Raw genomic sequence first — 57,195 nt, forward strand, 5'->3', positions numbered from 1 at the left:
ACTAGGTATAAAATCTGGCACTTGGAGTTGCTGATGTCGGAACACGCAAGCGTTGACTTGCTGGATGTCATTTCCTTCATCCGGGTGGCAGATACAGGAAGTATTGGAAAGGCCGCCGCACGGCTTGGTATCGCCAAGTCCATCGTGAGTCGCCGCGTCAGTCGCCTGGAGGCCGTCCTCGGCGCTCAATTGCTGACCCGCACGCCAAGAGGTACGACGCTAACCGATATCGGCCGCGCATACCATGCACGCGCTGGCGCCGGCCTGACGGAGCTGGAGTCGGCGCAGGAAGTTGTCAACAAGCTAACGAGTGAGGTCTCCGGCCTGCTCCGCATTCAGGTCCAGACTGCGTTCGGCGAGTTTGTACTTGCGCCACTGCTCGCCGAGTTTGCGCGGCTCCATCCGCGCATCCAGTTCGATATTCGCTTCGATGATCGTTTGGCAGACATGACCGCCGAAGCCTATGACCTCTCGATTTGGGTGGGCGCCGTCTCGGACCAGACACTCATCACGCGCAAACTAGCAAGGGTACAATGGATCGTCGTCGCCAGTCCGGACTATCTAGATGCACGAGGACGACCAAACAACCCCTCTGAAATGAACTCGCACGATGCTCTGCTCCATGCTGTGGATTCCGGTCATTGGCGCTTCCGAGTTGCGGGGCGCTGGGAGCATGTGCGCATGAACTCCGGCTTTCGTACCAGTAACGGGCAAATGCTCCTGGCCGCCGCACGTGCGGATCTAGGCATGGCCGTCGTTCCGAAGTTCATGGTTGAGGATTTGCTGGCGCGCGGTGAGCTCGAAGCGGTGCTGCCTGGCTTTCCACACGAAGGCGCCGATCTGCGAATATACATGCCGCCTGCACGATCCAGTACCGCAAGGGTGCGAGCACTTGTGAACTTCCTTTACGACAGGCTTGCCCCGGGGGTCTGAGCAAATCAACTGTGCTTCAAACCGGCAGCTTCCAGGCCGCCATAATCAGTGCAAAACCAAGCAATGCAAGGGCAGCAAATGCAGTCGTCAAAGCGGTACCAGGCCAAGGCGGTCGCCACTGGCTGTCAAGCTCCTGGGCAGTGGGCGTGCCTGCCGCCCCCGGTTGAGAAGTCAAAGCCGCGTCGCGGTGGGCCCGCAGTTCTGCAAGCTTGCGCCGTATCCTTAGGGTGAGCAGTATCGCAAGATAGATCGTCGTGAATCCGGCGATCACAGCCACTAGGCGCAACGTATCCAAACTGGCGCCTAGCGGCGTCCCACCGGTTGCCCGGCTCCAGTCATTGTGGCTTCCTAGCAGCGCTGGACCAGCCAGCGCCCCAAGCGCGTTGACGATCCCGAATAGAACGATGAAGCTGATCAGCTCCCTGCTGCCGTGTTGAAGTGCGCTAGTGATTCCCAGCAGTAATGCGGGCCCCAGAAAGAACGTTCCTGCAAATGCGATGGCGGCCTGAGTCAGGTAGAAGCGTTGCAGATGATGCGAACCATCCGACATGCTGTCGACTAGGGCGGCACAGCCGATAACTCCGACAGCGAGCATCATTGGCCTGGCAAGCTTCTCGGCATTCACTGTGAGGGCACTAGTCAGAACGCCACCGACCGCTCCGCCGAACATGGCCATCGAGAGCGCGGCCAGTTGCTGCGCCGTGCCGCCCAGCTCGCTCACCACACCGGTCGCAATTGCCTGTTCTGCCAATACAATCCGCGCCATGAATATCGCTACGGCGAAGCGCGCGACCTCTCCGCGCCCGAGCCAGCGAAGGTTTAACAATGGCGTCTGGCGGGACGTCTCAATTGCACCTGCTGCCACCAACATCGGTATGGCGATGAAAAGTGACGCGACTATCCATTGAGCCTGAAACCATCCCTCCCATCGGCCCAGGCCCAGCACAGCAGCGATCAGAGCCAGGCCGCTACCCATGAGAACGAAGGTCAACAAGTCAAGCGGCTCGAAGACGCGGACTCGCTCTGCCGGTGGCAGACGCAACATCCCAACTGCTGCCAGTGAAAGTAGACCGAGTCCCGCCTCGAGAAAAAACAACGAGCGCCATCCTTGGCTGGCAAGTAACGACGGCGCAAGGACGTGCGCCAAGGGCACGGCGCACTGCGTCACTCCGATGCCAAGTACCAGACCTCGCAAACGCCATCTCGCAGGAAAAGCCTGCATCATGTTGAAGAAACAAAGTGGTATCAGTGCTACTGCTACGAACCCGCTGATCGCGCGCACCAACAACGCCGTCTCAAGGCCCGGTACGAACACCAGTATCAGCGCCAGGGCGGCATGAAGGCCCAGGAATGCCAGGGCGAAGCGACGCAGGCCGTATTGCTGTCGAACCTTGATCAACAGCAAGTTGGCTGAAACGGCGGTCATCACATAACAGGTCGATAGCCAAGCCACTTGGTGGACACTCAGGTTCAGTATTTGCTGCAAATGGAGTGTGGTGGCACTCACCAGTGCGCTGCTCAGACCCGCAGTTGTCCCAACCAGCACCGCGACAAGTACGTAGGCCAGTCGAGTAGCCGGCCCATGGGTCGGTGTTGCAGGCGATCCGGGGACGGGAGAGCGCTCATGCGCGGGGAATTGCACAACCTCCTCAACAAGGAGGTCACGAACCGTGGTCATTGAGCGGTGCTCATGCTGGCTATCGGGGTAAATTGGCATTGGCAAAGTATATAAGGCCACCTGCTTATCTTTGGATTGCGCATTGAGCAACGCTGGGTTCTCAAATGCGCATCTGGATCCAGGTCAAGTAGGTCCAGTATGATGGACAGGAATGCCGCGGCGGTGTCAATTCATGACGAGCCGCCCTGAACCGACGAGAAGGACTTGAACAATGCTTGAGAGATCGATTAATCGTGTTACCAGAATACCCGCATTAGGCCCGGGCTTCGATGGCGAGAGGCATCAGGCCGCTTTGGTGATCGCACCGGGCGATCTGCCCGCGACCGATCCTTTCTTCCTCATGGCCGATGACAACATCACGCGCGAAGGAAGGTTTGGAGAGTCGCACCCCCATGCCGGGCTCGAGACCGTGACCTTTATGCTCAACGGCACGATGGAGGATACCGGAGGACGGCTGGAGCAAGGTGATGTCGAATGGATGACGGCTGGCAGTGGCATCGTCCATTCCGAGAATGCGATGGTCTCCACCGGAATGCGCTTATTCCAGCTTTGGCTGATCTTGCCCGAGGCGCACCGCAACATGCCACCACGGGTGCAGATCTTACGCCGCGCCCAGATGCCGGTGCACGCCGAGCCTGGTGTCCTGGCGACGGTCTACAGCGGTCAGTCAGGGGACGCGGCGGCCCCTACAATGAACGCCGTCCCGGTTACGTTGATCGACATTCAGTTGGAGCCAGGGGCTACCTTCGCATCGCATTTACCCGCCTCCTATAACGGATTTTTGGTAGTGCTTGATGGAGAGGTAAAGGCCGGCGCCACAACCGATAGACTCGCTAAAGGTATGGTGGGCTGGACAGAACCCATGGGCGATGGGGACAGTTTCCTTACCTTGCGGGCGGGTGATAGTGGCGCTCGTCTGCTGCTATACGCCGGCCAGCCACAGAACATTTCGGTGGTTGCCAAGGGGCCGTTCATCGCTGGATCCCACGAGGAAATGGCCGGCTACTATTCCGCTTATCGTCATGGAAAGTTCCCCCATGCTGGAACGATGCGACCTGTAGCCCACTTCAGTGAAAATAATGTAGACACTTGAGTCATGGCCAGTGCGTAGATTCCTCCTGGCCGCTCTTTGATCCTAGACCCTTGTCCTTTGGCGTTTTGGTTACTCGGGATTGCGGTATCAAGGTTATCGATGAAGCTTATATTGATAAAACTTATGACTTGTAGCGCGCACAAAATTGTGCAACCTAAGTAGTGGGGCGGGCGGCCGAGAATTCAAAACTCAATGACAAACAGTACGGAAAATTCAAAACTGAATGACAGATGTGTTCAAAACTGAATGACGAGTTTTTTGTAAATCGTTGATTCTAATATATTGGGAATTCACAACTGAATGACAATCGACATGGGGGTCGACAATCGAACCATCCATAATCCGCTGAATGGCCTGATCAATGTTGTGCAAAGGGACAAAAACCACTCTTTTGGCCTAACTGGGTGCTCAAACCGGTCCTCGATGGTCAGATCGAGCTGCGCCCTCCGGCAGGCGCGTATGTCGTGCGCCCGCTTAGCCCACACCCGTTACGGACGATACGTGTCCTCACTGAATTCTTGATTGAGTACTTTAAACAGTCCCTTACTTTGGGAAACCTGCTCTTGGCTGAAACGTTCATCGCCCATGATGACTTGAAGGAGGTTTAGCGCCCCAGCAGTAAAAGCCGAACCGCCGAACGCAAACATCCACATCGAATACCTCGGAGGGTGCGGCCGGCAGCATTTTTAAAAATATCCCAGCATACCCACCGGCCGAGCTCGTTACTCTTTGCCCACCTTAAAGGGGCCCGCGTCTTCAGATGTCTTCACCGTCCATGAGCCGGACTGCCGGAACGAGCTGGCAGACGCATAGGTATCTTCCATGAACTGGAAATAGATCATCTTTCCGTCACGGACCTTGGCGTGGACGGAGAACGGTGAGGTGAACACGCGGTCTACTGCAATGGACCGATAAGTGAACTTACCGAAAATCGCGACGTCCTCGCCAGAAGCGAGTTTATCAGTGACGGTGAAGTCTTCGGTTTTCCAGTAATCCGCAAGCTGCAAGAATAGGTTACTGAAGGCTTCCGGACCTTTGTTTGTGCCGGTCCACGGTAGGATTTTCTGCAGTTCCGGATTGTTGAAGTTGAGAGAAATATAGGTCGCGTCTGGAGCCGCCAGCCTCTGTGCCGCAGCTTCAACCTTATCGGGCGCCGTGTTGGAAAGAAATTCCATAACAACCGAGAGTGAAGCCGCAGACTGCGCTTCGCTAGCCGACTGTGCTGCAGCGAGCGACTTAATTTGAGGAATGGTGTTCATGAGTTTTCTCCGTTTATTTCGTTAATTACCGCTAGCGGTTCGTGGCATTTCACGTTTGCGAGCCAGGGTGATAGGGTGAGCCATGTGCGAAAATACTGGAATCTAATCTGGTGAATGGCTGGATGGCGCTTGATCATCGGCTACTTGTCCTTGTCCGATTCTGCGAACATCCATGGGCGCAGGGTTCGATGAACGCGAGGAAGGATCACCCATGTCAGAGTGACCGTGAGTACGATCGAGCTTGCTGTCAGTAGCACGAGCCAGTTCACTGAGTCTGCAAGGGGGCGGACCAGGACCACATTGACAACAAGCAAAGTCGGGTAGACACCCAGCCATGTCGCAGCCGCCTGCTTCCATTTGGGCATGCTGGCTGATCCCGGAATGCTGACGATGCTGGTATGACCGGCTTGCGGCTGGATGGTCCGCAATGAGTAATTTAAGCCCTCCGCGCGCAACAGCAGGAATGCGTCCGATACCAGCCAACTGTCCAGTTGTTCCTGGGAGTCGAACTGCACCACCGTATGGGATATCGCCGGCCCTTGATCAAGCCGAATAATGGAGCGAAAGCCGGACGCTGCGCGAACGCTCTCTCCCATTTTTTTCGCCCATTCAACGAATGCCTGTTCGTGCGCAGGGCGAATAATGTGACTGACGACAACACCAGCAATTTCAGTCATGCTCGTTATTCCTTTTATCTGCGTGGTTGCTTATGCATTTGCCCCGCCGTCCACAGTCAGGGCGATGCCAGTCACCATTTTTGCGGCAGGGCTTGCAAGGAACACGACCGCGTCAGCGATCTCTCTTGGCTCGGCGTAACGCCCGATTGAGGACAGAGCTCGCTGGAAATCTGCACTTTCTCCATCGGCCGGGTTAGCCTCAGTATTGGTCGATCCGGGTTGGACTAGATTGACCGTAATGCCCTGCGGGCCGAGTTCGCGCGACAGCCCACGAGTGAACGAGAGCAGTGCCGACTTCGACATGGCATAAGCCGTGATACCCGGAAACGGGACGCGCTCTGCTAAAGCCGATCCGATCGAGATGATGCGACCGCCCTCGCGCAGGTGCGGTATTGCGGCTTGTGCCGCAACAAAGGGACCGCGGACGTTGACGTCCATCATCGCCTGGAATTTGGCCAGATCGACCTGCGCGACAGGGCCGTTGAGCCCGAGGGCGGCATTGTTGACGAGAATATCGAGACTGCCAAGCGTTTCGACGGTCTCGCTGACGGCCCGCTTTATGGCATCCGGATTGGCACTGTCGGCTTCAATAGCCAGGCCACGGCGACCCAGTTTCTCGATCGAAGCCACGATGCTTTGCGCATTCTTGGCCGACTTTTGGTAGGTGATGGCCACGTCCGCGCCGTTAGCGGCCAGGGCCTGTGCGATTGCGGCGCCAATGCCGCGGGAACCGCCAGTGACCAGCGCGCGTTTGCCTGTAAGACTCATAATATTTTTTCCTTTTATGACATGAATGACCAAAAAATGTCCCAGCAACGTCGACTCAGGTGACGCTTAGGCTTGCATCAGTCCAGGATTGAACGTAATTGTTCTGATCTCGGTGAAGTCGTCGATCGCCGTGACGCCATTCAGGCGTCCGAGGCCCGAGTGTTTGGAACCGCCTTCTTCGGCGTCTTCGCTGACCGCGCCCCATTCATTGATCCAGACCAGGCCCGCTTCGATCCTGGGAGCAATACGCAGGGCCTTCGATAGGTCGCGCGTCCAGATGCTGGCCCCCAAGCCATAGATACTGTCGTTAGCCAGGGCGACGGCCTCCTGCGCCGTGGCAAAGCGCTGCATGGTGACCACGGGGCCGAAGGTCTCCTGCTGAACGACTTGCATCTTTGGATCAGTAACCTCCAGGAAAGTGGGGCGAAAAAATGCACCTTTCGACAGCGGACCATCGGTTAGCGGACCTCCTCGCACGACGACCTCAGCGCCTTCGGCAATGGCAAGCTCAACAACTTTATTGACCCGTTCGACGTTCTCGCGGTCGATCATCGGGCCCATATCGCTCGACAGGTCCGCCGCAGGTCCGACCTTCACTGCGCGCAGGCGCTCGGCGAACCGTTTCTTGAACTCCTCGGCAATCTCTTCATGCACGATAACGCGCTGGCCTGTCACGCAGAACTGACCCGCGAACTTCGTCAGCGAGGTCACGAGCATCGGCAGCGCCAGATCAAGATCGGCATCGTCAAATACGATTGCCGGGGTCTTGCCACCCAATTCCAGCCCGATGCGCTTGAAATGCGGTGCTGCGCTAAGCGCGATCGCCTTGCCTGTTCCGGTGCTGCCAGTAAAGCTGATGACCGGAACATCCGGAGAGGCAACGATATGTTTGGCACCGTCGCCAGCCTCGTCAGTGAACACGTTGATCACCCCGCGTGGCAGTTCCGGTACCTCGGCAAAGATCTTCGAGATCGTTGCGGTGATCTGGGCACTCTTGCCCGGCATCTTGACGATCACAGCACAACCGGCCGCCAGGGCAGGCGCCAACGATCGCACCATTAAAATAACAGGGGAGTTCCAGGGTGCTATGACGCACGCCACGCCCATCGGCTGGCGCCTCATCATCGCGATTCTTCCCGGCCCGGAGTCCACAATCCGTCCGGCTTCCGTGCGCGCGATGCCAGCAAAGTACCGCAGCGACGGAATGCAAAGATCGACTTCGAAGGTGGCATCGCCCTGGATCTTGCCGTTTTCGGTGTAAAGGATCTTGATAAGTTCATCCCGATTACGCTCGAACGCGTCCGCGAGCTTGTCGAGCACACGCGCCCGCAGCTTGCGGTCATGTACCCACTCTGACTCGCTCATTGCGCGTTTCGCCGCGACGATGGCCGCCTGGGCGGTTTCGACACCACCTTCGGCGTAAGTGCCGATGACCTCGTAGGTGGCGGGGTTTATGGACTCACGGACCGTATCCGAGCCCAGCCACTCGCCGCCGACCCAGTTCAACGCGGGATTGGACTGGTGGGAGGTATTCATATTCATGGGAGACTCCTGTGTTTCGTTTGGTGAATTGTCGGCGAGGCATTACCCAGCCGGGCTGCAATCCGTTCAGCGACCATGACGGTTGTCACGTTGGTTGGCACTGACGGAACATTAGGGAAGATCGATGCATCGACAACGTGCAGGCCGCTGATGCCATGCACCGCGCCCCAGGCATTGACGACGGCCGTCGGATCATTGTCGGCATCCATCGGAACAGTGGAGGTCGGATGGGCATAGGTAGAGACGTTCGCAATGACGTATTCTCGCAACCGTGCATCGTCTGTCGGCAGGGGCGGAGTGATTTCACTATCGACAATGCCGGCGAACGGCTCGGTCGCGGCGATCGTGCTCGTCAGCCGCGCGACCTCCATCAGGCGTTCGAGATCGCTCGGATCGTCAAGGAAGTTATATTGGATGCGAGGGTTCACCCGTGGATCGCGTGACATGATCTGGAACGAGCCGATGGAGCCTGGCAACACCAGCGCCGACGCCAATACAATCGCGCCGCCAGTGGGACTGTGCATTGGATCGAAGAAGTGCGTCGCTGAAATCTGAAGATCAAGGTCGCCAGAACTTGCGCCCTTAGAACCTGTCCACGCCAACGCTCCGGCGGCAGGCAACATCACCTTATGCTCCGCCTTCAGCGCATAGACACCGTAAATGAGGGGGTGGTCCTGAAGTCTCGCGCCCACCGGCAGGTCCGCCACCACCGGAATATCGAGGCTGCGAAGGTGCGCCGAAGGACCAATCCCGGATCGCATCAGGATCGCCGGGCTTCCAAACGCACCCGCGCAGAGGACCACCTCACCGCCCGACACGACCTCGCCGGTGACCAGACGCACGCCGTCGGCGCGTTTGCCTTCGAGCACCAGCCGATCGACCTCGGCATCGCCTCGGATAGTCAGGTTGGGACGCGCGCGTACGGCATCGGAGAGATAGGTCATACCGGTGTTCATCCGCACGCCGTCCACAACATTGAGCGGATATGGCCCTACGCCATCGGCAGTGGCACCATTGAAGTCGCTGACTGCTGCCAGGCCATTGGCGCGCGATGCATCCACGAAGGCACGCGATGACGTCGACAGCTCCGCCATAGTGCGCTGTCGGATGGGAAGTGGTCCGTCACGGCCATGCCAGTCACTTTCACCGCTCGGGGTATTCTCCAATGTCTTGAAAGTCGGTAACACGTCCTCCCACGACCACCCCTCGATCCCGAGTGCAGACCAGCGGGAGAAATCAGACGGCCGGGCGCGTATCGCCACGGTGCCGTTTAGCGCAGAACTACCGCCGATCACCTTGCCACGTGGGGCTGGGATATCGTGACCCAGCTTTGCCTTGTCGTCGCTCACGTACTGCCAGTTGAAATCCGGCGCCGCGACTATCCCGGCATCAGTCAGGCAGGAAGGATAAGCCTTTGGCGCAAAGTCCGGACCCGCGTCGAGAAGCAGCACCTGCCTGGAAGGGTCTTCGCTGAGTCGGGCAGCGAGCACAGCTCCGGCGGAGCCGCCACCGATGATGATCACTGCGGGCTTTCGGACAAAGGCGCTAGCGCCCTTGCCGATATGTGCCGCAGTCTTTTTCCCTGAAGCCATTAGACCCCCCTTGTTAAGTTCCTGATGTAGCGGTTCTGCTCGAAAACGAGCGCAATACCTGCTTATCAAGTACCTATGTTAGGGAGAGGCGAAGCAAATAGCGGCGCAAAAATTGCTGTTATGGTGCCGATCTTGCGCATCAATCAGGCGTGCGTACCCGTGGCTTGGCAAAGCGGCAGAGGCAAGCTTCTTCGTGAACGCGACAGCGTTGGCTTTCTGCTATGTGGTAAAGCACACCGGAGCACGGACTGCCCGACGATACTCGGAGGGGCTCATATGCTGATGTTTGGTGAATACTCGAGCGAGTACCTGGTTGGATGAGTATCCAACTTCTAGGGCGATCTCGGTAATCGGAAGATCCGTCTGTTCGAGAAGTTCGCAGGCCTTTTCCATCCTCAGTTGCGTCAGGTACACTCGTGGTGGCACACCAACGCTTTGCTTGAACATGCGGGCGAAATGAAAAGGTGAAAGTTGCGCCTCGGCGGCCAGTTCGTCCAGGGTGATGTCTTCCGACAGCCGAGCGCGCATCAACTCCTGACTACGCCGTTCAGCCCACGGGGCAAGGCCACCCTTTGCCGAGGTGAACGATGCCCCGCTCAACCGGCATAGCTCGGCCAGGATCTCGCAGCCTGCCGCTCGCGCCAGCAGACGTGACGGCACCCCTTCCTCGTTGCCCAAAGCCCACAAGTTCCGCAGCGATGACTGGATGGTCGGCGAGTGAAACGACCCTTTGTATAGTTGCAGGCGTTCTGCGGTGAAACTACCGTTGGAGGCTTCATCAAGCACTGTCTGCCACTGCGCCAGGGGAAAGGACAAGGCGCGAAGCTGGTGACTGTTGTCGACCGAGATTGTATGAGCGAAGTCCGGCGCAGCGAGATAGAACGAGCCTTTTGCGCTCCTCACATTGAATTGTCCTCCCCCCGCGTTGCCCCGAACACGGCTGCCCCCGAGCATATCTTGATGCAAAACGAGATCCGGCAGGGCTGGGTGATCCATATCTCCGGCAGGTCTATTCACCTCAAGCAGGTCGAGGACTCCACCCGAGGATTTTTTCGTGCGCACATAGGAAGCATCTCGGCCCTCGGTGTACCATTGGGAGAAACATGAATAGACAACTACGGTCATTGCTCTTCTTCCTTATGGATTGGCTGATGCCTCAATCGGACAGCTGCACCAACCACGCGCCAGCTAAGAACTGCCTGATCCATTTCCGGCAGGAAGTGCTCACGCTTGGACTGTTTACGTTTGCCGGCGGATTTGGCATCAGCAAAGCTAATTTGTATCATGCGGTGAGGCATTTTACCTTTTTAGGGGGTATTTTCAGAACTTCCCTAGCGAACACGGGATTCTTTATCACATCTGCAATCATCCCATGTTTTTGAACTGCGCAATAACTATTAGATTTGTAGCGAGATAAAACGCTGTTGTGTAACCTAAGTAGTACGGCGGACATTTAAGAGTTCAAATCTCAATGACAAACAGTACGAAAAATTCAAAAATGAATGACGGATGTGTTCAAATCTGAATGACGAGTTTTTTTGTATGCCATTGATTTTAATATGCTGTGAGTTCAGAACTCAATGACAATCGACATATCGTTCGGTTTTGCATTTTTGTCACTACGTTCTGAACTGTCCCCGTTTTCATAGAATCAGAATTCGGCTGCTTCAAAGCGAGATTCATTATTATTCGATGGATTGCGTTTTTATTTAAATTAATGGCTTGAGTGAAAACAGAATAATATTGAGATTATTAAACGTCTAAAAAAATGGCTATTCCTAATAATAGTTATCGAAAACAATATTCGTGGCAAGGAAACGATGTCGCTGAATGCCTCTAAAGCAATTTTGTATATTAATTTTTTTCGGCGAAATTGGATTGGTGTACTTCCAGTTTCACGCCTGAAAAACTTAATAAAATAGACAGAATCATTGAAACCCGAATGGTCAACGATTTTGAAGACTGGTCGTTGATTTCGAACGAAGCGCGCATAAGACCTTTTTCCGAACATAGGAGTGCTTCGGCTTATACAGTGGGGCGATACAATGAGACTGCATTATCCCACAGCACTTTTCTGGATAGTTGCGGTCCTAGAACCTCTCGGATTGTCTGAATATCCTGGGCTTGAAAAGGGCGTTTTGCCCGAGTTGATGGAAGGTCTGTGCCAAAAATGAGTGCGTCAGGGTTTCTTTGTGCAATACGTTCTAATACCTTTGGGACATTCATTTTGACTCGACCAAACCCAGTGGCTTTGATACGTGCGCCTGCATCTACCAAATCAAGTAACACAGGCAAGCCTTCCTCGGTCATGCCCAAGTGATCAATTACTATTTGCGGCAGCTTTGACAGTTTTTCTACGTGTTGCTTTAAACTGGCAGCATCCGCATAGATCTCTGCATGCCATTTGCCTACGGTATGAACACGAGTCGCCATTTGTACCAAATCATCTATGTTTGTTGTGCGGCCTCTATACATGTTGAAACGTAGAGCGCGAACCCCAACAGCAGCCAGATCAGAGATCTCGCTGTCCGGCATATTCGCTGGAGCCTGAGTTACCCCGACCCACCTAGGGCCGAGCTTGCTCAAAACTGCTTTCAAATATGTTTGGTCAAATCCCTGGAACGAGCCAGATACGACAGCTCCAGAAGTAATCCGCAACGGTTTAACGTCGGACAAATATTGTTGTAGCGGATACGGCGGTGGCAAATATCCCTGATTTGGTATTAAAGGATAATTAGGGTCAATTATATGACAATGAGAATCGAATAGTTCTTCTGAATCCGAGCTTTCTGCAGCGTATCCGATCATGCTGCTTCCTGCGCCGAGTGTGGTAAGTGCGGCTAAACCTTGTATAAATTTGCGACGTGAATACATTGTGCTCCTCCTGGGTTTTATTTATTCGGCTCTTATAAGTGAATGAATTATGTTGGCTATTTCTTTGGGTGCCTCAATCGGGGTGTAGTGCCTTAGTTTGGGTAAAACGACGAGTTTTGCATCTTTGATGCAGTCTTTGATTTTCCGCGCCATTTTCACCGGCGTTGCGTAGTCTTCTTCTCCTACTACGATTGTCGTTGGCCCTCTGTAATGGCTTAGATTTGTTCGCTCGTCCGCGTTGCCAAGCATCCGACAACTTTCCAGATAAGCTACGGGGTTATTTTTGAGAAACACTTCTATTGCTTGTGGAATTTGATCTGGGTATTTGGTAATGTAATCATCAGAGAACCAGCGGTGAAGTTGAAATCCGATCAGGTCCGATAATCCGTTGTTCATAGCACGCTGCCCGCGTTCCTCCCAGGCAGATATCGCGCTGGGTCCATAATAGGCAGTCGTGTCTATTACACATAAGCTTGCTAATCGGTCTGGATACCAGCCTGCGAAGGCAAGTGCTACAGTGCCACCCATTGAGCACCCCACCAAGTGCACGGACGGAATTTCCAAATGATCGAGAACATCGACAACATCATCAGCAAATTGTTTTGTGGAATATGGACCATTAGGGCGATCAGAATCTCCGTGTCCACGGCAGTCGAGCGCGTAAACAGTGGCATTCACATGAAGTTCCCGGGCTACGTCCGTCCACATTTTTCCATCCATCGCAAGAGCATGGATAAATAGGACTGGCGTCTCTGCAGCTTGTCCGTTGCGCAAAATTCGCAAATTTAATGCGCAGTTATCTCTGGTTAAAATAATCAAACTAGATTCATCGGCCCCTTGACTACTTCGGTCGGTTTCTCTCATTTTGCGTTCGCCCCGGATTTCTCAACTAATTCCTTCCAGAACTCGAGATCCTTGGCCATTTTGGCGTCCAATTCATTTGGGGTGCTGGTTTTGACTTCAAAGCCACTATCTGAGAGTTCTTTTCTCAGCTTTGAATCTGATAACACTTTAGCAATGTCGCTGGCTATTTTTTCTCGTATCTCAATTGGGGTGTCTTTGGGGGCCATGAAGCCAAACCAGGTATCAACCTCATAACCCTTCAATGTTTCACCGACTGTTGGTACCTCAGGAAAAGTGGCAAGCCTTTCTTTAGAGGTAATAGCGATTGCATGAATGCGGCCACTTCGAACCAGGCTAATAGTCGCAGGCAGTCCTGTAGAGACCAGTTGAATTTGCCCTCCCATCAGATCGGCCAGTGCAGGTCCGCCTCCTCGATAGGGGATATGGGTAAGCTGTTTAGCTCCCTGTCGCTTCATGAGTTCTGCTGCCAGATGCCCGGGTGAGCCGCTACCCGCAGTGCCGTAATTTAAGGGTTGCTCAGATTTAAGTACATCGGTCATGGTTTTGATAGATGAATTTTCACCACTGACCAATACTTGAGGCGCTGTTGCAACTAGAGCAACACCAGATAAATCTTCGATCGCATTGAACGGAGGTTTGGGAAATAACAAAGGATTTGCCAGCACGCCATCTCCCCAGAACAACAATGTATATCCATCGCCTGGTCTATTTATGACGTTTTGTGCCCCTATATTTCCGCCAGCTCCCGCACGGTTTTCAATTACTATGGGCTGCCCCCACAATTTTCCTAGACCGTTACTAATGTGTCGTGCTATTACGTCAAAACTGCCTCCTGGGCTGAAAGGCACGACCACTTTAACTGGTTTTTCGGGAAAAGTGCTTTGAGCAATGCTAGCGGTTCCCGCGATAGACAGTGCGCCAGCCATCATTGCTTGCATGAATATTCTTTTGCTATTACCCATCAATGTTTAAACTCCTTCTATACTGATAGACAGCTAGTTATATATCAGACTTATAAATAGCTTTAAAAAATACGAAAATATTAACTCCAACTCCTATATAGGAGTATAGGTGTTATATAATCTTTTGACATTACGGGTTTTCCCGTAGCAATGGCATGTAGGAGTGAGATTTGGCTTTAAAAACAGACACGCGCTTACCATTACATATTCAAGTGCGAGACGAGTTATTGCGTCGTATTTCAGATCGTATTTGGACTGCAGGAGAAGCGTTACCTGGGGAAGAGCGGCTAGCAGCTGAGTTTTCTATCTCTGTTGGAACAATGCGTAAGGTAATCCAAGCCCTGGTGCAAGAGGGGGTGCTTGAACGCGTCCATGGCAAAGGAACGTTTGTTACCAGTACATTCGAGCGGACCTCAATGCTTCGGTTTGTACGTTTTCGTGGGCCAGGTAAAAACACGTTGCCCCAAGCCAATGTTTTGAAACTATCCATAGAAAAGGCACCCGCTGAGATCGCAGCAAAATTGCAACTTACTCCTGGAGCAAAAACAATCTATATGCACAGATCGCGTTCCTATGATGACGAAATTGTTTTGGTAGAGCATATCTGGTTGTCTCATAAACGCTTTTCTAAACTCATTCCACATTTAGAGACTGAATCGCCTCCTTTGCTTTACCCAATCTACGACTCCGTATGTGGCGTTTTGGTTTCCCGGGCTATAGATGAGTTGGAAATGGACGTGATTTCCCAGGAAGATGCCCAAGTGTTCAAGGTCCCTGCGGAAACGCCGTGTATGAGAATAGAACGTACGATGCATGATCATCTTGGCGACGTCGTAGAGTGGAGAGCATCTTACGTTCCGGCCAATCGATTTCACTACACAGTGGAAATTCGCTAAGGTTCGTATGACTGTCCTTAAAACTTGGACCAGGATAATCAACGGCTGGAATGGCATAAGCATCGAATTTTGAAAACGAGGTAATATTTTGCACAATAGTTTTTTAACGCATGACATTAAGAACTCCTTTGCTCATACTGGAAGATTACGTGCTTCTATAAACGTAGGGAACCCGATATTGGCTAAACGGGGCGGCGATAATGTTGGCGGCGTCTCAGTGGATTTGGCACAAGCATTTGGTGATGCATTGGGCGTAGAAGTGGAGTTCAAGGTGTTTGAGTCAGCCAGGGAGTCGGTCCAAGCAGTCTCGAATAACAACGCGGACATCGGTTTTTTTGCGATAGATCCGCTGCGAGCCAACGAGATAGCCTTTACGCCACCCTATGTGCTAATTGAAGGCTCCTATTTGGTCGCAGAAAATTCTGCGCTTACCAGTAATCATGAAGTGGACGCTCCAGGGATGCGATTAGTAGTAGGGGCAGGCAGCGCATATGACTTGTTTCTCTCGCGCGAAATAAAGCATGCCGAAATCATCAGATCGGCAACTTCGCCCACGGTCGTTGATACCTATGTAGACATTTCTGCAGATGTTGCGGCGGGCGTGAAACAACAATTGGAGGCCGACTCCCAGAGGTTGGGAGGATTAAGATTGCTGCCAGGAAATTTTATGGTGATACGTCAAGCGATGGGATGTTCCAAATCGCTCCCTGAAGCCGCACTTCGCTTTCTACGAGACTTTATTGAAGCAAAGAAGAGAAGTGGTTACGTTGGCGAGTCCTTAATTACAAATAGAATCGATGGGGCGACGGTGGCTCCACCAGATGGACAGTAGGTTTCGTCATGAATAGTGGTTTAACTGTTAGCATTAGCAGGAACATTACCAACTAGCAGAGACAAAGGCCAGGAAACTCGCCTTCTTTGCTCCTGGCTTTCCCATCTTTCGCGCAACTCTCTTTCAAAAGCGGTTACTGGATTTGAGGTCAAGCTCTTTTGTGCGAGTTTCACTGCGGACCAAGTTGACACATAACCAATTAGATCGTCAACGGTCCAGTACACAGTAATGGCCAGTTCTGGCAGCATTCTTTTAGGGAAAGGGAAGGGAAGATTGCGATATCCTTCCTCTACATGTCTTCTTTCAGCAGGCCAATATGGGCCGATAACTTCATAATAGAAATTTTGAACAATCTCGTCGACGTCGCCGTCAACATGTAGCACACCATAAGAAATAAGAGCAATGCCGGCATCTGGTACGGCAATACGCTGGACTTCTTGGTAGAACTTGTCTAAGTCAAGCCAATGAGCAGCCTGCGCAACGGTAATGAGATCAACCGAGCTATCGGGTAAACCGCTTTCTTCTGCAGGCGCAGCACGGTAAGTAACCCCTTTCTTAGCCTGCGCTTTTTGGATTTGTGCAGTGCTAGCATCAGTAGCAATAACCTGCGTAAATTTTTCAGCCAGTAGTACAGAGAGTTGTCCTGTTCCACATCCACAATCGAGTGCAAGCCGTGTTCCTGGGCATATTTTTGCTAGTTCACTGACCAGCTCAGGTGGGTAGGTCGGTCTGTGTGCAGCGTAATTGTCAGAACCGGTAGAGAAATGATCTTTGAACGGGGTTTTGGTCATAGTAAAAGTTGAGTTGAGAACATCTATTGGACAAATACATTAGCGCTAATGTACAATATTTTTTATGAATTTAAAAGTAAAACCTGGCTTGGGAGAGCTGCTCCGATACCTTGTGGAGCTCGTCGATGAGGGAGCGGAAGATCATTACCGCGCAATGAATGTAGCCTATCGAGCTAGATATACTCCGGTAATGAGAGCCTTAAGCGTAGGGGCTGAGACTATCTCCGACATCACCGCTAGCACTTATTTAACGCAAGGGGCTATTAGTCAATCAGTTGGATTGATGGAGAAGGACGGTCTAATAACGAGACATGCATTGGAGGATGGGCGTAAGAGCGCTGTGGATTTGACGCCAAAAGGTAGGGCATTACTAAAGAAGTTGGAACAGCACTGGAAAGTGACTTTCAATACTATTGAGAATTTGGAACAGGAAATCGAGTATCCGCTTTTGTCCGTTTTGGAAAGCGCCGCTCGGGCGCTTGAGAATAACGGCTTTTCAGCCAGACTGAGCGAGGAAAAGAAAAAGCGATAAAGTTAGTATGCTAGTAGCGTGGTGGCTCGAGTACGTGGGATAGGCCCTTGGCGGATGGCACTTTGTCCAATCTCGATTGATGAGGACCAAAATTTGTAAGCTGTCATTTATGGAAAAATAGAATATCAATATAAGAAATCTATTGTCTTATAACCAATTTATTTTTAATAAAATTTAATACTTATTTTCTGAAACTTCGACAGCGCGCTCCGAAAAATCTCACGCTATTAGAATCATGCCCAGGGCAAGGCGGTGGTCTGTTTCTATCCTGCTCAAAGCGGGTGACTGAATATCAGCGACATACTTGCGCTTGATATCCCTAATACTTTTAAGTCTCTTTCAACGACAACCTGGAAGGGCTCGATTTTCCCTGGATCTAGGGTGCTGTTTTGATTCCTACATACATTTGAGTTATAACCAAAGATTTGACAAAATAGATTATGGGTATCATCATAAATCACCTTGGTATTCTCCTGATGCCTAGACGTTGAGCACCACCCATCGGCTGGCACGACGGTACACACCGCAACGAGATTGAATACCTGGCAGACAACATTACCAAGGCCTCCAGACATTTAAGAAATCCATCAACCCAATTGGAAAATCGAAAACATGACTCAGAAATCGTTGTTCGAGCCCTATGCGCTGGGCTCGCTGACACTCTCAAACCGCATCGTGCTGGCACCGCTGACACGTAACCGCGCGCGGGCGGGATTCGTGCCCAGCGAACTGGCCCCCACCTATTATAGCCAGCGTGCTTCGGCCGGCTTGCTGATCGCCGAAGCCACCCAAATCTCGCAGCAGGGCCAGGGATATCAGGACACCCCTGGTATTTACACACAGGCGCAGATTGACGGCTGGCGGCAGGTCACTGATGCGGTTCATGCCAAGGGCGGGCGCATCTTCCTGCAGCTGTGGCACGTTGGACGGATATCGCACGTGGCACTTCAGGAGAGCGGCGCTGCGCCGGTCGCGCCTTCTGCCATTCGCGCAGAGACAAAGACCTTCGTGAACAACGAATTCTTGCCTGTCTCTGAACCGCGTGCGCTGAGTCTGGACGAACTGCCGGGTATTGTTGAGGACTTCCGCAAGGCTGCGGGCAACGCGATTGCCGCCGGCTTTGACGGCGTAGAGATTCATGCCGCCAATGGCTATCTGCTGGATCAGTTCCTCAAGGACGGTTCCAATGTGCGTGACGACGCCTACGGCGGCGCCGTCGACAATCGCGCGCGTTTGGCCCTGGAGGTTGCGGCGGCCGTGGTCAAGGAAGTCGGCGCCGAGCGCACCGGCATTCGCATCTCCCCGATCTCGCCAGCCAATGGCATTTCCAGCAGCGATCCGCAGGCGCAGTTCGACTACCTCGTGGCACAGCTCGACGCGCTGGGATTGGTGTATTTGCACGTCGTCGAAGGGGCGACGGGAGGCGCGCGCGACGTGGCGCCGTTCGACTTCGACGCTTTGCGCCGACAGTTCAGGCACACCTACATCGCTAACAACGGCTACGATCTGGAACTGGCGAACGCCCGGCTCGAAGAGGGCAAAGCCGATCTGTTTGCCTTCGGCCGTCCATTCATCGCCAACCCTGATCTGGTCGAACGCCTGAAAACGGGCGCTCCACTGGCGGACCTGAATCAGGCCACGCTATATGGTGGCGGTGCCAAGGGTTACATCGACTATCCTGCGCTCGCCACGGCTGACGCGTAACTTCCCCCTGTTGCCTGCTCACCGCAGCCGGCTTAAGCGATTGCTTGAGCCGGCGTTTTCGCATTGTCCCTTGGGTATCAGAGCGCCCCTTGTGAATGTATCGTTCGCGACGAAGCAGCGATCGAAGCAGCCTTCGCTACTCTGGAAGAGCCTGCGGAGATCGCGGACGTTCCACGTTGCGCCGCCGTCACACCGGTGCGCGTGCGCGCCGTTGAGCTTTGAAGCCGGGGGCGAGAATGACCTGGCCAACGCCGGGCAAGGCTGGCTTCCAATTGACTGGCAGCACACTTGACATGAAACCAACCAACTAGTAGAATGGCTTTAACGTCATCGCTGAGAAACGATTTTAGTGTCTTGCAGTCAGTATATGTCTGGACGCCAACTTAATAGAATTCATTATGAGTGTAGAACTTTCCCCCAGGGCAACTGAAATTGCCGAGCACACGAAGCAGTTGATCGCCGCAGGCGGCTACAACGGGTTTAGCTATGCCGATATCTCCGAGCGGGTGCATATCGGTAAAGCCAGCATCCATCATCATTTCCCGAGCAAGGCAGATCTGGTGCATGCCGTTGTCGTGCGGCACCGCGAACAGTCGCGGGAAGGGCTGGCTGCACTTGATCAGCACATCAGTGATGCGCCGGGGCGCCTGAAGGCCTACACAGATTACTGGGCCGGTTGTATTCGTGACGGTCAATTGCCTATTTGCATCTGCGCCATGCTGGGCGCAGAATTGCCCATGCTCCCACAAGAGGTTGCCAGCGAGGTTCAGCGGTATTTTGAAGACCTGACCGCCTGGCTGCAAGCCGTGCTGGAGACAGGCGTGGCACAGGGAAAGTTTCATTTGCGTGATAGCGCTTTTGTTGAGGCGCAAACCTTTATGTCTGTCGTACACGGCGCGATGTTAACGGCACGGGCCTTGAATAGTCCCGAGGCATTCGAGGCAATTTCACGAACGGCGATCAGGCAGCTGACCGCATCGAACTGATCTGTCTGTATTGTGAAGAGATGAGTGCATAATTTTTTATCTATGTAACCTATCAACTAGTTGGTTGTTATTTATCAATTGTTTATTAGTCAATTGTTATTAGTTGATTGATCCAAAAGTAAATCGGCGCGCAGCCTGACAGGCTCATCTGTTTATTTATCGGGCTGGCATCGTTGGTATTAAGCCGACCAGGCCCAAGCAATATTTTCAAGGAGTGTTCATTTCATGCCTCATCCTATTTCCGCCTTAGGCGCAGGCCATACAATTATCAGCCTCATTCCGCTCATAGCCGGCGTCTACAGCTTTGCCCGCTACCGCAAAATTGACAACACAGTGCCTGCTGGCAAGATTTATCTCATCGGCCTGGTGCTGGCAGTGTTGACGTCGTTTGGGCTATCGAGCACCGGTGGCTTTAACGTCGGTCATGCGCTGGGCATCCTGGCGCTTTTGGCCACAGGCGGCGCGCTATACGTGCCGCGGGTGTCTTTTCTGGGACGCTTGCGGCCCTATCTATCCCAGTTTGGTCTCACATTCAGTTTCTTTCTGCTGATGGTGCCAGGAATCAATGAAACCCTGACACGTCTGCCTGTCGCGCATCCCCTGGCAGCGGGACCTGATTCCCCGGCGGTGCGCGGCACATTGGCTGCCTGGACCATGCTCTTTGTCGTGGGATTCGCGTTGCAGAGCTGGTGGACGCGCACGCAGCACAGGGGCACCGGTCCCGCTTAGTCAGACACCGTTTTCGCTATTTATTATTGAGAGCTTTTAAGGCGCAGCTTTCGGTACTTTTCTTAGCTCATGCGCCCTTTATTTACAGTGCGATATTTCTATCGCCAAGGAGATTTACCATGTCTGTTTTACGACTTCGCCATTTTTTCGCAACCGGCCTGACAACGGCAGTACTTGCGACCGGCGGTTTGACCGCCGCCTCTGCCGCCAGTGCGGCTGAACAGGGGGTTCGCGTGCGAGGCACCGTCGTCGCGCTGGCGGGTGATCAGTTGCAAGTGAAATCGCGTGATGGCCAGGCTATCGATGTCAAGCTCAAGGACGGCTGGATGGCCTCCGCAGTAAAAAAAGCCAGTTTCAGCGATATCAAGTCCGGTGATTTTGTCGGGATCGCATCGCTTCCCAAGTCTGCAGGCGGTGATGGCGCCCTGGAAGTCTTGATTTTCCCGCCTGCGCTCAAAGGTAGGGGAGAGGGCAGTTACAGTTGGGACTTGAAACCTAACAGCACGATGACCAACGCCACGGTAGGCGATTCGGTCAAATCAGTGGATGGTAGTGTTGTCACGCTTAACTATCATGGCAAAGAAAAGAAAATTTCTGTTCCTGATGGTACCCCGGTTGTTACGCTTGCGCCAGCAACGCACGATGATGTCAAACCCGGCACCGTCGTTTTCATCCCTGCCCAGAAGGGTGCAGACGGTACCCTGTCAACCGGCCAACTGATCGTGGGTAAAGATGGCGTCGTCCCTCCTATGTAATGGGGGACGAGTGTTCATATGGATAAGCCTAAATTGAAATGCCTGCCAGCATCACATGCACCAGCAGGTTCCCGCCAGTCTGTGCGGCGGCATTCGGGGGTCGTCCGTATGACCCATTGGGTAAATGTGCTGTGCTTTTCTGTCCTGCTAATGAGCGGGCTACAAATTTTCAATGCACACCCCAGGCTGTATTGGGGGGAATATGGTGCTGATTCGGACCAGGCATTTATTGCCATTGGATCCGAACAGCATGGCGACAGGCTGAAAGGATTTTTTCAGATTGGCCCGCTGAGCATCGAGACGACCGGTATTCTTGGCGTCTCCCGTGAAGGCGATGCGGTCACAGAAAAAGCATTTCCTTCTTGGCTCACGATTCCCTCCTACCACGACCTGGGGGCGGGCAGAAATTGGCACTTCCTCTTCGCGTGGTTGCTGCTCATCAATGGCTTTGTGTACCTGGCACACGGATTATGGCGAGGACATATTCGCCGGGATCTGTTGCCGAACCGGGACCAACTGGGATGGCGGCACGTATGGCGAGAAGTGGTAGACCATGCTCGCCTTCGTTTCGCCAAAGGCGAGCACGCGCGGCGCTACAACAGTCTGCAGAAGATGACCTATCTGCTGGTGGCATTGGTATTGCTGCCGCTGATGGTTCTGACAGGACTGACGATGTCGCCCGGTTTAAACGCGGTTTTTCCATTCCTGCCTGATCTGTTTGGCGGGCGCCCCTCTGCGCGCACACTGCATTTTCTGACTGCGTCCTCGCTTGTCCTGTTTGTCGTGGTTCACGTACTGATGGTTGTTCTATCGGGTTTCTGGAATAACCTTCGCTCGATGATGAGCGGGCGTTATGTTATTGATCATTCAGGAGATACAAAATGACGCAGAGGTTCTCTCGCCGCCGGATTCTGACCGGTCTATTGTCCGGCGTTGGCGTCTCCATGATGGCAGGATGTGATCGCCTGACGCAAAGCGCCGGTTTTGGACACGTGTTACGCCAGACCGAGCAACTGACCATGGGCAGCCAGCGACTGTTGCTGGACCGAAAGACACTGGCGCAAGAATATAGTGCGTCCGATCTTTCGCCGGTGTTTCGCGCCAATGGCACACAATTGCCCGATTCGGAGGAGTACGCGCGTCTGCTTGAAGAGGGCTTTGTCGATTGGCGCCTGCAGGTAGACGGCCTGGTAAACCGGCCGCTTAGCCTGTCGCTTGAACAATTGAAGCGCCTGCCGGCGCGCACGCAAATCACCCGACACGATTGTGTCGAGGGATGGAGTGCGATCGGACAATGGCAGGGCGTTCCCCTTGGGCGGGTCCTTGATCTGGCGCAGCTGAAGCCGGGTGCGCGCTATGTGGTATTCCATTGCGCAGACGAGCTGGAAGTCACGTTCGACGGCAGCGGGCGCTACTACGAGAGCATCGATCTTATGGATGCGTATCACCCTCAGACCATTCTTGCCTATGGCATGAATGGCAAGCCTCTGCCGGTAGCGCACGGCGCCCCTTTGCGACTTCGGGTCGAACGGCAACTTGGTTATAAGCATGCTAAATACTTGATGCGCATTGAGGTGGTCTCCGCGTTCGACACACTGTGGGGAGGGCGGGGCGGCTACTGGGAGGACCGCGGTTACGAATGGTATGCGGGCATCTGAATTCATATAGTGATGCTCAATTTTGATTGTTGGCAATAGCGTAATACTGAATGTGCTTTATCAGTTTACTTAGCGTTGCTTAGCCGTATTTTGTGCCGAAGACAAGCGCTGAGAAATAACCATGGAGTCAAGCTTTATGACGTTGCGCTAGTTGTCGATTTCAATAACTTGTATCTGCGCTTCATCCATGGTGTTCTACATCGGGCGTACCTCGTGCCGCCTGCTCAATTCAGCCAATGTCGTCTCGCGGTGGATGGCTAGCCAGCAAGGTATCACAACGTTCCCTCAGGAAACGATGTAATTCGTTGATCGCGGGCGTCAGCCGCGAGCGGTGGGCACAGATCAGGTTCAACGGCGCAGGCTCGCAATGCGCTGGTGCAAACAACTCCACCAGCCGCCCGGCCTTTAGATCGTCGATGAGATCCAGTCTCGATTTGTAGACCAGGCCTTCACCAGCAATGGCCCAGCGGCGCACGGCATCGGCATCGTCGCTCATCCGGTTGCCCGTAATCGCTACGGTACGCTCACCGCCGGGCAGGGTAAAGCGCCAGCGTTCATGCACTTGTTCGCTCCATACGTACCGAAGGCAGTTGTGCTGCTGCAGGTCGTCGGGCTTGGTTGGCGCGCCGTGCCGTTCGATGTACGCTGGTGCGGCGCACAACGCACGCCGGTTGTTACCGGCCAGAACCAGGGCCAGAAGCGATGAATCGGGCAGCGTGCCATAGCGTACGACGGCATCTAGCGGCTGGCGGATGAGGTCGGCGGCGCGGTCGCTTATCTTCAGGTGCAGCGACAGGCCTGGATGCTGGTGCTGGAAGTCGTCCAGCCACGGCAACAGGAGGTTGCGTCCGAAGTCGGAGGGGACCGATAGCCGCAGCGGGCCGGTCAGTGCCGATCGACCGTCAGCCAAGGCCAGGTCGCCTTGCTCCCGCGCGTCCACCATCAGCCGCGCATGCGGCAAATAGCGCTCTCCAGCCTCCGATAGTTGCATGCTGCGCGTGGAGCGCGAGAGCAAGCGGGTATCCAGGGCCTTCTCGAGCCTTTGCACACAAGCGCTCGCTTGCCCGGGCGCGATGTTCAGCTGGCGTGCCGCTTCCGAGAAACTGCCGGCGTCTGCTGTGCGCACAAAGATCTGAACGTCATCAAGTCGAATGATTTTCATTGAATCACAGAAAGTGTTTTGGTTTTCAGCGGGTTTATCTGCAAATTGAAGAAGAATAACATGAAGCTCTTCCATCCCCGAAAGCTAATGGCCTTACGGGGTCTCGTTCTCTTCCGATTATCAAAGGAGTTTTCTCATGAAGGCAATAGGCTTTTCTCAAAATCATCCAATCAGCAACCCGCAGGCCCTGCAAGACATTGAGGTGCCCACCCCCGAACTACGTGACTATGACCTGCTGGTCGAAGTCAAAGCGGTATCGGTCAACCCGGTTGATACCAAGGTCCGGCTCGGGGGCGATATTCCTGCGAGTGGATCTCGTATCCTTGGCTGGGACGCCGCAGGCATCGTCCGTGCCACAGGACCGCTGGCGACCCGCTTCAAGCAAGGTGACCGCGTGTGGTATGCCGGCGACATTACGCGACCGGGCAGCAATAGCGAACTGCAGGCTGTGGACGAGCGCATCGTCGGGCCGATGCCAATCTCACTGGATTTCGCCGAAGCCGCATCGCTGCCGCTGACGGCCATCACGGCCTGGGAATTGTTGTTTGACCGTCTGCGTGTTCAGGCGGCCGATCCGACCGACAACAACATCCTGCTGATCATCGGCGCGGCAGGCGGCGTAGGCTCCATCCTGACCCAATTGGCACGCACCTTAACGGGCATGACCGTTATCGGCACAGCGTCGCGGGCAGAGACCCGTCAGTGGGTTCTAGAACATGGCGCGCATCACGTGATTGATCACCGCCAGCCGTGGGCGCCGCAATTGGCCGAGCTCGGCATCCAGCAGGTCACTCATGTCGTTGGGCTCAATCAAAGCGCCGTCTATGTTCCGCAGATCGCCGCCGTGTTGCGTCCCGAGGGCCAGTTCGCGCTCATCGACGACCCGGTGGATCTGGATATCGGACCATTCAAAGGCAAGTCCATTTCAATCCACTGGGAGCTGATGTTCACCCGAGCCATGTTCACCACCGGCACCATCAGTCGCCAACATGCCTTGCTGCGCCGAGTGGCCGAACTGGTTGATCGGGGAGACATCAAGCACACCCTGACCCAGCGTATCGACGGCATCAGTGCGGCGAGCCTGAGACACGCACATGCTCTGGTCGAGGCCGGAAACATGATCGGCAAAGTTGTGATTGCCAACGCCTGAACCTGATTGGAAAAGAAGCACGCATATGACACAGAAAGTTATCGACACGGCAACGATCAGCCTGGAAGCTGCACAGGCATTGCTGGCCGAAGCGCGCCGCGCCTGTGCAGCGCGGGGATTCGCTGCGACCATCGCCATCACCGATGCAGGAGGTCACCTGCGTGCTTTTGAGCGCGCAGATACGGCTCCTTTTCTCACCGTCGGTGTTGCCACTGACAAGGCCTGGACGGCAGCCTCGTTTGGCATGACCACGCATCAATGGAACCAGTACATGGCAGACCCCACCGTGGCTGGGCTGGCCCATCATCCGCGCATGACACCTGTGGGTGGTGGCGTGCCCATCATTGATGATGAGCGCCTTGTGGGCGGTATCGGTATCTCCGGCGGCACCTCTGTCCACGACCACGAGGCTGCCGAGGAGGCGCTGCGTAACGCCGGTTTTCTATAACGAGGCGAATTTTACAAAAAATGCAGGCTATTTATAGATAAATAGTCTGCATCCATCTGCATGGATAAACACATGAAAAAAACGCGCTTATGTGCACTGTCGCTCGTCGTCGCTGCGCCCATGGTCCTGCCGTCCACCGCTGGCGCCCAGTCTCCGGACAATGTCTCGACCGCTCTTGATGCAGCCAGCTACGGCTTGCTCGTGAAGCTTCCTGTTCGGCCGCAAAGCCGCGCTGACTTCTTGCGGATCATTAAGGATCGTGTCGCGGCAAGTCGTCAACGTGCCGAGGTTGTTGACTTTCGAGTGCTTGCAACGCCCGACCCCAATGTCTACATCGCATTTGAAAGTTTTCGAAATAAAGATGCATTTAGTACCTTCGAGAAACTGCCGGAATCGCAACGTTTCCTGAATGTGCTGACACCGCTTTTGAACGGATCCCCCGAAGTGTCAATTTTGCAACCTCTGCCCTGAAGACGCACACAATTTTCAACGAACGATTATTAATAAGGTAAAAAAATGAGCGCTTACATCGTCTTTCAGCGAGTAATCACGACAAACAAGGCCAGTCTGGCACAATATTCACAAGAGGTTGGCGACACTTTCAAAGAGACGCTGGTTGATTTTCTTGTGGCCTATGGGAAACAGGAAACACTTGAAGGTGCGCAAACAGAAGGTACCGTAATCCTTAAATTTGGCAATATGGCTGCAGCAAAGGAGTGGTACTACAGCGATGCCTACCAAAAAGCAGCACAGCACCGGTTTTTGGGCGCTCAATACAACGCAACGCTCGTAGAAGGGACGGATACAGAGTAGAAATAGGGCTTAGAAGAACAGCATTTTGTCCGATATCAGTTTTTATGTCACTGAGCTGAGCAAAGCGACGATAAGATTACGGATTTTCGCTTCCACGTCCAATTTTGAGTTCGATTGTATCGCTCTAATCGCCGTCCCTTATCGCCTAGTTAAATTGCCGTGGTTGCATGTCCCTCGTTCAGACTCTACTTCGTCTGATCGAAGGGCATGCAAGTGCAAATTTAAATCTTAGTTGAGGGCACCTAGGCCAGACTTCTGCCTCCGAGTCGCCAAGAAGCTGAGAAGCGATCCAATGATAGCTAGCGCTGCGCTTACTGCGGATACCCACGTGAATGTACCGGAAAACGCCTCTTGGGCGGTCACGAGCAAGACGTCGCCGTTTTCAGCTGGGATTTGTCGCGCTGCGGTAACCGCGCTGCCGAGCGTGTTACGAGCCAATCAGTGAGATTCACTTTTCTCGATTGCGCGGCGTTGGTTCTGTCAGGTCGTTCGAAATGTCTGAAAGCAGTTTTTCGTCTAGCAATTGAAGCAGCGTATTTTCTACGGAACTCAGGACCTCGTCAATGTGTCGATTCACTGAAGCTTCTACGGGGCAAGAGGGTTTGTCGTGCGCCGGACCAAACACAAATGGCGCAGTATGTCCAATGGCATCGTAGACATCTCTCACTGTAAGCTCATTGAGGTCACACGCGAGCGCCCAGCCGCCGCCCGGGCCGCCTGTGGACTTTACATAGCCAGATTCACGAAGCGCAGCCATGGTTCTGCGCACTACCACCGGGTTTGTATCAAGCATTTGCGCAATCGTGTCTGAGGTGGTTGAGCCACCGCGAAGACGCATGTGTATCAGGATGTGTAGAAGTCGAGCCAGTCGAGTATCACGCTGCATAAATTGGAGTCTAGGAATGTGCAACTTTTTATGTTACGCTATTTTGATAGTTGTGTAAATATCACACTTTGGCCGGAGCAACCATGAGCACATATCGTCAAACATTTATTAGCGCTAACGGAATTCGTCTGCACGTCGCGGAACAGGGTGACGGCCCCCTGGTTATTCTCTGCCACGGCTTTCCTGAGACCTCACATGCGTGGAGGCATCAACTTTCGGCATTAGCTGACGCAGGCTACCATGCCATCGCTCCGGATTTACGCGGTTATGGGGCTAGCGAATGTCCATCTGCGATTGGACAGTATACGTCTTTGGATATCGTAAGTGACTTGGTGACGCTGATTGATGCCCTGGGAGAACGCGATGCCATTGTTGTGGGGAACGATTGGGGGGCTACCATTGCCTGGCAAGCGGCGTTGCTTCGACCAGACATTTTTCGAGCTGTCGCTGCACTCGGGGTACCGATGATGGGCAGGGCACCGATGGCGCCGAGCAGGCTTTTTCCGCAGTCCGACCGAGCGTGGTTCTACACTCATTATTTTTCTATACCCGGGTTAGCCGAGAGGGAGCTTGAACGCGACGTTGGTGCCACACTGCGCAAAATTTATTTTTCCGCATCCGGCGACATCGGCGCTCGTGACCAGGATACGCCTAATCCTTTCGGGCTTATGCCGCGAAATGGAGGGATGCTTGATCCATTGAGCGATCCGCCCGCGATGCCTACATGGCTTGCTTCCGGTGATCTGGAAAAATTTGTGCAGGCATTCAGTATTTCTGGTTTTCGCGGGGGGCTAAATTATTATCGGAATCTTGATCGAAATTGGGAAGTGCAAGCCGCCTTCGAGGGTTTACTCGTTCAGGTTCCGGCCCTTTATCTTGTAGGTGAACGAGACACAGGGCTAGCAATCCCTGGTATGCAGGGAATTATCGACGCCATGCCTCAGCTTGTGCCAAATCTGCGCGATTCTCAGGTGATCCCGGGTGCTGGGCACTGGTTACAGCAGGAAAGACCGGATTGCGTCAATAATGCTTTGATTAAGTTTTTTGGCGAGCTTTAACCTAGTAGTCATCGAAAGAGAATAGGATCATTGAAATTATTCAGCGGCTTTCTCCCTCCTCAATTGAGATACATTTATGAATCGCAGACGTTTACTGACAGGCACGATATATGGCGCAACCGCTTATTTATTGCAACCAGCCTTATCTTTTGCGCAAACTAACAAAAAGACAGCAGTTCTGTTAACTGCATTGGAACACGATTACGGTGGCCGACTGGGCGTGGCAATTTTTGATACAGCGAATGGCAATCGGATTGAGCATCGTGGCGACGAACGCTTCCTGATCTGCAGTACGTTCAAGTTGCTGTTAACGGCAGCAGTATTAAAGCGCGTGGATAACGGGAAAGAGTTGCTGGAGCGACGGATCACATTTGATAAATCGGCGATTCTTCAGTGGGCTCCAGTAACAGGCCTGAACGTGGGCCAACCAGGCATGAGCATACTGGAACTGTGCGAAGCCACGATGATCATGAGCGATAACACCGCTGCCAACCTGTTGCTGACCACACTCGGTGGCCCCGCCGCAGTTACCAAATATGCCCGTAGTCTTGGCGACACGAAAACACGCCTGGACCATATTGAGCCACTCAATGGTATCCAACATGGCGATGAGGATACAACCACGGCCCAGTCAATGCTCGAAAATATGAAAAAAATAGTGCTAGGCCGTGTATTGTCCGCAGAGTCTCGCACACGGCTTGTGCGCTTGTTTGAGATGAACCAGACCGGCGCCCAGACATTGAAAGCAGGCCTGCCCGCAAATTGGCGTATTGGTGACAAAACGGGAGCCGCCAGCGATACTCGCAATGACATCGCCATGATCACTCCACCCGACCGGGCGCCGTTATTAGTGGCTGCGTATTACACAAATGACAAAGTGAACAGCTCAGTACACAAGGCGGTGTTGGCAGAAGTGGGAAAAATTGTCGCCAAGATGTGAGAATACTCCGCTCATTAATGGGAGGCATACCTTGCTGTCGAACGGTCAGAAGTAGCCCTTGACGCTTTGGCTCAATTGTAGGAGTCGGCTCATTTGCCAGTTACGACGACAAGTATGGGTAAGGGCTCAGAAGTCGAGAGCGACCCATTGTCACTGGATGTTTTCGCTAAAGCCCTAAAAAAATAATAGCCTGACCAAAAACAAGGATGAATTTGTCAAGAATGCTGATGTGATTTTACTTATTGGTAATAGAACCAACAAGAGCGGATGGGTTCGCGCGAGCGGGAAAATTACGTCAAAAAAATAACATGGAACTAAGGGTTTTACAGGATGGCACCGGTAACTGTTACCGGTAACATACGTAGCAATTTCCGACAAATTATTCCGCATTGGACATGGGTGTAGGTCATGACCGCTACTAAAACAGTACAAGTCACCCGCCGCAAGGCTGGTTCTCACACGATCCACGATGTGGCAGCATTAGCTGGCGTGTCCTCCACGACTGTCTCGCGGTACTTTAACGCTCCAAATCTAGTCTCCGCCGGCGTGCGCGAACGCCTCAAGGAAATTATCGAACATCTTGGCTATGTTCCCAGCCAGGTAGCAAGCGGACTGGCTTCCGGGCACGGGCGTGTGGTATGCGCGGCCATGCAAAATATAGGAAGCATCACTTTCGCTGATCTGGTAAAGGGAATGACGGATGAACTTCAAGCGTCTGGCCTGCAATTATTGTTGGCTAATGTCGAGTTCTCTCAGGAGCTAGAGGAAAAAGCCATCCGCACATTCATTGGTTGGCATCCTACTGCGTTGATATTGACCAGAGAAGATCACACACCGGCAACTGAAGCGATGCTTCGAAAACTGAAGATACCAGTTGTCGAGGCTTGGGGAATGGATTCGACTCGCCCATATCATCAAATTGGGTATCCACAAGCTGAAGCGGGTGCAATACTTGCCAGGCATTTTCTGGATCAAGGTGCCAGACGCATTCAGTTCGTCCTGCCTAACAGGCCTGAAGACTTTCGGGCAAAGCAGCGCATTGAAGGCTTCACCCGAGAGGTCCAGGCAGCCGGCATCGCGGCAGACATTCTGATAATGCCCGAGCAGGACGATTTTGATGCAGGCGTGGCCAGGATTGAAGCCTTTTCAAAAGAGCCAGTCGACACACGCCCTCAGGCATTGGTTTTTGCCAATGACAATATGGGGGCCGGCGCGATTTTGCATGCCCCAGCGGTTGCTCTGACTTTACCTCGTGATTGTGCAATGGCTTCTTTCGGGAACGCATCGGTCTCACCACACCTGCGTCCTGCCCTCACGACACTCAAGCCACAACGGTACTACATAGGGCAACAGACAGCCAGGACCGTACTGGATCTATTATCCCGGCCAAAGTACGAAATAGAGCCAATTCAAAAATTAATCCCATGCGAGTTGATTGTACGAGACAGCAGCCAATTCAATCTTACATGAGGCAGCCGGAATGGGATTTTTTGACAAATGCTCAATTCATAAAAGCAAACCATAACAGTCAGTAAACCAAAGGAGATAGAGATGAAAAAAGGATTAAGTTCAGCACTTTTAAGCATGATCACCATCGCGGCCGTTGTGCCTGGCGCATCACTTGCAGCTACAGGAGACTCATACCCATCCAAGCCAATAACGATGGTCGTACCCTTTCCTCCAGGCGGGACCGCAGATGGGTTTGCAAGGCCTTTAGCGCAGGAATTGAGTAAACGTCTTGGCCAACCCGTCGTTGTCGAAAATAAGCCGGGTGCGAACGGGAATATTGGCTCGGCCGCAGTAGCCCGTGCGCCAGCGGACGGGTACACGATTTTATATAGCTCACTGAGCACCCTTGCCGTTAATCCATTTATTTATCCTGAGCAAGGATACGATCCTCGAGCTGCTTTTGTGCCAGTCTCGATCACCCATCAAATGGCCAATGTCTTGGTGGTGGGGGCGCAAACACCTTACAAGAGCGTGACTGATTTAATTAATGATGCCAAGGCGAATCCGAGCAAACTGAGTTTTGCCTCCGCCGGCGTTGGAAACACGATGCACCTTGCTGGAGAGCAGTTTCTCACTGCAACTGGCACGAAAATCGTGCATGTTCCATATAAAGGCGGGGCTGATGCGGTAAACGATATTCTAGGTGGCCGCGTGTCCATGATGTTCAACAACCTGCCGGCCATTGTGCAACTGGTCAAGTCTGGGAAAATGCGCGCACTGGCGGTAGCTGACTCAAAGCGGTCTCCCTTGTTGCCGGATGTGCCCACGATGAAAGAAGCCGGCGTTTCTGACTTCACAAACGTGGTTTGGGTCGGGTTCGTAATGAAAAAAGGGACTGATCCAAAAGTCGTCAACAGGATTTCTTCGGAAATCAAGGCGGTACTGCAAAGTCCAAAATTTCGCAAACCTCAAGAAGAACAAGGTTATGAAATCATTGGCTCTACACCAGAGGAGTTTGCAAAAACACTGAAAACGGCAACAGACGAAATGGGTCAATTGACCAAGGACATCGGTATTCGCGTCAATTGAGTCGTCAAAAATTTAAATCACTAAGATGGATGAGATGAAATGAGAAAGAATGGCTTGAAGAAAATTATTAAGGAGGGAGGCGTTGCCGCCAACGGATGGTTATCCATACCTTCGTCGTTCAGCGCTGAAATTGTGGCCAACTGCGGCTTTGATGCAGTGACAGTTGATTTGCAACATGGCATGATTGACTTTTCCCAGGCATTGACCATGTTTCAGGCGATCTCCACCACAAACGCCACTCCCCTGGGACGCCCAACGAGCTCGAGCGCAGTGGAAATTATGAGACTATTGGATGCTGGCGCCTATGGCGTGATTTGCCCTCAAGTTGATACGGCCGAGATCGCTCGCACCGTCGTTTCCGCCTGCAGGTATCCTCCCGTTGGAACCCGATCCTTTGGCCCACCCAGAGGTGTTCTCTATGGGGGCGCGGATTACTATCCAAATGCCAACGACGAGATCCTCGCGATTGTCATGATTGAATCGCGCCAGGCGGTCGAAAACCTCGATGAAATCCTCGATGTTGAGGGAATTGATGGGATATACATCGGTCCAAACGACCTGAGTTTGAGTTTTGGCGGCGGACCGGGATGCTTTCCAGAGGGAGAAATTGGAGAAACGATCGAATTAATTCGCAAGCGAGCCGCGGATCGAGGCATCTTTTCAGGAATTTACTGTGCCGATGTGGACATGTGTATCAAAAGGATCGACCAGGGATTTCAGCTGGTAAATGTGGGAAATGACGCTGCAGCACTGAAAGTAAGCTATCTTACTCAGATTGACAGAATCAAGACCAAGACCATGAGTGCTGGCGCTAATACTGAAACCAGCAATTGCGGTTACTAAAAGTGAAAGGGTGGCAATGTTGACTTTTTGATGGGCTATCAGCGCTTGTCTGTATATATGGCGCAGTGGTAACTCAGCTTCATAATCGAGCCTTCTCTGGCAGTTACCTTGAGCTAGACAACCGTCTTGAGCCCCTTGTCGAAAAATTGCATATTGATTTAAGAGAATTATTTTCTTAAAGTTTATTGATTTTTAAGGAAACTCAATATTGATTTTAAGAAACATGACTGGGTCGTTGCAGAAGGAAGTCGCCCGTTTTCTCTCTGTCGATCCGATTCGGTAGGCTACGCCGTATCAGGACGGCACGCAGTAGCTTATCAATATGGCGACGGGAGCCATCGTTCCGTTAGGGGATGACGTTGCCCGGTTTTCACCTGATCGCTCCATTAATGCCTGTCAGTTTGTCAAAATGGGAATTGGCAAAATAATAAGGCAGAAGCAGTCATTTAAAACGTATATTCATCAAGTGCTGCAACTGATTCATGCAATGTAGAACAAATATTCCTTTTCTGAATATATATTTTGACACGCCAACTCGCATTATACCTTTTGGCGTTTCAACTCCCAGCACCATAAGTCCCAAGCCCTCTTAATCTGCCCCTGTGCCGTTTTGTCCGCGGTGGCCGCCTCTTCAGGCGTAAGATATTCGCATTCACCAAGGCGCTCAGCTTCCATTTGTAGGCGAGCTCCTTTTTCTGTATATATAGAGCGGAAAACCGCCTCAGGAATACTCGATCCCGTAATTGTCACGCCATGTCCTCTCATCAAGACTAGCGGAGATTTTCCTTTGCAATTAGCGAGCGCTACTCCCAGCGACAAGCTATCGATTAACAGATTTGAGCCATTGCCAGCAAATTCTCGAATTTCAAAATTCGGAATGTGCTTTGATAAAAACCCCGACATGTGACAAACAGGTTGCAGTTTTGCGTTTTTTGATACGGTAAATGGAACAACAGCAGGAGAATGATTATGCACAACACTCATCACTTCAGGATCTGCAGCATAGATCGCGGCATGAATATAACGCTCTAGATATAAAGAAACACCAGTATCTTCAACTGGAGAACCAACTAGGTCCAGCACCTGAATATCGTCAGGAGTAACAAGAGCAGGCGCTCGATTGCGAGAAATTAAAAAATGATCTGGTCTCTCCGGGTGTCGGACGCTAACATGCCCGAAAGCATCAAGAACACCCTGCACATATAGTATATGATTGGCTATGGAAAGTTCATCACAATATTCAGAAACAATATCCTTTGGTTGGCTACTTATACTCACGTCGAAAATTCCTTTTAATTAATCGAATAAACTGGACTTCAAGTCACACAATAATGAAACCGTAGATGTATTACTTCCCTTTCATCTCAAGTTCGCGAGCCACATGAGTATATTTACTTAGCTCGTCAGCCATACGTTGTTTGAATTGATCACTGTTTAATATGTAGGTAGAAATCAAACGGTTGGCCAGTTCTTGTTGTACGTTATTGTCATTAATGATTTCCAAAAACTCGAGCTCCAGATATTTCGTAATCTCCGGAGGCATATCTTTTGGGCCAAGAAAGCCGAACCATACTTCCTCAGCAAACTCATTAAATTCCTTGGTTTCTTTTACCGTTGGAAGATTTGGCTTGAAAGCTAATCTTTTTTCGGAAGCAACAGCGATATACTTCAGTTTTTTAGACCGAACCAGACCATCAAGATTAGGAATAGAATTAAATAGCACGGAAACTTGGCCAGCAATACCGTCTAGTGTTGCTGGAGCGCACCCGGCGTACGGAATATGAACCATCTTGGTTTTGGCTAAATTATTAAACTGCTCGCCCGCAAAGTGCTGAGGAGACCCATTTCCGCAAGAAGAATAGTTCAACTCTTGTTTTGTGGTTTTAGCATACTTAACTAGCTCATCGACTGAGTTAGCAGGAATAGAAGGATGCACCGCTATTGCGACAGGTGTGGAAGCTACCGATGCTATATATGTCAGATCTTTTAATGGATCTACTGCATGCTGTATTCCTAAAGCGGTTGTCATACTAAGCGTATTGTTATTAAGCAGTAATGTATATCCATCCGGTTTGGATCTCGCAACATAACTGGTGCCGATATTACCAGACGCTCCAGCCTTATTTTCTACCACTACTGGGTGCCCAATACGCTTTGAGAGTTTATCTGCCATTAGTCTCCCAATTAAGTCTGCACTGCCTCCGGGAGGATATGCAACTACAATAGTGATCGGTTTACTGGGGTATGCTGACTCAGCATGTACCAGAGCACTCATTCCTAATGTACTGACCAGAGCTACAAACACTTGTAATAGTTTCATGATTTTTTGTCTCCATAATATCTATATTTTTTCCGCATGGATATAGGCAGCTAATCTGTTCCTTATTGCCTGTCGTGACACAACGATAGCTAAACTGGGATTTGATCTTTGTCGTACATCCAAGCCATGCTTTCCATCGTCTGTTCTGGTGTTCTCGACTTTAAAAAATGGTTACGCAGATCACGGGTGGCATCAGCTGCATGATATGCTTGGCCATATAATCGTGCGGTCTGTTGAATTCTAGCTGTGCGTAAGTACCGTGCTTTTTGAAAGCTAGAAAATGCAGCATTAAAATCATTACCAGTTAATGTCAAGTGTTTGGATAGACAAACAGCGTCTTCCATTGCCATGCAAGCGCCTTGCGCAAGATATTGCAGCATAGGATGCGCTGCGTCGCCGAGCAGCGTTGTATTTCCTTTTGTCCAATTCGCTATTGGCTCCCGGTCGCACAAGACCCACATACGCCATGAATCAATTTTTTCCAACATGCCGAGCACTTCAGGTCTAGCACCCTTAAACCGTAAGTTTAATTCTTCGGGGTCTCCGTAGGAATCCCATCCTTCATCAAATCGGTCGCTATGAAATACCGCCACTAAATTAAACATGTCGTGCCCTCTTAGAGGGTAGTGCACTAAATGGAAGCGAGGCCCCATCCACACAACCATTGCATTTTGTCGGTTCGCTTCAGGTACTTGGTCGAGTGGCAATACAGCACGATAAGCGATATGTCCTGATATCCGCGGTTTGCCATCGCCTACGATGCGCTGACGAACTGTTGACCAAAGCCCGTCGGCGCCAATAAGAGCCGCGCCAGTATGCTGTTGTTCATCCGCTGCGGTGACTACGACTTCCTTACCGTTTGCGTTGAAATCTGTAACCTTTTTTGCGGACAGCAGATTAACCTTTCCAGTTTCACGGCAGGCCCTTAAAAGTACGGAATGTAGATCTGCACGATGGATCAGCCCGTAAGGTTTACCAAAGCGTTTTGGAAATAATTTGGCGACTGGCAGGCGTACAATTTCCTCACCACTGATTGCATCCATCGCCACGATGTCATCTGGATAAACGGTTAATTCGTGTACTTCATCAGCTATACCCAAGTCATCAAATGTATGAAATGCGTTGGGCCCCAATTGTATCCCGGCGCCAATTTCCTTGAATTCATCTGCTTGCTCGAAAACGGAACTTTCCAGTCCATTTCTAGCCAAGGCCAACGCAGCCGATAATCCGCCCACTCCACCACCGGCGATCAAAACCGGATGTTTTGAATTTTGTTTCATACTGCCCCCAACGCTTGAACCTTAACCGTGATATTGCCGACATTATCCAGCTCCATTACAATGGTGTCGCCTGGATTCACCGTTCCCACTCCTTCCGGTGTTCCTGTGTATATTAAGTCTCCAGGATGCAGCGTATAGAAAGAGGACGCAAACTCGATCAGGTGGGGTATATCGATAACTAGATCTTTTGTGTTGGCTTTTTGACGTTCTTCGCCATTAACAGTCAAACGAAAATTCAGTATTGATGAATCCGGTACTTCATCGGCTGTCGCGAGCCATGGGCCCAATACCGAATATGTATCTATCGATTTTCTCATGCTCCTTTCTTCTGGGCCACGGGTCGTCATGTCAAGCCCCGCGCAAAATCCGGCAACGTGCTCCATTGCGTTTTTGGCGGATATGTTTCTTCCAGCTTTGCCGATTACTACTACCACTTCGGCTTCGTGATCATTTCTTCTATTTGGGTGTGCGATCTGTACTGGTTCTGAAACGCCAATCAATGAACTGGTGGCTTTCAGAAATAAACCTACACGTTGAATTTCCCCAACTTGATTGGAGTGGTGAATTTCACTATCAGTCCGTGCTTCTTCAAGATGCTTCAAGTAGTTCACTGGAGCAGCGATGATTTTTCCTGGGTTCGCTACCGGAGCTAGCAGTTTGATTTGCGATAAGGGTATCGGTTTGCTCTGGGATGCGAGTTGTTGAATACGGGGACGTGATGAATCCAAATTGGCAATTAACACATCATGAGTTGGGAACGGATAGCTGTATTGAGGTAAATCACTCAAAACCTTCGTCACTTCATAGACGTTATTATCGCGAACGACTCCTAATTGATTCGAACCAAAGCGGCAAAGCAGCATTATTATCTCCTTGAATATGCTGTCAGTATTGCCAATAGTTGCTATAAATTCAATAAATCATTACTTATTATGTGTATTGTATTTAACTATATTTGATATAGAATATTTACTTACTAATAATTAAGCTGATGCCAAATTGACCAATCTTGATATTCGCGATATAGAGTTAATAGATACGCTTGTTCGCACAAACAATATTTCAGTTACCGCAGAGCTGCTTGGGTTAAGTCAACCCTCTGTCAGTATCCGTATTGCCAAATTGCGCAAACACTTCGCTGATCCGCTTTTTGTTCGTACTAGTGAGGGTATGCAGCCTACCCCGAAAATCACATCACTATTACCAGCAATACACGCTGTCATCAATCTGTTTTCGGAAATTGAAGAGGGGGATGTTAAATTTGACCCTAAGACATCTAGTCGGGTATTTCGAATAGGGATGACCAACACAGGTCAAATAGTAGTTATTGCAAAACTAAAAAATGCTTTAAATATGCTTGCGCCAAATATCCGGCTCGAAGTTGTCGAATTAACGGCCAATAGCCCAATGCAACTTGAGCGAGGAGAAATAGACATAGTTATGGGATTTACAAAAATTATGGGGCCCGGCTTTTATCAACAAAAATTATTTAGTGAGCATTATGTTTGTTTAGTGCGGAGCAATCATCCCAGAATAAAGAATTCTCTGTCAATTGAACAGTTCATTAAGGAAGATCACGTTTCTGTTAAGAGTAGTGGTACAGCGCATTGGCTTTTAGAGAAAGCAATTGACGATGCGGGTGTTACGAGAAAGATCGCACTTTGGGTACCCGCGTTTCTGGGGCTTGCAGAGATTGTTCGAACCACTGACTTATTGGCGCTGGCGCCTATTCATTTGGCGCGTATTTTATGCCGGGACAAATCTGTTCGGAGTCTGGATATTCCCATCCAAATTCCTTCCTACGACGTAAAGCAGTATTGGCACGAGCGTTATCACCAAGAATCTGGCAATATTTGGTTGAGAAAGATTATCGCCAATACCATGCAGAATGAGTAATCCAAAATTGGACCAGTTTTGCTTACTTATTTCTTTATTCATCAGCGATAAGCACGAAATTATATAAATTCTGCGTAGTTTTAATTCATTCGATCCGGATATTTCCCTCGCGAATTAATTTTTCGTAAATTCTGGCTTTGGCGCTTCCCTGTTGGCTAATGTCTTGGGGACCCCATGTTAGTCGCTCAAATGCAAATGCATCAAAGTTCTTTTTTACCTTCTCACTATCAGTCGCTTTCGTTATAGCGGAATGGATTTTTTCAATCAGCTTCGGATCGATCCCTTTCGGTGCAAGTACAACGGCAAACGAATCGACCTCCAAGTCGGCTGGTCCGTTGGCTTCTGCCACAGTCGGTACATTTGGCACTCTCGGATGCCTTTGTTTAGCCGCGATCGCAAGATATCGCAGGCTTCCCTTCTTGTATAAACTTTCGCTTGAACCAATACTCGCAAATGCCCATTGAATTTCTTCTGCGCTAAGATTGACGTAAAGTTGCGCAGTTTCTTTATATGGAACATGTATCATGCTGGTATGGGTAATCATTTCGAGCTGTTTTCCGCCCAGATGACCAGGACTGCCGACGCCCCAGGAGCCATAGCTTACGGCATCTGGATTTTTCTTGGCAGCGTTTATCAGGTCCTGCATATCTTTCCAGGTAGACTTGTTTGGCACAGTTACAAAGAAGGGAGTTCGAAATAGTGCCGAAACAGGATCAAATAACGCCATTGGAACCACTTTTCTTGACGGATATAAAAATGGCAATGCACTCAATTGCTCGCTGTCAATCTGTAGTAAGGTATATCCGTCTGGTTTGGCACGACGGGCTTGCTCTATTGCGATTAACCCGGCTCCTCCTGGGCGATTGTCGATCACAACTGGTTGTTTCCATTGCTGGGATAAATTTTCTGCTACCATTCTCAAAACAGCATCTGGGCCACTGCCAGCTGAGAAGGGCGTTACGATTGTCACTGGTCGGTTAGGATAAACTGCTTCATTTTGTGCAAAAATTTTCGAAGTCCCGAACACCGCCAGAAAAACAAAAAAATGTAGGCTTAAAATCTTAATTATTCGCTGCATAGGATTTGTCTCATTTTAGTTAAATATAAAATACCGAAAATACCGTCGTAATCACCGACTAATATTAAGGATTCATGGCTTTATTGGGTTCGCTATCGCGGTCTAAATGCATCTGTCATAATACGTTGAGTTGTTAAATTTGATATGCGTCTTCTTATTTCTTATCTAAAGAACCAAGGTTCCCTCGCTCTTTGAGCTGCTTCGAATTTTCGAATTTTTTCTGAAAACTGAAAAGTTATATCTATATCATCAAGACCATTTAACAACCTATGTTTTCTGGAGGCATCAATGTCAAACTGAAAGACAGTCTCTCCGTTTGCTGTAATTAATTGATCTTCAAGGCTAATATATAGCGCTAATTGCGCTGACAGCTCATACTCGCAAAAAAGGCTGTCAACAATAGTTGGGTTAACCACTATAGGGAGGACGCCATTTTTGAAGCAATTGCCATAAAATATATCTGCAAAACTTGGAGCGATTAATACTCTTATTCCGAAATCATGCAGCGCCCAAACGGCATGCTCACGGCTGGAGCCACATCCGAAATTTTCCCGAGTTAGTAATATTTTTGCGCCAGCATATTGTTGTTTATTCAAGCAAAAATTCTGATTTTTTTGTCGATCTTCTGTACGCTGTCCTGGTTCTCCACGATCTAAATAGCGCCATTCATCGAATAAGTAATCACCAAACCCAGACCGTTGTATTGACTTTAGAAACTGCTTGGGTAAAATTGCATCGGTGTCAACATTAGCGCGGTCTAATGGCACAACATTAGACGATAGCGTTTTAAATGCGTCCATGGTTCCAACTCTTCTTAGTGAATGTCAGTAAAATGGCCAGCAATTGCTGTCGCCGCTGCGGTAGTTGGGCTTACAAGATGACTTAACCCCCCCGTGCCTTGTCTACCTTCAAAGTTTCTGTTCGAAGTAGAAGCACATCGTTCACCTGGCGCCAGTCGGTCATCATTCATTCCCAAACACATTGAACAGCCAGGTTCACGCCATTCAAATCCAGATTTTTTAAATATTAGGTCCAGTCCTTCAGCTTCGGCCTGCTCTTTGACTAATCCAGAGCCCGGCACGACTAATGCTTGACGAACAGTTGGAGAAACAGACTTGCCGGCTACAATTGCGGCTGCCGCTCGCAAATCTTCTATTCTCGAGTTAGTGCAAGAGCCGATGAACACTTTGTCTATTTGGATGCTTCTTATGGGCGTTCCGGGCAAAAGTTTCATGTATTCAAGCGCACGTCTCATCCCTTCGCGCTTTACAGGGTTAACTTCATCGTCAGGATCAGGCACCACATCATCTACTGAACTGACCATGTCAGGAGAGGTTCCCCAAGTCACCATTGGACGAATTGTAGAAGCCTCAATAACCAGAGTTTTGTCGAAGTGTGCCTCAGGATCGCTAACTAAGGATTGCCAACGAGTCACGGCAGCGTTCCAATATCGTTTTTGCGGGGCGTATGGCCTGTTTCGAAGATAGTCAATTGTTTTTTCATCAACTGACACAAGTCCGACTCGAGCTCCCGCTTCGATTGCCATATTACAAATGGTCATTCTCCCTTCCATTGATAATTGGCGAATGGCCGGGCCATCGAACTCTATTGCGTAGCCGGCCCCTCCGCCTGCGCCAAGACGTTGAATGACAGTCAGTATAAGGTCCTTAGCGGATGTGTTAAAAGGGAGCGTACCTTCAATTTTCACAAGCATCTGTTTCATTGGCTTCATGGCCAAACATTGTGCTGCTAACACGTGTTCAACGTCTGACGTACCTACTCCAAACGCTAAAGCTCCAAAAGCGCCATGAGTACTCGTATGTGAATCGCCAGCTACAACCGTCATTCCAGGGAGAGTTCCTCCTAATTCCGGTCCTATGACATGACTAATTCCCTGGTTTCTCGAACCTAGCCCAAAAAAATTAATATTGAATTCTTTGCAGTTTTTTTCTAATTGTTTAACTTGCTGTCGCGACAATATATCTGGGATGCTATCGGTGCTATGCCTTTCCTCGGTTGTTGTGGGAACGTTGTGATCCACTGTGGCAATTACAGTTTCTGGTCTTCTCGGGCTGCGGCCATTTAAACGGAGCCCTTCAAAGGCCTGGGGACTCGTAACCTCATAGACTAAATGGCGATCAATATATAACAATGTCGTGCCATCTACGTCCTGATGTACAACATGGCTTTGCCATAGCTTGTCAAATAATGATGAAGGTCTGTCCATTGATTTGCGTTTCCATTAGTCATCACGTGACTCGATAAATCCAGTAATTAACGTTGCTACGAAAGTTCATGTAAGCGCATCAATTGGCTGGGTTTGTGAAATTATTAAATTTTTGAGCGCCTTATCTGACCTCAAAAACGCCCATTTTTTTATGTAATGGACTTTCATCAGCCATGAAAATAAACGCAGGTTTATCCGCGCATCGATTTTGGAGTCGTACCGATGTATAACCAGGAGAGCAGCAGGTATCCGCTTCAGCCAAACTGAATTCTATTTCAGCAATAGATGCAATAACCCCGCCCTCTATGATGTGAAATAAGGTGGATGGCGAGCGTGCAGGAATATCTAGAATTTGACCAGGGCGTAACATTAGTGCATAGAATCCCAGAATGTTTTCAGCGGATTCGCCTGTTTCGGGATTGATATACTCCACTTGTATTGCGTCTATTTCTGCATTTTCTTTTTCAAGTGCTAGTAATGTGGATCGCACCTTCTCCCATGGATAACGCAACATGGGATAGCGGTTTCCATCACGCAAAAATATAGGTGAAGGCAACACCCCGCCATTGGCGTAGACACGATCCCCCCGGCCTGATTTGACAGTTTGTTTGGGCCCGTCAACATGGTAACTCGTTTCCATGTAATATATGAGCGGGAGGTCGAGAACATCCAGCCAGACCACAGGCTCGTCTCCCTCATGACTATGCTCATGCCACAAACCTGAAGGTGTCAGGATAAGATCACCTCGACTCATCGGACATTTTTCACCCTCAACGGTTGTGTATGCGCCTTCTCCCTCCACAATCATTCTTACTGCATTGGGTGTGTGACGGTGGCTTGGCGCCCACTCACCTGGTAGCAATAATTGCATGCCTACGTACATAGCAGGGCTGACTTTCATTGCATTTAATCCGTGTCCTGGATTAGCCAAAACTAAAACACGCCGTTCAGCCTTTTCAATTGGGGTCAATTCTCCCGCTTTCATTAAGAGCGGGCGAATAGCCTTATAGGTCCAATGGATCGCCTGAGTCTGTGCCGTTGGGATTCCTGGGGGCAGGAGTGCTTTTAGACTTGGCCAGAGCGGAACAAGATTCTCCGATTCAAGATTCTCCAGATATTCCTGGGGTAACTCCTCAAGCGTCCCGATATTTTTCATACTAAAGCACCATAGTATTAACCTACTGCTAATACGCATTAGGTTTTTGGAATTGACAATAGTCAGATTTTCTGACTTGCGTTTGTTAACTATAGTCATCGGGTTTTATTATTACAATAAATAAAAATATATACCCATTATTGTTATTTTCTATAGTGGTATCAATACCGAGCTGTCGTCGCAACGGTGACTGGTTCGGCGAATGGAGTTCTTAACGAACGATTTAGACGGCATGCAGTCGGGCCAGCTAAGCAAAGCTTATTGATAATTGGCTGAGTTCAATTGACAGGATAGGCACGCATCATAAATTCTAGACATAGGGTTCATCAAACCGTGATATTGCCAAATTTATTGAGTTATTCGGCTGTATGTCGATGCTCTGGAGTGGTCACCTGGTAGGCGCCGGTTTGTTCCATGGGTGGTCGTTACGTGTGCGTATCGTGTCCGCCACTCTGTCCTGCATTCCCGAATGGCACCACTCACAATCTGATATGAGGTGTAAAACCCGCATCCGCGCCCCAAATAAGCTATATCAGGCACTCCTGCTCGACCACGATTGGGCGGGTGCCTCTGCTGCCCGACTTGGCCAGTCGGCATACGCTTCACGCAGCTGACGGCGTGCGATCTTGCCCACGGCAGTGCGTGGAATGTTAGCGACCGCAACGAACGCCTGGGGAAGCTGCCATTTGGCGAATCGTCCAAGCAAATGTAAACGCAGTGCTTCGTCTTCAATCGTGGCGCCTTGCGCCAACACCATCAACGCGAGGGGCCGTTCACCCCATTTTTCGTGTGGAATGCCGATGACTGTGCACTCAATAACTTCAGGCAATTCAAGCAGCGCATCTTCCAGGTCTTGAGGGGGGATCCATTCGCCGCCCGATTTGATCAGGTCTTCCTTTCTTTCCAGTACCTTCAGGTTACCGCTAGGGTCGATGTGACCGATATCGCCGGTGCACAGCCAGCCATCCTTGGTCCAGCGGCCAGGCAAGTTCAGTTCAAAGTACTTGTCTGTCACGCATGCGCCTTGCACCTGGACTTCGCCAATAGAGTGTCCGTCATGTGCCAGCACGTTACCCTCCGATACGATCCGAATATCAACGATGGCCATCGGCTTGCCTTGGCTCAGGCGCCAATCGCCACTTACCAGGTCTACCGCCTTGTTATGTTTGGGCGAAGGCCTGCTCACCGTAATGATGCTTGCTGTTTCGGTCATACCCCACCCTTGAAGCAGCGTGATACCAAAACGCTCAAGGCGGTCAAACAGGTGCTGCGGGGGCGCGGCGCCGCCCGTTATGATGGTCATCGGACAGAGGTTGGACGATGTCGCAGCATTTTCCTCCAGGCTGCGCGCAAGTTCTTGCCAGACCGTTGGCACCCCTGCTGAAAACGTGACCTGCTCCACCTGCATGAGCTCTAGCAAGCTCTGAGGATCGACCTTAGGGCCGGGCAGAACAAGCTTGGCGCCGGTGAGCGCAGAAGAAAAGGGCAGGCCCCAACCATTGCCGTGAAACATGGGGACAACGGCCAGGATCGTGTCGTTGCGACTGACGCCGTAACCATCGACCATGGCCTGTGAGAAGGCATGCATGACCAGGCCGCGGTGAGAATACACCACTCCCTTGGGGCGGCCGGTGGAGCCGCCGGTGTAGCAAATACTCGCCGGAGAATCCTCTCCTACCTCGGGCAGTGTCACGCCAGACGGCACCGGTTCCTCCAGCCACGCCTCGTACGTTGCAAAACCTGCTGCGTCCCCAAGCCCGTATCGGTTGACGATGACCTTTTCCACCGTGTCAAGTCGGGGCAGTATCTCGAGGATCTGGGGCAGCAACACATCATCGACGATCAGAATCCTGTCCCTGGCATGGTTGATAATGAAGACCAGGTCATCAGGTGACAGGCGGTGGTTAATGGTATGCAGCACGCCACCAGCGGCCGGCACGCCGAAGTAGGCTTCCAGGTGGACGTGATGATTCCACATCAGGGAACCGACGGTTTCGCCTGGCTTGATATTTTCAGCGGCCAGCCTCAGGGCCAGGTGCCGGCTGCGCGCCGCGATTTGCGCATAGCTGTGCCTGCGTAATTGCCCATCGGGCATTTTTGTCACAACTTCAGTCGTGCCATACATACGTTCGGCCAGACGGCAGAGCCAGTTGAGCGTCATGGGAAAGTGCATCATAAAGTGTCTCCGTTACACAGGTTCTCGGGCCCGCTTATCGATGTGGCGGTTATTAAAAGTTCATTTCTTGCCGTATGACTCAATAGTCGAGCGGCAAAACTGCTCCAGATAATCAACAAGCCGGTCTGCATTCTCGACGGCAGCCGCTTCATTCCCAAGCGAGATGCTACGCATCAAATTGGCATGCGCGGCGCCGGCGGCACTGAGGTCGCCCCAACGCTCGTAGTGGATATACCAAAATCGCCGGGAGCGAGCATGGACCAGGGACATCACACTTTGAATGAGCTCGTTTCCCGAGGCTTCTTCCAGAGCAGCGTGGTTGCGACGCGTTGCCTGGAGGAATTCGTCGCCGTCGCCAGCCGCGGCGCTCTTCTCCGTTGCCGAGGCCAGTTCAAGCATGGCAGCGCGTTGGCTGGCGTTGGCCCGCAAGGCGGCGCAACTTGCCACCAATCGCTCGAGTGGGCGCCGGATTTCAAGCACTTGCAACTGCATTGCGATGGTGACATCCACCACCATGATTCCCCGCCGAGGCAAGACGGTAACCAGACCGACTTGTGCCAACTGCTGCAAAGCCTCCCTTACCGGCGTGCGGCCAATGTTGATCTGTTGCGCCAGTTCTGCCTCGGAAAACAGGCTGCCGCCTCGAATCCGGCCTCGGATGATCATGTTTTCGAGCGCTTCGTAGGCGACGTCTTTTAAAGGCTTTTCATGTAAAGGGTTTGTACTCATATACGTTATCCATTGTTTCAATCTTGCCTGTGTATCGGCACCGAGTGAAGAAGTCACTTCTATCTAATATATCACCACAACAGAATCAATATTGCCAATTCAAAGCGTAACTTCTGATTTATTGGGGATAACCCGCGAAATAAATCTTTCTGATATATCAGAGATTATTTATCTGATATATTAACATCTATGCATTGATATGTTAGATAAATTCGATGCTTTCGAAGTCGTTACGTTGTCCCCTTCACCAATAGCAATAATGATTTTCCCCGAGGAGAGGTTTAGATGAAATTATTTTCACGTCATACTTACGCGTCGCTAGCCATTGCGCTCGCTGCAACGCTACCCACGCAGGCATCAGCAGATAAATCCCAGACCTGGCGTGTCCAGAGCTTGTGGCAGTCTGGTACCGTCACTCAACTGGCGTTTGAGCGCTGGGCCAAAGACGTCACGCAAAAGACCAATGGCAAGATCAAGGTCACGCCCTTGCCAACCGGTGCGATAGTGGGACCAAACGAAACGTTCGATGCCGTTGCCAGAGGCATCCTCAATGGCCAGCACCCAGCAACCGTCTACTGGAGCGGCAAGAATCCAGCATTTGCCGTGCTGGGCGACTTGAACGCCGCGTACGATGACCCTAAGCTTGCCTACGAGTATTTCTATGAGCATGGTGGACTGGAGTTGTTGCGCGAGGCGTACAAGCCCTATGGTCTTTATCCGATCGGTGCGGTGTGGTGGGGTGCAGAGTCCCTACCCACGACGCGTAAAGTAGCTTCGCCGGAAGACCTGGCCGGCCTGAAAATCCGTCTTCCCCAAGGCATGTCTTCAGACCTGTTTGCCAGCTTCAAAGCTGTGCCAATCAATCTACCAGGCTCCGAGGTCTTTAGTGCGCTCGATAGTGGCACCATCGAAGCCACCGACTGGGGCACGCTTAGCATGAACGAGGAACTCGGTTTCCACGACATTGCCAAGTTCGTCATCTATCCGGGCATTCACTCTACCCCTACGGGCGACGTCTCCATTCCATTAAAAGTGTGGGACAAGCTAGACCCCGAGACGCAGAAGATACTTGAGCAGTCGGTCAAGGATTTTGGCCAGGACCTGGCGGCTAAACTCCAGGAGGCTGATGCCGCGGTCGCGCAGAAGCTTGAGGCGCGCGGCGTGCAGATCATCGACTGGAGCGCAGAGGATCGCAAGAGGTTCCGTACCGCCGCCATTGCTATCTGGAATAAATATGGCGAGAAAAATGATCTGTCGCGCCGCGCAGTCGACGGTCAGGTCAAATTCCTTCGCAGCAAGGGTCTTATTGAGTGACTTGGCCTGCTGACCAAAAGCGGCGGCTTTTCGTTAGCCGCCGCTGCTCACGCATCCACTCGTTATACCACGCTCACTCTTGGCTGAGCCAAAGCGCGGGACCTCGCGCACTCTGGAGCAAGCAATCATGCGATTCATCAATAACCTGAACCAAAAAATCGGAGATTACGCAAGTGCCATTTACTTCGTGGTCTTCGCTGTCATGGTCTATGACGTCATCGTCCGTTATATCTATCATACGCCCACCGAGTGGGCACTGGAATTTGTCATCATGGTGGTCGGGATTCACTACGTGATCTCCGGCGCCCATGCCATCAAGAACAACACGCATGTGCGCATTGACGTCATCTACAACCTGCTGCCGGTACACACGCGGCGCTGGATGGATGTCTTGGGACATCTGTTGGCCATCGTTTATCTATCGATCATCGTTTATTACGGAGTTGAACAGGCGTTGCCCGCGATTGAGATGGGAGAACGCTCCGGTGGCGGATGGAATTCACTCGCCCCGACGTACATGAAGATCGCGATTCCCCTTGGCGCCGCATTAATGGTCCTGCAAAGCGTCGTCTCCTTCATTGATTCTGTAAAGGGTGTTTGTAATGAGCAGTGAAATCGTTAGCCTCGCAACAGTAGGCATTTTATTGTTGCTTCTTTTCACCGGTATGCCGCTCGCGTTCGCGACTGGGATGACTGCCGTCATGTTGACCCTTTGGCTTTTCGAACCAGAGACACTGTATTTCATTCCTAGCCGGATATTCACCTTGATGAATAACTATGCACTGATTTCGGTGCCATTGTTCGTCTTGATGGGTTGCATCCTGGAGAAGGCGGGCGTCGTCGAACGACTATTTTATGCTCTGCATATTTGGTCAGGACGCTTGCGCGGTGGCTTGGCCGTCGGGTGTCTCCTGGCGGCAACGATACTGGCCGCCATGGTTGGTGTCATCGGCGCTGAGATCGTAGTCCTCGGCATGGTGTGCCTGCCGACCATGCTGGCGCGCGGCTATAACAAACAACTATCGGTTGGGGTGATTTGTGCCGGTGGATCGCTGGGCACCATGTTACCGCCCAGTATCGTGCTGATCGTCTATGGCCTGGTCTCACAAACTTCCATTGGCACCTTGTTCGTCGCTGCAGTTCTGCCAGGGTTCCTGCTCGTCTCACTGTATCTTGCCTATGTGCTCATACGCTGCTACATGAATCCGTCTCTCGGGCCCTTGGCACCGCGCGAAGAGCTCGACCTTCCGATCATGGAAAAGATTGCACTCGGTCGCGTATTGATCTTACCGGTAGCCTTGATACTGATGGTCCTCGGTGCGCTGTATAGCGGCATTGCGACACCCACCGAAACCGCAGCAATAGGCGTGCTGGGCTCGCTAATTGTGGCTTGTGTCAACGGTAAATTGAGCTTCGATGCCGTCTGGGACTCGCTTCGGCGAACGGGAAGTACCGTCGCCATGTTGACGTGGATTTTCTTTGGCGCCTCCGCATTGGTGTCGGTCTACACGCTGGCGGGCGGCACCGCCTTCCTGCAGGATTTGATCACCGGCTTGCCCATTCCGCCCTTGGCTACCATCGCACTAATGATGTTGATCCTCATGATCCTGGGCTGCTTTATCGACTGGATTGGAATCGTGCTGCTCACGATGCCTATTTTTGTACCGGTCATCAAGGCATTGGGCTTTGACCCTATCTGGTTCGGGATTCTATTCTGCATGAACATGCAGATCTCCTACCTGGCCCCGCCGTTCGCACCGGCCGCGTTCTACCTAAAAGCCGTGGCGCCGCCCGATATTTCGCTTGGTGACATCTTTAAAGGTGTTGCCCCCTTTATCGGGCTTCAGATCATTGCGTTGTTGCTCGTACTGTTCTTCCCGAAGATCGCGACGTGGTTACCGAGCTTCATGGGTTAACGCTACTTGGCTACTTTGAAATTGGAGAGAAATATGATAGATGAACGTCAACAGTTTGCGCTGGAGGCAGACGTGCTAGTGATTGGAGGGGGTGCCGCAGGGGTGGCCGCCGCAGTGACGGCGGCGCGGCAGAAGCTGAAGGTCATCCTGCTCGAGCGCTATGGTTTTGCCGGCGGTGGCGCCGTCGCGGGATTGTCTGGCACGATCTGCGGTCTATTCGAAGCCCGGCAGGACCCCAAGGCAGGACCCGTGCGTCTGGTATACGGCTTTGCCGAGGAGTTTGTCCAGCGCATGCAGGCCAGAGGCGGCCTTTCCGGTCCAACGCTTTACGGCAAGACTTATACCCTGGTTCATGATCCCCTGACGTGGCGTGAGGTAGGTGACGGCCTTCTTGCCGACAGTGGTGTTCAGGTGCTTTATCACACCGTCGTTAGCGATGTGTTGATGGACGGGGGTGAACGCGTGGCCGGCGTGGTGGCCTACACCAAACAAGGCAAGCTACGCGTCACGGCAAAGATTACGATCGACGCCAGTGGCGATGCAGACGTGACTGCGATGGCAGGGCTGCCCACCTACCGCAGCTTGAACGGTGTTATTCAGAACCCGACCATGATCTTTCGCATCAATGGGGTAGACGTGAAACGGTTCCTGGGTACATACGGAGACAATAGCGTGCTTCTTGGTCCTGTCGTCGAGATGATCCACAAGGCTAACGCATCCGGGAAATACGCCTTGCCGCGCCAGAAGATCTTCCTGTTCCCGACGCCACGCCCGGACCAGTTACTGTGCAACTGCACACGCATCCTGGGTGAAGATGGTCGTGACCTGGATCCTCTTGTTGCGGCTGACCTGACAGAGGCGGAGATTCAAGGCCGCAAGCAAGTGCGCGAGTATGAGCGCTTTTTCCGCGATTATCTTGTTGGGTGCGAAAACGCCTATGTCAACGATACCGGCGTGCAAGTTGGCATTCGCCAAAGCCGCCAGGCCATGGGTGTGGCCACGCTGGCTAACAGCGATGTCGTTAAGGGAACCAAGTTCCGCTCCGGCATTGCACGTTCGGCATGGCCCATTGAGCAGCACGCGGGAGCCATACCCAAACTGGAGTGGCTGTTTAACGACTACTACGAGATCCCATACGAATGTTTCGTGCCGTCGGCAGGGGAGTCGATTCTGGTGGCCGGGCGATGTCTGTCGGCGGAGGCCGAAGCCATGGCCTCGGCACGGGTGACTGCGCAATGTTTTTCGTACGGGCACGCTATCGGCCACGCCGCAGCGCTCGCTGTACACGAGAACGTACAGCCCCGAGATATTGATCCTATTGCCGTACGCGTAGCCGTAAACCGCGACGGCGCACAACTTGATTGAATGAACGAGGAGAATTAAACCATGATTAAAGTAGAACACAAGGACAACGTGGCGATTGTCACCCTGGACCGCGCTAACCGGCGCAACGCCCTGGGCAGCGCCATGGTCGAGGATCTCGAGCGCCGGTTTGCCGAACTGGACCGCGAGACTTCCGTTGGCGCCATCGTGCTAACAGGCGCGCAGCCTAGCTTTTGCGCAGGCAGCGACCTCAAGGAACTGGGCACAATGAACCTGGCTGAGATGGCAGAACACGAAGCCATCACCGCCGCCATTGCCCGCAAAATCACCTTCCTTAACACGCCTGTCGTCGTTGCAGTGGAAGGGCATGCTTTTGGTGGCGGCTTCATTCTGGCCTGCTCGTGCGATCTGATCGTCACGAGCGCCGTAGCGCGATGGAACCTGGCCGAGGTGCCCAACGGCTGGCTGCCTCCCTGGGGCTTGCAAGCGCTGGTGTCTCGCGTAGGCCCGGTAGTTGCCAAACGGCTTACCTTTGGTCACGAACTCCTAAGTGGCGCCGATGTGTTTCGGCTTGGCCTGGCCGACTACGTGATCGACGAAGGTAAGTCACTGGAGGAGGCGATGCGCATTGCCGGTCTCATTGCAGACATGCCCCAGCCCGCGGTGGCTTCCACCAAGCAGTTTTTTGCCCCCTTGGTTGCCGGCACGAGCGAGGCGCTTGACGCGGGTGCCAATCGAGTCTTCATCGATAACTGCAAACATGATCGCGCTAAGGCAACGCTTGCTCGATTCGGAGCAAAGGCATGAGCAAAATATGCACAGCGGCCGAGGCGGTCGCTCACATCAAGGATGGTGATGTCGTGGCCAGTGTTGGGGTCATCGGTTGGATTACCCCTGACACCATACTGCGAGCGCTGCGCCAACGCTTTGACGACACACAAAGCCCGCGAAATTTAACGTTTTACTTTCCATGCGGCACGGGCGACGCGGTGGGCATACCGGGTATGGATCATGTCGCTACCGAAGGCCTTATGAAGCGAATCGTGTCGGGTTCGTACGTCAATCCGACCCATCCTGAGACCGGTGCTCGACCCGCCCTGATGAAGCTTATCCAGGAAAACCGGATCGAAGCATATAGCTGGCCCATAGGCGCCAGCATGCATTGGCTGCGCGAAGTGGCTCGCAAGAGCCCCGGCTACTTTACCCGAGTCGGGCTCGGTACCTATATCGATCCCGAGCAAACGGGCGGGCGCCTGACCACGCTTGCCACCGAGGACCTGGTTCGCAAGGTGCAGTTCGAGGGCGAGCCCTTGCTCTTTTACCCCACCTGGACCCTGAATACCGCCATCATTCGTGCGACAGCCTCAGACGACCTTGGCAATTTGTCCTTCGAAGAGGATCCGCTCCTGTCCTCGAACATTGCCTTGGCCCTGGCGGTGAAGGCGTGTGGCGGCAAGGTCATCGCGCAGGTCAAGCGCATCGTGCCACGGGGTTCGCGACTTGCCGTCTGCGCTCGCATTCCTGCGGCGCTCGTCGATCACATTGTGGTCGATCCTGAGCAGATGATGGTCACGGACATTGCGACCGACGCTGCCTACCAGGGTAACCAGAACGCGCCGCTGAGTTCGTTAAAGAGATTGCCCCAGACGCCGGCAAAAGTCATTGCCAGGCGAGCGGCTCGCGAAGTGAAGCAGCACGAACTGACGATATTTGGCTTTGGTGCGTCCTCGGATGTACCGCTGGTCATGGTTGAAGATGGTCTGATCACTGAGTCAAACATTGACGACTATTGGTTCACGACGGAGCATGGCTCCTTTGGTGGCATCGTCATGAATGGGTGGCAATTCTCCGCCAATATCAACCCACGGGCGAACGTGGATGGCGTCACACAGTTCGATCTGATTGATGGCGGCCTGTGCAAATTCGCCGCGTTGGCATTTGCACAGTTTGATGCGAATGGCAGCGTTAATGTCAGCCGCTTTGGCACGGCGAATCCGGGGGCGGGCGGGTTTATTGACATCGCACAAAACGCACAGCGACTCGTTTTTACTGGCACCTTCACGACTGGCGGCTTAAAAATATCCTATACCGACGAGGCTGGTTTAAAGATCGAGCGCGAAGGCCAGTCGCGAAAGTTCGTCAAACAGGCTGATCACATTACTTACCGGCTTGGCGACGGCGTTGGAAAGGGCCAGAAAGCGCTGCTCATTACCGAACGCGCGGTGTTCTCGGTGACGCCAGACGGTCTCATCCTGGAAGAAATTGCACCCGGTATTGACCTGCAACGAGAAGTGCTCGATTTGATGGACTTCCCACTTGTCAGCATACGCGAGCCTCTTGCGATCATGGATCGCGCGTTATTCGTAGAGGAGAGTGTTCATGTTTGATGCTCAGGATGTGGTCGGGATAAAGGCTTACGGCGCCGTCACGGTGCTGACGATCCAGCGGGGGTTTCGCCGCAATGCAATGGATCAGGCCCTGATCGATGAACTTAAGGCGCAGTTGCTAAAACTGGATAGGGACCCATCCGTGGGAGCTATCGTCCTGCAGGGAGAGAACAACGGCTTTTGCTCGGGCAGTGATTTGAAGTTTATCAGTCAGTTGAGCGTGGAGGATATGGCTCGCTTCGAACAGGAAACGGGCGACATGGCGCGCCTGTTTGCCTTTGTGAAGAAGCCGGTTATTGCCGCCGTTGAAGGCTTTGCGATCGGTGGTGGCTTTATCCTGGCTATCTCTTGTGACGTGGTGGTGGCCGGGGAACAATCACGGTGGAGCTTACCTGAAGTGCCGCACGGGTGGCTGACCCCCTGGGGTCTGAACGCTTTAATCGAGCGGGTGGGGCGGGTGCGCGCCCGTAACCTTTGCTTCTGCCTGGATGAACTAAGCGGCAAAGACATGCTCGGTATGGGCGCCGCTGATTACACGGCGCCAGATGGCCAGGTTCTGGACAAGGCGCTGGCGCTGGCTACCCGACTCGCCGCGCTGCCACGGACAGCCGTGGCGAGCACTAAACGTTTTTTTGCTAACCAGATGATGCCGCATGCCGAAGTGATGGACTTCGAAGCCAATCACTTCTTCGTAGAGAACTGCCGCCATCCGGATGCGGCCAGCACCTTAAATAAACACAGGAAACCAAAATGCTGATTGATTTTAATGATGATGAGAGAATGCTCACGGAAGCGGTGCGCCGTTTTGCGCAACAGCAACTGGCACCCGCGATGCCCCAGCACCTATCTGACCATGAGTTCCCGACCGCACTGGTAAAGGCCTTTGGCGAAATGGGGTTTATGGGGACGTCATACGACCCTGAGTACGGCGGTGGTGGCCTGGGCACCTGCGGCGCAGCGCTTGTTGCTGAGCTTCTCGCCCGCGTGGAGCCGTCTTTCGCGGCAATTTTTTTGTGCAACAGCGCCCCCACCTCGTTGATTGCCCGCTACGGCAACGACGCCCAAAAGCGTCAATGGCTGCAGGCCATCAATGAAGGCAAGATGATCGCCTCTTTTGGTGTGACCGAGCCGCAAGGCGGGTCCGATGTTGCCGGCGTGAAAACCACTGCCGTGCTGGAAGGGGACGAATACGTTATCAACGGCCAGAAGATGTTCTCGACCAACGCCGGTACGCCGCTGCACGGATTTTCGACCGTCGTCGCGGTTACTGACCCGGACGCAGGCGCAAAGCGTCTGTCGTCCTTCATCGTGCCTGTCGGCACACCTGGCTTTTCGGTCGGCAAACCGGCCAAGAAGATTGGCTGGCGGTTCGCCGACTCGGTTGAACTCTTCTTTGATAATGTACGCATCCCGAAGGAGTATCTCATCGGTCAACGAGGAGATGGATTAAAACAGGTGCTGACGGTGCTGAGTGTGGGTCGCATATTAGTGGGCGCGACAGGGCTGGGCCTCGCTCGCCGCGCCATCGATCTTGCCAAAGCCTTTGGTCGCGATCGCAAGGTCTTGGGCAAGCCTATCCTTGAGCATCAAGGTTTATCGTTTCCGCTTGCCGATATACTGACCAAAATCCATGCTGCGGAGCTGATGGTTCGTAATGCGGCCACTTTGGTTGACGAAGGACGTCCTTTTCGCAATGAGACCGGCATGATCAAGCTCTTTGCCAGCGAACTGGCAGTGGAGGCCGCGCTGAAGGCCATCCAGGTGCACGGTGCCTACGGCGTGTTTGAAGAATATCCTGTTTCTGGCCTTTTAGGAGAGGCCAAGGTATTGGAGATCGTCGAAGGCACGAGCGAAATCCAGCGGCTGGTGATCGCCCGGGAATTGCTCGATTAAGCACGCTGCAACGATCATTATTCAAAATGCTGAATATCACCATTTTTAAAACTCAGGAGCCATTCTCCGACGACTCTGGTTGGCCCATCCCAGCGATGTCTCGGGGCGACGATATAAAAATCCGATCTGCCTCGCAGAGACCCTTCGTAGAGCCGGGTCAGCCTGCCTTCTTTGATGTCTTGCTCAACGAAAAAACTGTTGGTCAGCGCAATGCCCTGACCGGCAATGGCTGCCTCTATGGCGTGTGCGGTTTGATTGAACTTAATGCCAATGTTCGAAGGCACCGATGCCGGTCCGATTACGGATTGAATAAACTCGGGCCAGAAATTGTGAGTATCGCCCAATAAGAGGAACTGCTTCAGATCATCCGCGTTCTTTGGTCTGCCGCCCATTTTAGATAAAAGGCTGGGACTGCAAACGGCAATAATATCTTGCTGGTATAGAAGTTCTGTATGCAGCCCCGATCCAAATGGAGGCCGACCGTACCTGATGGCAAGATCCACTTTGTCCAGGTGAAAGTTTGATATCCGTTCAGTGGCAACGATCTGTAAATCCAGCGACGGGTTTCTTGAAAGAAAGTCCGGCAGGCGGGGGATTAGCCATTTGGAAGCGAACGTCGGTGTGACACTGAGCGTGATTCGTCTTGGCTCGGGCTTTATTTGGAGTGTTGCCTCCGTGATGATGTCAAATGCACGGCTGATACTGGCAATATAGATTCTCCCTTCACTGGTCAATTGTAGCGAACGAGATAATCGATCAAAGAGTTTGATACCAAGCTCCGTTTCCAATTTTCGAATCTGTTGAGCCACCGCGCTTTGGGTAACCCCCAGTTCTTCGGCCGCCAGACGGAAATTCAGGTGCCTGGAAACGGACTCGAACATCCGCAGGCCGTTTAACGAGGGAACAGGTTTGGTTTTCTCATACATGCAATAGATTTTCTACATGAAATTTAAAATTTAAGTACGCAATTCAATATCCGGAAAATGATATTCTTCGTATAGATATTGATCTTACTGCATAATCACGGAGCATTTTAATGACTGTAGAAAAAGTTGCAATTGTTATGGGCGGAGGCAGTGGTATGGGCGCAGCGGCAGCTCGGCGTCTGAGCTGCGATGGATATAAAATCGCTATCCTGTCTTCTTCTGGTAAAGGTGAAGCATTGGCCAATGAATTGGGCGGGATTGGTCTGACTGGCTCAAATCAGTCCAATGAAGACATCAGGCGTCTTGTAGACGAAGCGGTAAAAAAATGGAACCGTATTGACGTGCTGGTCAATAGTGCTGGGCATGGACCCCGTGGTCCTATACTGGAAATGACAGATGAACAGTGGCATGAGGGCATGGACGTGTATTTCATGAATGTTGTCCGGGCAACAAGGCTGGTGGCGCCCATCATGCAGACGCAAAAGTCCGGTTCGATCATCAATATATCCTCTGCCTGGGCGTTCGAGCCGGCAGCCATGTTCCCTACGTCAGCCATTTTTCGTGCAGGACTGGCCTCATTTACAAAACTCTTTGCCGATCAGTTGGCCGCTGACAATGTTCGCATGAACAACGTTTTGCCAGGCTGGATAGACAGTTTGCCCGAGCTGGACGAGCGACGGCAGGCAGTCCCGATGCAACGGTATGGCCGCAGCGAAGAAATCGCCGCAACTATTGTCTTTCTGGCGTCTGATGGCGCCGGATACATTACAGGGCAGAATATTCGGGTGGATGGCGGCCTGACCCGCTCCATTTCCTAGATCTGACCCAATTGTTCTATTTAGGTGTGCGCGGTTTGCAGCTTTAACCGAATCTGTCAGGCATGCGCACCCAGCCCATTCCTCCAAAAATTTCTAATAATTGTTAGCACGTAAATATATGCCAGCTGAACCCATTTGTATATTTCAAATGGAATATCCTTTTTCAATATGAGACTGGCATGTTGCCAGTCTCATATTGAACCACTTGGATTTTCTGTACGCCGCAGGTTGCGGATGCGCTTAGCGCGATCGCATTGACGAACAGTAAAATTGTCCGCCTTTGGATCACTTCACCGTAATGTCGTTTTCCTTGATAATTTTTTCGTAAAACAAAGAATCGGTTTTGATCAATTGTCCTAATTCTGCGGACGTGCTGCCAACGGGAACAAACCCTGCCGCCTTGAACTTTTCCGTCACGTCAGGATCTTTTGCTACCTCAATCAAGTTTTTGGATACGGTGTCTATGATATCCTGCGGCGTGCCTTTTGGTGCCATGAGCGATGCCCAGGATTTCATGATAAAGCCCTTGTATCCTGCCTCTTGCATGGTCGGAATATCTTGTTCGTCTTCCCAGCGCTTTGCAGAGGTAATCGCCAGTGCTTTGAGCTTGCCCTGTTTCGCGTATGCCATAGGAACTAATATCGGGTCAAAGACCATGGAGACCCGACCGGCCAGAAGATCGGACAAAATAGGCGCACTGCCTTTGTACGGGACATGTGTCATTTGAATGCCCGCTACTTGCGCAAAGTGTGCGCCAGTCAGATGGGCGCTGGATCCAATACCGCTTGATGCG

At 52.0% G+C, this 57,195-nt stretch carries 56 protein-coding genes (1 of these 56 only partly in view); 30 read left to right on the top strand and 26 right to left on the bottom strand.

What is annotated here, in order from left to right:
* The first annotated feature begins 33 nt into the window (after window positions 1–33).
* On the top strand, window positions 34–933 hold the full coding sequence (locus INT32_RS13800) for a LysR family transcriptional regulator (RefSeq protein ID WP_193089315.1): 900 nt from the start codon (window positions 34–36) through the stop codon (window positions 931–933).
* A 16-nt stretch (window positions 934–949) separates the two neighbouring features.
* Here INT32_RS13800 and INT32_RS13805 read toward each other — a convergent pair whose 3' ends face one another.
* Entirely contained in the window at window positions 950–2,611 is a 1,662-nt protein-coding gene (locus INT32_RS13805; RefSeq protein WP_193089316.1) for an MFS transporter, read from the bottom strand.
* A 211-nt stretch (window positions 2,612–2,822) separates the two neighbouring features.
* On the opposite strand from INT32_RS13805, the gene INT32_RS13810 reads away from it, so the two are divergent.
* Window positions 2,823–3,704, top strand: a complete 882-nt coding sequence (locus INT32_RS13810) for a pirin family protein (protein WP_193089317.1) — start codon at window positions 2,823–2,825, stop codon at window positions 3,702–3,704.
* A gap of 722 nt (window positions 3,705–4,426) precedes the next feature.
* On the opposite strand, the gene INT32_RS13815 is transcribed toward INT32_RS13810, so the two are convergent.
* The 10 genes from INT32_RS13815 to INT32_RS13860 form a co-directional block, all read right to left on the bottom strand.
* Window positions 4,427–4,963 carry a nuclear transport factor 2 family protein gene (locus tag INT32_RS13815; protein WP_226817049.1) on the bottom strand — a complete coding sequence of 179 codons (537 nt, stop codon included), beginning with the start codon at window positions 4,961–4,963 and terminating at the stop codon, window positions 4,427–4,429.
* Window positions 4,964–5,103: 140 nt separating this feature from the next.
* A complete protein-coding gene (locus tag INT32_RS13820) occupies window positions 5,104–5,640 on the bottom strand; it encodes a hypothetical protein (protein ID WP_193089318.1) in 537 nt (178 codons plus the stop codon).
* A 30-nt stretch (window positions 5,641–5,670) separates the two neighbouring features.
* Window positions 5,671–6,411, bottom strand: coding sequence for an SDR family oxidoreductase (locus tag INT32_RS13825; RefSeq protein ID WP_193089435.1), 741 nt, complete (start codon window positions 6,409–6,411; stop codon window positions 5,671–5,673).
* 63 nt (window positions 6,412–6,474) lie between these two features.
* Complete coding sequence (locus tag INT32_RS13830; RefSeq protein ID WP_193089319.1) at window positions 6,475–7,950, bottom strand: aldehyde dehydrogenase family protein; 1,476 nt, start codon at window positions 7,948–7,950, stop codon at window positions 6,475–6,477.
* Window positions 7,947–9,542: a GMC family oxidoreductase gene (locus INT32_RS13835; protein ID WP_193089320.1), complete on the bottom strand. Its 1,596-nt coding sequence runs from the start codon at window positions 9,540–9,542 to the stop codon at window positions 7,947–7,949. Before INT32_RS13835 ends, INT32_RS13830 begins: the two co-directional genes overlap by 4 nt.
* Window positions 9,543–9,761: 219 nt before the next feature.
* Entirely contained in the window at window positions 9,762–10,667 is a 906-nt protein-coding gene (locus tag INT32_RS13840; protein WP_193089321.1) for an AraC family transcriptional regulator, read from the bottom strand.
* Window positions 10,664–10,828 (bottom strand): hypothetical protein, encoded by a 165-nt coding sequence (locus INT32_RS13845; protein ID WP_193089322.1) that lies wholly within the window; start codon window positions 10,826–10,828, stop codon window positions 10,664–10,666. The genes INT32_RS13840 and INT32_RS13845 overlap by 4 nt, the downstream gene beginning before the upstream one ends.
* A gap of 739 nt (window positions 10,829–11,567) precedes the next feature.
* A complete protein-coding gene (locus INT32_RS13850) occupies window positions 11,568–12,416 on the bottom strand; it encodes an amidohydrolase family protein (RefSeq protein WP_226817053.1) in 849 nt (282 codons plus the stop codon).
* A 21-nt stretch (window positions 12,417–12,437) separates the two neighbouring features.
* Window positions 12,438–13,280 carry an alpha/beta fold hydrolase gene (locus INT32_RS13855; protein ID WP_193089323.1) on the bottom strand — a complete coding sequence of 281 codons (843 nt, stop codon included), beginning with the start codon at window positions 13,278–13,280 and terminating at the stop codon, window positions 12,438–12,440.
* Window positions 13,277–14,242: a tripartite tricarboxylate transporter substrate binding protein gene (locus tag INT32_RS13860; protein WP_226817067.1), complete on the bottom strand. Its 966-nt coding sequence runs from the start codon at window positions 14,240–14,242 to the stop codon at window positions 13,277–13,279. Before INT32_RS13860 ends, INT32_RS13855 begins: the two co-directional genes overlap by 4 nt.
* 170 nt (window positions 14,243–14,412) lie before the next feature.
* Between INT32_RS13860 and INT32_RS13865 the strand changes: the two genes are divergently transcribed.
* Complete coding sequence (locus INT32_RS13865) at window positions 14,413–15,138, top strand: GntR family transcriptional regulator (protein WP_193089325.1); 726 nt, start codon at window positions 14,413–14,415, stop codon at window positions 15,136–15,138.
* 88 nt (window positions 15,139–15,226) lie between these two features.
* Window positions 15,227–15,970, top strand: a complete 744-nt coding sequence (locus tag INT32_RS13870) for a transporter substrate-binding domain-containing protein (RefSeq protein ID WP_193089326.1) — start codon at window positions 15,227–15,229, stop codon at window positions 15,968–15,970.
* 20 nt (window positions 15,971–15,990) lie between these two features.
* On the opposite strand, the gene INT32_RS13875 is transcribed toward INT32_RS13870, so the two are convergent.
* On the bottom strand, window positions 15,991–16,761 hold the full coding sequence (locus INT32_RS13875; RefSeq protein WP_193089327.1) for a class I SAM-dependent methyltransferase: 771 nt from the start codon (window positions 16,759–16,761) through the stop codon (window positions 15,991–15,993).
* Between the two features lie 64 nt (window positions 16,762–16,825).
* Here INT32_RS13875 and INT32_RS13880 point away from each other — a divergent pair, with 64 nt between their 5' ends.
* From INT32_RS13880 to INT32_RS13910, 7 genes are all read left to right on the top strand, one after another.
* Window positions 16,826–17,293, top strand: a complete 468-nt coding sequence (locus INT32_RS13880) for a MarR family winged helix-turn-helix transcriptional regulator (RefSeq protein WP_193089328.1) — start codon at window positions 16,826–16,828, stop codon at window positions 17,291–17,293.
* 612 nt (window positions 17,294–17,905) lie between these two features.
* Window positions 17,906–18,997, top strand: coding sequence for an alkene reductase (locus tag INT32_RS13885; protein WP_193089329.1), 1,092 nt, complete (start codon window positions 17,906–17,908; stop codon window positions 18,995–18,997).
* Between the two features lie 398 nt (window positions 18,998–19,395).
* Window positions 19,396–19,983, top strand: coding sequence for a TetR/AcrR family transcriptional regulator (locus tag INT32_RS13890; RefSeq protein ID WP_193089330.1), 588 nt, complete (start codon window positions 19,396–19,398; stop codon window positions 19,981–19,983).
* A gap of 225 nt (window positions 19,984–20,208) precedes the next feature.
* Window positions 20,209–20,712: a hypothetical protein gene (locus INT32_RS13895; protein WP_193089331.1), complete on the top strand. Its 504-nt coding sequence runs from the start codon at window positions 20,209–20,211 to the stop codon at window positions 20,710–20,712.
* Window positions 20,713–20,831: 119 nt separating this feature from the next.
* Entirely contained in the window at window positions 20,832–21,467 is a 636-nt protein-coding gene (locus INT32_RS13900) for a hypothetical protein (RefSeq protein ID WP_193089332.1), read from the top strand.
* Window positions 21,468–21,485: 18 nt separating this feature from the next.
* Window positions 21,486–22,352, top strand: a complete 867-nt coding sequence (locus INT32_RS13905; protein WP_193089333.1) for a cytochrome b/b6 domain-containing protein — start codon at window positions 21,486–21,488, stop codon at window positions 22,350–22,352.
* Entirely contained in the window at window positions 22,349–23,125 is a 777-nt protein-coding gene (locus INT32_RS13910) for a molybdopterin-binding protein (protein WP_193089334.1), read from the top strand. The genes INT32_RS13905 and INT32_RS13910 overlap by 4 nt, the downstream gene beginning before the upstream one ends.
* A gap of 229 nt (window positions 23,126–23,354) precedes the next feature.
* Here the strand turns inward: INT32_RS13910 and INT32_RS13915 are convergent, their stop codons facing one another.
* Window positions 23,355–24,281: a LysR family transcriptional regulator gene (locus tag INT32_RS13915; protein ID WP_193089437.1), complete on the bottom strand. Its 927-nt coding sequence runs from the start codon at window positions 24,279–24,281 to the stop codon at window positions 23,355–23,357.
* Between the two features lie 142 nt (window positions 24,282–24,423).
* On the opposite strand from INT32_RS13915, the gene INT32_RS13920 reads away from it, so the two are divergent.
* From INT32_RS13920 to INT32_RS13935, 4 genes are all read left to right on the top strand, one after another.
* Window positions 24,424–25,437 (top strand): zinc-binding alcohol dehydrogenase family protein, encoded by a 1,014-nt coding sequence (locus INT32_RS13920; RefSeq protein ID WP_193089335.1) that lies wholly within the window; start codon window positions 24,424–24,426, stop codon window positions 25,435–25,437.
* 25 nt (window positions 25,438–25,462) lie between these two features.
* Window positions 25,463–25,885: a heme-binding protein gene (locus INT32_RS13925; RefSeq protein ID WP_193089336.1), complete on the top strand. Its 423-nt coding sequence runs from the start codon at window positions 25,463–25,465 to the stop codon at window positions 25,883–25,885.
* A 72-nt stretch (window positions 25,886–25,957) separates the two neighbouring features.
* Window positions 25,958–26,356 carry a putative quinol monooxygenase gene (locus INT32_RS13930; RefSeq protein WP_193089337.1) on the top strand — a complete coding sequence of 133 codons (399 nt, stop codon included), beginning with the start codon at window positions 25,958–25,960 and terminating at the stop codon, window positions 26,354–26,356.
* 45 nt (window positions 26,357–26,401) lie between these two features.
* Window positions 26,402–26,698, top strand: coding sequence for a DUF1330 domain-containing protein (locus tag INT32_RS13935; RefSeq protein WP_193089338.1), 297 nt, complete (start codon window positions 26,402–26,404; stop codon window positions 26,696–26,698).
* 448 nt (window positions 26,699–27,146) lie between these two features.
* On the opposite strand, the gene INT32_RS13940 is transcribed toward INT32_RS13935, so the two are convergent.
* Window positions 27,147–27,584: an Rrf2 family transcriptional regulator gene (locus INT32_RS13940; protein ID WP_193089339.1), complete on the bottom strand. Its 438-nt coding sequence runs from the start codon at window positions 27,582–27,584 to the stop codon at window positions 27,147–27,149.
* Window positions 27,585–27,667: 83 nt separating this feature from the next.
* On the opposite strand from INT32_RS13940, the gene INT32_RS13945 reads away from it, so the two are divergent.
* The 5 genes from INT32_RS13945 to INT32_RS13965 all read left to right on the top strand — a co-directional run bounded on the left by INT32_RS13945 (window position 27,668) and on the right by INT32_RS13965 (window position 32,963).
* The gene (locus INT32_RS13945) at window positions 27,668–28,642 is read left to right on the top strand and encodes an alpha/beta fold hydrolase (protein WP_193089340.1); all 975 of its coding nucleotides are present in this window, start codon (window positions 27,668–27,670) and stop codon (window positions 28,640–28,642) included.
* A 76-nt stretch (window positions 28,643–28,718) separates the two neighbouring features.
* A complete protein-coding gene (gene bla, locus INT32_RS13950; protein ID WP_193089341.1) occupies window positions 28,719–29,582 on the top strand; it encodes a class A beta-lactamase in 864 nt (287 codons plus the stop codon).
* Window positions 29,583–29,990: 408 nt separating this feature from the next.
* Window positions 29,991–31,052, top strand: coding sequence for a LacI family DNA-binding transcriptional regulator (locus INT32_RS13955; RefSeq protein ID WP_193089342.1), 1,062 nt, complete (start codon window positions 29,991–29,993; stop codon window positions 31,050–31,052).
* An 81-nt stretch (window positions 31,053–31,133) separates the two neighbouring features.
* Complete coding sequence (locus INT32_RS13960; protein ID WP_193089343.1) at window positions 31,134–32,120, top strand: tripartite tricarboxylate transporter substrate binding protein; 987 nt, start codon at window positions 31,134–31,136, stop codon at window positions 32,118–32,120.
* A gap of 39 nt (window positions 32,121–32,159) precedes the next feature.
* Entirely contained in the window at window positions 32,160–32,963 is an 804-nt protein-coding gene (locus INT32_RS13965) for an HpcH/HpaI aldolase/citrate lyase family protein (protein WP_193089344.1), read from the top strand.
* Window positions 32,964–33,503: 540 nt separating this feature from the next.
* On the opposite strand, the gene INT32_RS13970 is transcribed toward INT32_RS13965, so the two are convergent.
* The 4 genes from INT32_RS13970 to INT32_RS13985 form a co-directional block, all read right to left on the bottom strand.
* Complete coding sequence (locus INT32_RS13970; protein WP_370540236.1) at window positions 33,504–34,241, bottom strand: class II aldolase/adducin family protein; 738 nt, start codon at window positions 34,239–34,241, stop codon at window positions 33,504–33,506.
* Window positions 34,242–34,311: 70 nt separating this feature from the next.
* Window positions 34,312–35,283 carry a tripartite tricarboxylate transporter substrate binding protein gene (locus tag INT32_RS13975; RefSeq protein WP_193089345.1) on the bottom strand — a complete coding sequence of 324 codons (972 nt, stop codon included), beginning with the start codon at window positions 35,281–35,283 and terminating at the stop codon, window positions 34,312–34,314.
* An 89-nt stretch (window positions 35,284–35,372) separates the two neighbouring features.
* A complete protein-coding gene (locus INT32_RS13980; protein ID WP_193089346.1) occupies window positions 35,373–36,563 on the bottom strand; it encodes a 3-hydroxybenzoate 6-monooxygenase in 1,191 nt (396 codons plus the stop codon).
* Window positions 36,560–37,426, bottom strand: a complete 867-nt coding sequence (locus tag INT32_RS13985; protein ID WP_193089347.1) for a fumarylacetoacetate hydrolase family protein — start codon at window positions 37,424–37,426, stop codon at window positions 36,560–36,562. Before INT32_RS13985 ends, INT32_RS13980 begins: the two co-directional genes overlap by 4 nt.
* Before the next feature lie 136 nt (window positions 37,427–37,562).
* Between INT32_RS13985 and INT32_RS13990 the strand changes: the two genes are divergently transcribed.
* Window positions 37,563–38,459: a LysR family transcriptional regulator gene (locus tag INT32_RS13990; RefSeq protein WP_193089348.1), complete on the top strand. Its 897-nt coding sequence runs from the start codon at window positions 37,563–37,565 to the stop codon at window positions 38,457–38,459.
* 85 nt (window positions 38,460–38,544) lie between these two features.
* On the opposite strand, the gene INT32_RS13995 is transcribed toward INT32_RS13990, so the two are convergent.
* From INT32_RS13995 to INT32_RS14020, 6 genes are all read right to left on the bottom strand, one after another.
* Entirely contained in the window at window positions 38,545–39,537 is a 993-nt protein-coding gene (locus tag INT32_RS13995; protein WP_193089349.1) for a tripartite tricarboxylate transporter substrate binding protein, read from the bottom strand.
* A 161-nt stretch (window positions 39,538–39,698) separates the two neighbouring features.
* Complete coding sequence (leuD, locus tag INT32_RS14000; protein WP_193089350.1) at window positions 39,699–40,337, bottom strand: 3-isopropylmalate dehydratase small subunit; 639 nt, start codon at window positions 40,335–40,337, stop codon at window positions 39,699–39,701.
* Between the two features lie 14 nt (window positions 40,338–40,351).
* A complete protein-coding gene (gene leuC, locus INT32_RS14005; RefSeq protein WP_193089351.1) occupies window positions 40,352–41,764 on the bottom strand; it encodes a 3-isopropylmalate dehydratase large subunit in 1,413 nt (470 codons plus the stop codon).
* 121 nt (window positions 41,765–41,885) lie between these two features.
* Window positions 41,886–42,920 (bottom strand): cupin domain-containing protein, encoded by a 1,035-nt coding sequence (locus tag INT32_RS14010; RefSeq protein WP_193089352.1) that lies wholly within the window; start codon window positions 42,918–42,920, stop codon window positions 41,886–41,888.
* Window positions 42,921–43,452: 532 nt separating this feature from the next.
* Window positions 43,453–45,096 carry a long-chain-fatty-acid--CoA ligase gene (locus INT32_RS14015; RefSeq protein ID WP_193089353.1) on the bottom strand — a complete coding sequence of 548 codons (1,644 nt, stop codon included), beginning with the start codon at window positions 45,094–45,096 and terminating at the stop codon, window positions 43,453–43,455.
* A 60-nt stretch (window positions 45,097–45,156) separates the two neighbouring features.
* Window positions 45,157–45,825, bottom strand: coding sequence for a GntR family transcriptional regulator (locus INT32_RS14020; protein ID WP_193089354.1), 669 nt, complete (start codon window positions 45,823–45,825; stop codon window positions 45,157–45,159).
* Window positions 45,826–46,110: 285 nt separating this feature from the next.
* Here INT32_RS14020 and INT32_RS14025 point away from each other — a divergent pair, with 285 nt between their 5' ends.
* The 8 genes from INT32_RS14025 (at window position 46,111) to INT32_RS14060 (ending at window position 54,658) form a co-directional block, all read left to right on the top strand.
* Window positions 46,111–47,139 (top strand): TRAP transporter substrate-binding protein, encoded by a 1,029-nt coding sequence (locus INT32_RS14025; RefSeq protein WP_193089355.1) that lies wholly within the window; start codon window positions 46,111–46,113, stop codon window positions 47,137–47,139.
* A 127-nt stretch (window positions 47,140–47,266) separates the two neighbouring features.
* Window positions 47,267–47,752, top strand: coding sequence for a TRAP transporter small permease subunit (locus INT32_RS14030; protein ID WP_193089356.1), 486 nt, complete (start codon window positions 47,267–47,269; stop codon window positions 47,750–47,752).
* Entirely contained in the window at window positions 47,742–49,055 is a 1,314-nt protein-coding gene (locus INT32_RS14035; protein WP_193089357.1) for a TRAP transporter large permease subunit, read from the top strand. Before INT32_RS14030 ends, INT32_RS14035 begins: the two co-directional genes overlap by 11 nt.
* A 33-nt stretch (window positions 49,056–49,088) precedes the next feature.
* Complete coding sequence (locus tag INT32_RS14040; RefSeq protein ID WP_193089358.1) at window positions 49,089–50,420, top strand: FAD-dependent oxidoreductase; 1,332 nt, start codon at window positions 49,089–49,091, stop codon at window positions 50,418–50,420.
* 21 nt (window positions 50,421–50,441) lie between these two features.
* Window positions 50,442–51,185 (top strand): enoyl-CoA hydratase/isomerase family protein, encoded by a 744-nt coding sequence (locus tag INT32_RS14045; RefSeq protein WP_193089359.1) that lies wholly within the window; start codon window positions 50,442–50,444, stop codon window positions 51,183–51,185.
* Complete coding sequence (locus INT32_RS14050) at window positions 51,182–52,765, top strand: acyl CoA:acetate/3-ketoacid CoA transferase (RefSeq protein ID WP_193089360.1); 1,584 nt, start codon at window positions 51,182–51,184, stop codon at window positions 52,763–52,765. The genes INT32_RS14045 and INT32_RS14050 overlap by 4 nt, the downstream gene beginning before the upstream one ends.
* The gene (locus tag INT32_RS14055; RefSeq protein WP_193089361.1) at window positions 52,758–53,522 is read left to right on the top strand and encodes an enoyl-CoA hydratase/isomerase family protein; all 765 of its coding nucleotides are present in this window, start codon (window positions 52,758–52,760) and stop codon (window positions 53,520–53,522) included. Before INT32_RS14050 ends, INT32_RS14055 begins: the two co-directional genes overlap by 8 nt.
* Window positions 53,516–54,658, top strand: a complete 1,143-nt coding sequence (locus INT32_RS14060; RefSeq protein ID WP_193089362.1) for an acyl-CoA dehydrogenase family protein — start codon at window positions 53,516–53,518, stop codon at window positions 54,656–54,658. The genes INT32_RS14055 and INT32_RS14060 overlap by 7 nt, the downstream gene beginning before the upstream one ends.
* 17 nt (window positions 54,659–54,675) lie before the next feature.
* Here INT32_RS14060 and INT32_RS14065 read toward each other — a convergent pair whose 3' ends face one another.
* Window positions 54,676–55,584 carry a LysR substrate-binding domain-containing protein gene (locus tag INT32_RS14065; RefSeq protein WP_193089363.1) on the bottom strand — a complete coding sequence of 303 codons (909 nt, stop codon included), beginning with the start codon at window positions 55,582–55,584 and terminating at the stop codon, window positions 54,676–54,678.
* Window positions 55,585–55,694: 110 nt separating this feature from the next.
* Between INT32_RS14065 and INT32_RS14070 the strand changes: the two genes are divergently transcribed.
* Complete coding sequence (locus tag INT32_RS14070; protein WP_193089364.1) at window positions 55,695–56,402, top strand: SDR family oxidoreductase; 708 nt, start codon at window positions 55,695–55,697, stop codon at window positions 56,400–56,402.
* A gap of 285 nt (window positions 56,403–56,687) precedes the next feature.
* Here the strand turns inward: INT32_RS14070 and INT32_RS14075 are convergent, their stop codons facing one another.
* Window positions 56,688–57,195 carry the 3' portion of a tripartite tricarboxylate transporter substrate binding protein gene (locus tag INT32_RS14075; RefSeq protein WP_193089365.1) on the bottom strand. 452 nt of this gene lie beyond the right edge of the window, so the window shows 508 of its 960 coding nt (coding positions 453–960); its start codon lies beyond the right edge, outside the window; its stop codon occupies window positions 56,688–56,690.

It is taken from the genome of Advenella sp. FME57 (assembly GCF_014897675.1).
Lineage (GTDB): Bacteria > Pseudomonadota > Gammaproteobacteria > Burkholderiales > Burkholderiaceae_B > Advenella.

Bases quoted from the DNA above. Each gene is read 5' to 3' on its own strand.
- INT32_RS13800 (WP_193089315.1), top strand. From the start codon at position 34: ATGTCGGAACACGCAAGCGTTGACTTGCTGGATGTCATTTCCTTCATC.
- INT32_RS13805 (WP_193089316.1), bottom strand. From the start codon at position 2,611: ATGACCACGGTTCGTGACCTCCTTGTTGAGGAGGTTGTGCAATTCCCC.
- INT32_RS13810 (WP_193089317.1), top strand. From the start codon at position 2,823: ATGCTTGAGAGATCGATTAATCGTGTTACCAGAATACCCGCATTAGGC.
- INT32_RS13815 (WP_226817049.1), bottom strand. From the start codon at position 4,963: ATGAACACCATTCCTCAAATTAAGTCGCTCGCTGCAGCACAGTCGGCT.
- INT32_RS13820 (WP_193089318.1), bottom strand. From the start codon at position 5,640: ATGACTGAAATTGCTGGTGTTGTCGTCAGTCACATTATTCGCCCTGCG.
- INT32_RS13830 (WP_193089319.1), bottom strand. From the start codon at position 7,950: ATGAATATGAATACCTCCCACCAGTCCAATCCCGCGTTGAACTGGGTC.
- INT32_RS13835 (WP_193089320.1), bottom strand. From the start codon at position 9,542: ATGGCTTCAGGGAAAAAGACTGCGGCACATATCGGCAAGGGCGCTAGC.
- INT32_RS13840 (WP_193089321.1), bottom strand. From the start codon at position 10,667: ATGACCGTAGTTGTCTATTCATGTTTCTCCCAATGGTACACCGAGGGC.
- INT32_RS13845 (WP_193089322.1), bottom strand. From the start codon at position 10,828: ATGATACAAATTAGCTTTGCTGATGCCAAATCCGCCGGCAAACGTAAA.
- INT32_RS13850 (WP_226817053.1), bottom strand. From the start codon at position 12,416: ATGTATTCACGTCGCAAATTTATACAAGGTTTAGCCGCACTTACCACA.
- INT32_RS13855 (WP_193089323.1), bottom strand. From the start codon at position 13,280: ATGAGAGAAACCGACCGAAGTAGTCAAGGGGCCGATGAATCTAGTTTG.
- INT32_RS13860 (WP_226817067.1), bottom strand. From the start codon at position 14,242: ATGGGTAATAGCAAAAGAATATTCATGCAAGCAATGATGGCTGGCGCA.
- INT32_RS13875 (WP_193089327.1), bottom strand. From the start codon at position 16,761: ATGACCAAAACCCCGTTCAAAGATCATTTCTCTACCGGTTCTGACAAT.
- INT32_RS13880 (WP_193089328.1), top strand. From the start codon at position 16,826: ATGAATTTAAAAGTAAAACCTGGCTTGGGAGAGCTGCTCCGATACCTT.
- INT32_RS13885 (WP_193089329.1), top strand. From the start codon at position 17,906: ATGACTCAGAAATCGTTGTTCGAGCCCTATGCGCTGGGCTCGCTGACA.
- INT32_RS13890 (WP_193089330.1), top strand. From the start codon at position 19,396: ATGAGTGTAGAACTTTCCCCCAGGGCAACTGAAATTGCCGAGCACACG.
- INT32_RS13895 (WP_193089331.1), top strand. From the start codon at position 20,209: ATGCCTCATCCTATTTCCGCCTTAGGCGCAGGCCATACAATTATCAGC.
- INT32_RS13900 (WP_193089332.1), top strand. From the start codon at position 20,832: ATGTCTGTTTTACGACTTCGCCATTTTTTCGCAACCGGCCTGACAACG.
- INT32_RS13905 (WP_193089333.1), top strand. From the start codon at position 21,486: ATGGATAAGCCTAAATTGAAATGCCTGCCAGCATCACATGCACCAGCA.
- INT32_RS13910 (WP_193089334.1), top strand. From the start codon at position 22,349: ATGACGCAGAGGTTCTCTCGCCGCCGGATTCTGACCGGTCTATTGTCC.
- INT32_RS13920 (WP_193089335.1), top strand. From the start codon at position 24,424: ATGAAGGCAATAGGCTTTTCTCAAAATCATCCAATCAGCAACCCGCAG.
- INT32_RS13925 (WP_193089336.1), top strand. From the start codon at position 25,463: ATGACACAGAAAGTTATCGACACGGCAACGATCAGCCTGGAAGCTGCA.
- INT32_RS13930 (WP_193089337.1), top strand. From the start codon at position 25,958: ATGAAAAAAACGCGCTTATGTGCACTGTCGCTCGTCGTCGCTGCGCCC.
- INT32_RS13935 (WP_193089338.1), top strand. From the start codon at position 26,402: ATGAGCGCTTACATCGTCTTTCAGCGAGTAATCACGACAAACAAGGCC.
- INT32_RS13940 (WP_193089339.1), bottom strand. From the start codon at position 27,584: ATGCAGCGTGATACTCGACTGGCTCGACTTCTACACATCCTGATACAC.
- INT32_RS13945 (WP_193089340.1), top strand. From the start codon at position 27,668: ATGAGCACATATCGTCAAACATTTATTAGCGCTAACGGAATTCGTCTG.
- bla (WP_193089341.1), top strand. From the start codon at position 28,719: ATGAATCGCAGACGTTTACTGACAGGCACGATATATGGCGCAACCGCT.
- INT32_RS13955 (WP_193089342.1), top strand. From the start codon at position 29,991: ATGACCGCTACTAAAACAGTACAAGTCACCCGCCGCAAGGCTGGTTCT.
- INT32_RS13960 (WP_193089343.1), top strand. From the start codon at position 31,134: ATGAAAAAAGGATTAAGTTCAGCACTTTTAAGCATGATCACCATCGCG.
- INT32_RS13965 (WP_193089344.1), top strand. From the start codon at position 32,160: ATGAGAAAGAATGGCTTGAAGAAAATTATTAAGGAGGGAGGCGTTGCC.
- INT32_RS13975 (WP_193089345.1), bottom strand. From the start codon at position 35,283: ATGAAACTATTACAAGTGTTTGTAGCTCTGGTCAGTACATTAGGAATG.
- INT32_RS13980 (WP_193089346.1), bottom strand. From the start codon at position 36,563: ATGAAACAAAATTCAAAACATCCGGTTTTGATCGCCGGTGGTGGAGTG.
- INT32_RS13985 (WP_193089347.1), bottom strand. From the start codon at position 37,426: ATGCTGCTTTGCCGCTTTGGTTCGAATCAATTAGGAGTCGTTCGCGAT.
- INT32_RS13995 (WP_193089349.1), bottom strand. From the start codon at position 39,537: ATGCAGCGAATAATTAAGATTTTAAGCCTACATTTTTTTGTTTTTCTG.
- leuD (WP_193089350.1), bottom strand. From the start codon at position 40,337: ATGGACGCATTTAAAACGCTATCGTCTAATGTTGTGCCATTAGACCGC.
- leuC (WP_193089351.1), bottom strand. From the start codon at position 41,764: ATGGACAGACCTTCATCATTATTTGACAAGCTATGGCAAAGCCATGTT.
- INT32_RS14010 (WP_193089352.1), bottom strand. From the start codon at position 42,920: ATGAAAAATATCGGGACGCTTGAGGAGTTACCCCAGGAATATCTGGAG.
- INT32_RS14015 (WP_193089353.1), bottom strand. From the start codon at position 45,096: ATGATGCACTTTCCCATGACGCTCAACTGGCTCTGCCGTCTGGCCGAA.
- INT32_RS14020 (WP_193089354.1), bottom strand. From the start codon at position 45,825: ATGAGTACAAACCCTTTACATGAAAAGCCTTTAAAAGACGTCGCCTAC.
- INT32_RS14025 (WP_193089355.1), top strand. From the start codon at position 46,111: ATGAAATTATTTTCACGTCATACTTACGCGTCGCTAGCCATTGCGCTC.
- INT32_RS14030 (WP_193089356.1), top strand. From the start codon at position 47,267: ATGCGATTCATCAATAACCTGAACCAAAAAATCGGAGATTACGCAAGT.
- INT32_RS14035 (WP_193089357.1), top strand. From the start codon at position 47,742: ATGAGCAGTGAAATCGTTAGCCTCGCAACAGTAGGCATTTTATTGTTG.
- INT32_RS14040 (WP_193089358.1), top strand. From the start codon at position 49,089: ATGATAGATGAACGTCAACAGTTTGCGCTGGAGGCAGACGTGCTAGTG.
- INT32_RS14045 (WP_193089359.1), top strand. From the start codon at position 50,442: ATGATTAAAGTAGAACACAAGGACAACGTGGCGATTGTCACCCTGGAC.
- INT32_RS14050 (WP_193089360.1), top strand. From the start codon at position 51,182: ATGAGCAAAATATGCACAGCGGCCGAGGCGGTCGCTCACATCAAGGAT.
- INT32_RS14055 (WP_193089361.1), top strand. From the start codon at position 52,758: ATGTTTGATGCTCAGGATGTGGTCGGGATAAAGGCTTACGGCGCCGTC.
- INT32_RS14060 (WP_193089362.1), top strand. From the start codon at position 53,516: ATGCTGATTGATTTTAATGATGATGAGAGAATGCTCACGGAAGCGGTG.
- INT32_RS14065 (WP_193089363.1), bottom strand. From the start codon at position 55,584: ATGTATGAGAAAACCAAACCTGTTCCCTCGTTAAACGGCCTGCGGATG.
- INT32_RS14070 (WP_193089364.1), top strand. From the start codon at position 55,695: ATGACTGTAGAAAAAGTTGCAATTGTTATGGGCGGAGGCAGTGGTATG.